Source organism: Aurantimonas marianensis (assembly GCF_024195285.1).
In the GTDB taxonomy this organism is placed as follows: Bacteria; Pseudomonadota; Alphaproteobacteria; order Rhizobiales; family Rhizobiaceae; genus Aurantimonas; species Aurantimonas marianensis.
Genome location: NZ_JALHBS010000070.1, coordinates 1 through 56,111 on the forward strand (window position 1 = coordinate 1; position 56,111 = coordinate 56,111).

55 protein-coding genes, 1 tRNA gene and 2 pseudogenes (1 of these 58 running past the window's edge) are annotated in these 56,111 nt (G+C 64.2%); 23 read left to right on the forward strand and 35 right to left on the reverse strand.

All coding sequences use genetic code 11. The features are described 5' to 3' along the window. Nucleotides 1-73: 73 nt before the first annotated feature. The gene (locus tag MJ956_RS12020) at nt 74-517 is read left to right on the forward strand and encodes a GntR family transcriptional regulator (protein ID WP_253964699.1); all 444 of its coding nucleotides are present in this window, start codon (nt 74-76) and stop codon (nt 515-517) included. A gap of 12 nt (nt 518-529) precedes the next feature. Here the strand turns inward: MJ956_RS12020 and MJ956_RS12025 are convergent, their stop codons facing one another. The 6 genes from MJ956_RS12025 to MJ956_RS12050 form a co-directional block, all read right to left on the reverse strand. Next, nucleotides 530-1,456 carry a 3-hydroxyacyl-CoA dehydrogenase NAD-binding domain-containing protein gene (locus MJ956_RS12025; RefSeq protein WP_253964700.1) on the reverse strand — a complete coding sequence of 309 codons (927 nt, stop codon included), beginning with the start codon at nt 1,454-1,456 and terminating at the stop codon, nt 530-532. Next, nucleotides 1,453-2,346, reverse strand: coding sequence for a 3-hydroxyacyl-CoA dehydrogenase family protein (locus tag MJ956_RS12030; protein ID WP_253964701.1), 894 nt, complete (start codon nt 2,344-2,346; stop codon nt 1,453-1,455). The genes MJ956_RS12025 and MJ956_RS12030 overlap by 4 nt, the downstream gene beginning before the upstream one ends. A 62-nt stretch (nt 2,347-2,408) precedes the next feature. Next, on the reverse strand, nt 2,409-3,539 hold the full coding sequence (locus MJ956_RS12035) for a mandelate racemase/muconate lactonizing enzyme family protein (RefSeq protein WP_253964702.1): 1,131 nt from the start codon (nt 3,537-3,539) through the stop codon (nt 2,409-2,411). A gap of 580 nt (nt 3,540-4,119) precedes the next feature. Further along, entirely contained in the window at nt 4,120-5,049 is a 930-nt protein-coding gene (locus MJ956_RS12040) for a dihydrodipicolinate synthase family protein (RefSeq protein ID WP_253964703.1), read from the reverse strand. 22 nt (nt 5,050-5,071) lie between these two features. Next, a complete protein-coding gene (locus tag MJ956_RS12045; RefSeq protein WP_253964704.1) occupies nt 5,072-5,770 on the reverse strand; it encodes a ribonuclease activity regulator RraA in 699 nt (232 codons plus the stop codon). A 62-nt stretch (nt 5,771-5,832) separates the two neighbouring features. Then, complete coding sequence (locus MJ956_RS12050) at nt 5,833-6,618, reverse strand: SDR family oxidoreductase (RefSeq protein ID WP_253964705.1); 786 nt, start codon at nt 6,616-6,618, stop codon at nt 5,833-5,835. Nucleotides 6,619-6,710: 92 nt separating this feature from the next. Between MJ956_RS12050 and MJ956_RS12055 the strand changes: the two genes are divergently transcribed. Next, entirely contained in the window at nt 6,711-7,619 is a 909-nt protein-coding gene (locus MJ956_RS12055; protein WP_253964706.1) for a LysR family transcriptional regulator, read from the forward strand. Here MJ956_RS12055 and MJ956_RS12060 read toward each other — a convergent pair. From MJ956_RS12060 to uxaC, 6 genes and pseudogenes are all read right to left on the reverse strand, one after another. Beyond that, entirely contained in the window at nt 7,582-8,820 is a 1,239-nt protein-coding gene (locus MJ956_RS12060; RefSeq protein WP_253964707.1) for an alpha-hydroxy acid oxidase, read from the reverse strand. The genes MJ956_RS12055 and MJ956_RS12060 overlap by 38 nt on opposite strands. A gap of 71 nt (nt 8,821-8,891) precedes the next feature. Further along, nucleotides 8,892-10,028 (reverse strand): WD40/YVTN/BNR-like repeat-containing protein, encoded by a 1,137-nt coding sequence (locus MJ956_RS12065; protein WP_341482724.1) that lies wholly within the window; start codon nt 10,026-10,028, stop codon nt 8,892-8,894. A 310-nt stretch (nt 10,029-10,338) separates the two neighbouring features. Further along, on the reverse strand, nt 10,339-11,097 hold the full coding sequence (kduD, locus tag MJ956_RS12070; RefSeq protein ID WP_253964709.1) for a 2-dehydro-3-deoxy-D-gluconate 5-dehydrogenase KduD: 759 nt from the start codon (nt 11,095-11,097) through the stop codon (nt 10,339-10,341). Further along, complete coding sequence (locus MJ956_RS12075; protein WP_253964710.1) at nt 11,094-12,566, reverse strand: mannitol dehydrogenase family protein; 1,473 nt, start codon at nt 12,564-12,566, stop codon at nt 11,094-11,096. The genes kduD and MJ956_RS12075 overlap by 4 nt, the downstream gene beginning before the upstream one ends. 5 nt (nt 12,567-12,571) lie before the next feature. Then, nucleotides 12,572-12,703 (reverse strand): annotated as a pseudogene (locus tag MJ956_RS12080) (TRAP transporter large permease); the annotation flags it as partial. Between the two features lie 11 nt (nt 12,704-12,714). Then, nucleotides 12,715-14,121 (reverse strand): glucuronate isomerase, encoded by a 1,407-nt coding sequence (gene uxaC / locus MJ956_RS12085; RefSeq protein WP_253964711.1) that lies wholly within the window; start codon nt 14,119-14,121, stop codon nt 12,715-12,717. A 72-nt stretch (nt 14,122-14,193) separates the two neighbouring features. Here uxaC and MJ956_RS12090 point away from each other — a divergent pair, with 72 nt between their 5' ends. From MJ956_RS12090 to MJ956_RS12100, 3 genes are read left to right on the forward strand one after another with little or no spacing between them, the layout of a single operon-like run. Next, nucleotides 14,194-14,940 (forward strand): GntR family transcriptional regulator, encoded by a 747-nt coding sequence (locus tag MJ956_RS12090; RefSeq protein WP_253964712.1) that lies wholly within the window; start codon nt 14,194-14,196, stop codon nt 14,938-14,940. A gap of 13 nt (nt 14,941-14,953) precedes the next feature. Beyond that, nucleotides 14,954-16,150 carry a mannonate dehydratase gene (uxuA, locus tag MJ956_RS12095; protein WP_253964713.1) on the forward strand — a complete coding sequence of 399 codons (1,197 nt, stop codon included), beginning with the start codon at nt 14,954-14,956 and terminating at the stop codon, nt 16,148-16,150. Next, complete coding sequence (locus tag MJ956_RS12100) at nt 16,147-17,052, forward strand: sugar kinase (protein ID WP_253964714.1); 906 nt, start codon at nt 16,147-16,149, stop codon at nt 17,050-17,052. The genes uxuA and MJ956_RS12100 overlap by 4 nt, the downstream gene beginning before the upstream one ends. A 549-nt stretch (nt 17,053-17,601) precedes the next feature. Here MJ956_RS12100 and MJ956_RS12105 read toward each other — a convergent pair. The 10 genes from MJ956_RS12105 to MJ956_RS12155 all read right to left on the reverse strand — a co-directional run bounded on the left by MJ956_RS12105 (nt 17,602) and on the right by MJ956_RS12155 (nt 27,770). Next, nucleotides 17,602-18,348, reverse strand: coding sequence for an SDR family NAD(P)-dependent oxidoreductase (locus MJ956_RS12105; protein WP_253964715.1), 747 nt, complete (start codon nt 18,346-18,348; stop codon nt 17,602-17,604). A 33-nt stretch (nt 18,349-18,381) separates the two neighbouring features. Beyond that, nucleotides 18,382-19,143, reverse strand: a complete 762-nt coding sequence (locus MJ956_RS12110; RefSeq protein ID WP_253964716.1) for a FadR/GntR family transcriptional regulator — start codon at nt 19,141-19,143, stop codon at nt 18,382-18,384. Beyond that, entirely contained in the window at nt 19,119-19,835 is a 717-nt protein-coding gene (locus tag MJ956_RS12115; RefSeq protein WP_253964717.1) for a ribonuclease activity regulator RraA, read from the reverse strand. The genes MJ956_RS12110 and MJ956_RS12115 overlap by 25 nt, the downstream gene beginning before the upstream one ends. A gap of 43 nt (nt 19,836-19,878) precedes the next feature. Beyond that, a complete protein-coding gene (locus tag MJ956_RS12120) occupies nt 19,879-21,156 on the reverse strand; it encodes a TRAP transporter large permease (RefSeq protein ID WP_253964718.1) in 1,278 nt (425 codons plus the stop codon). 2 nt (nt 21,157-21,158) lie between these two features. Next, nucleotides 21,159-21,689, reverse strand: a complete 531-nt coding sequence (locus tag MJ956_RS12125) for a TRAP transporter small permease (RefSeq protein ID WP_253964719.1) — start codon at nt 21,687-21,689, stop codon at nt 21,159-21,161. A gap of 74 nt (nt 21,690-21,763) precedes the next feature. Next, nucleotides 21,764-22,753, reverse strand: coding sequence for a TRAP transporter substrate-binding protein (locus MJ956_RS12130; RefSeq protein WP_253964720.1), 990 nt, complete (start codon nt 22,751-22,753; stop codon nt 21,764-21,766). Between the two features lie 944 nt (nt 22,754-23,697). Beyond that, nucleotides 23,698-24,732, reverse strand: a complete 1,035-nt coding sequence (locus tag MJ956_RS12140; protein ID WP_253964721.1) for an AbrB family transcriptional regulator — start codon at nt 24,730-24,732, stop codon at nt 23,698-23,700. Further along, entirely contained in the window at nt 24,729-26,258 is a 1,530-nt protein-coding gene (locus tag MJ956_RS12145; protein ID WP_253964722.1) for a tripartite tricarboxylate transporter permease, read from the reverse strand. Before MJ956_RS12145 ends, MJ956_RS12140 begins: the two co-directional genes overlap by 4 nt. Before the next feature lie 7 nt (nt 26,259-26,265). Continuing rightward, nucleotides 26,266-26,706, reverse strand: a complete 441-nt coding sequence (locus MJ956_RS12150) for a tripartite tricarboxylate transporter TctB family protein (RefSeq protein ID WP_253964723.1) — start codon at nt 26,704-26,706, stop codon at nt 26,266-26,268. Nucleotides 26,707-26,798: 92 nt separating this feature from the next. Next, nucleotides 26,799-27,770, reverse strand: coding sequence for a Bug family tripartite tricarboxylate transporter substrate binding protein (locus MJ956_RS12155; RefSeq protein ID WP_253964724.1), 972 nt, complete (start codon nt 27,768-27,770; stop codon nt 26,799-26,801). Between the two features lie 248 nt (nt 27,771-28,018). Here MJ956_RS12155 and MJ956_RS12160 point away from each other — a divergent pair, with 248 nt between their 5' ends. From MJ956_RS12160 to MJ956_RS12170, 3 genes are read left to right on the forward strand one after another with little or no spacing between them, the layout of a single operon-like run. Beyond that, entirely contained in the window at nt 28,019-28,690 is a 672-nt protein-coding gene (locus tag MJ956_RS12160) for a response regulator transcription factor (RefSeq protein ID WP_253964725.1), read from the forward strand. Beyond that, nucleotides 28,674-30,107: a sensor histidine kinase gene (locus MJ956_RS12165; RefSeq protein ID WP_253964726.1), complete on the forward strand. Its 1,434-nt coding sequence runs from the start codon at nt 28,674-28,676 to the stop codon at nt 30,105-30,107. Before MJ956_RS12160 ends, MJ956_RS12165 begins: the two co-directional genes overlap by 17 nt. Then, nucleotides 30,047-31,150 carry an ABC transporter substrate-binding protein gene (locus tag MJ956_RS12170; protein WP_341482725.1) on the forward strand — a complete coding sequence of 368 codons (1,104 nt, stop codon included), beginning with the start codon at nt 30,047-30,049 and terminating at the stop codon, nt 31,148-31,150. The genes MJ956_RS12165 and MJ956_RS12170 overlap by 61 nt, the downstream gene beginning before the upstream one ends. A gap of 60 nt (nt 31,151-31,210) precedes the next feature. On the opposite strand, the pseudogene MJ956_RS12175 reads toward MJ956_RS12170, so the two are convergent. Continuing rightward, nucleotides 31,211-31,355 (reverse strand): annotated as a pseudogene (locus tag MJ956_RS12175) (IS110 family transposase); the annotation flags it as partial. Nucleotides 31,356-31,547: 192 nt separating this feature from the next. After that, nucleotides 31,548-31,624: transfer RNA gene (locus MJ956_RS12180), tRNA-Met, on the reverse strand. Between the two features lie 346 nt (nt 31,625-31,970). Between MJ956_RS12180 and MJ956_RS12185 the strand changes: the two genes are divergently transcribed. After that, nucleotides 31,971-32,936, forward strand: coding sequence for a Gfo/Idh/MocA family protein (locus MJ956_RS12185; protein WP_253964728.1), 966 nt, complete (start codon nt 31,971-31,973; stop codon nt 32,934-32,936). A 61-nt stretch (nt 32,937-32,997) separates the two neighbouring features. Here the strand turns inward: MJ956_RS12185 and mnmA are convergent, their stop codons facing one another. Beyond that, a complete protein-coding gene (mnmA, locus tag MJ956_RS12190) occupies nt 32,998-34,173 on the reverse strand; it encodes a tRNA 2-thiouridine(34) synthase MnmA (protein WP_253964729.1) in 1,176 nt (391 codons plus the stop codon). Between the two features lie 349 nt (nt 34,174-34,522). Here mnmA and sciP point away from each other — a divergent pair, with 349 nt between their 5' ends. Continuing rightward, nucleotides 34,523-34,813: a CtrA inhibitor SciP gene (gene sciP / locus MJ956_RS12195; RefSeq protein WP_206455261.1), complete on the forward strand. Its 291-nt coding sequence runs from the start codon at nt 34,523-34,525 to the stop codon at nt 34,811-34,813. Between the two features lie 160 nt (nt 34,814-34,973). Here sciP and MJ956_RS12200 read toward each other — a convergent pair whose 3' ends face one another. From MJ956_RS12200 to MJ956_RS12220, 5 genes are all read right to left on the reverse strand, one after another. Then, on the reverse strand, nt 34,974-35,957 hold the full coding sequence (locus MJ956_RS12200; RefSeq protein WP_279327039.1) for an ABC transporter ATP-binding protein: 984 nt from the start codon (nt 35,955-35,957) through the stop codon (nt 34,974-34,976). Beyond that, a complete protein-coding gene (locus MJ956_RS12205; RefSeq protein WP_253964754.1) occupies nt 35,954-36,958 on the reverse strand; it encodes an ABC transporter ATP-binding protein in 1,005 nt (334 codons plus the stop codon). The genes MJ956_RS12200 and MJ956_RS12205 overlap by 4 nt, the downstream gene beginning before the upstream one ends. A gap of 837 nt (nt 36,959-37,795) precedes the next feature. Further along, the gene (locus MJ956_RS12210; protein WP_253964755.1) at nt 37,796-38,650 is read right to left on the reverse strand and encodes an ABC transporter permease subunit; all 855 of its coding nucleotides are present in this window, start codon (nt 38,648-38,650) and stop codon (nt 37,796-37,798) included. A 94-nt stretch (nt 38,651-38,744) separates the two neighbouring features. Then, entirely contained in the window at nt 38,745-39,752 is a 1,008-nt protein-coding gene (locus MJ956_RS12215; protein ID WP_253964731.1) for an ABC transporter permease subunit, read from the reverse strand. A gap of 157 nt (nt 39,753-39,909) precedes the next feature. Next, nucleotides 39,910-41,496, reverse strand: coding sequence for an ABC transporter substrate-binding protein (locus MJ956_RS12220; protein WP_253964732.1), 1,587 nt, complete (start codon nt 41,494-41,496; stop codon nt 39,910-39,912). 212 nt (nt 41,497-41,708) lie between these two features. On the opposite strand from MJ956_RS12220, the gene MJ956_RS12225 reads away from it, so the two are divergent. Next, nucleotides 41,709-42,491: a HugZ family pyridoxamine 5'-phosphate oxidase gene (locus MJ956_RS12225; protein WP_253964733.1), complete on the forward strand. Its 783-nt coding sequence runs from the start codon at nt 41,709-41,711 to the stop codon at nt 42,489-42,491. Between the two features lie 551 nt (nt 42,492-43,042). Here MJ956_RS12225 and MJ956_RS12230 read toward each other — a convergent pair. The 4 genes from MJ956_RS12230 to MJ956_RS12245 form a co-directional block, all read right to left on the reverse strand. Continuing rightward, entirely contained in the window at nt 43,043-43,327 is a 285-nt protein-coding gene (locus MJ956_RS12230; protein ID WP_253964734.1) for a glycine zipper domain-containing protein, read from the reverse strand. A 145-nt stretch (nt 43,328-43,472) separates the two neighbouring features. Beyond that, nucleotides 43,473-43,763: a hypothetical protein gene (locus MJ956_RS12235; RefSeq protein WP_253964735.1), complete on the reverse strand. Its 291-nt coding sequence runs from the start codon at nt 43,761-43,763 to the stop codon at nt 43,473-43,475. Between the two features lie 146 nt (nt 43,764-43,909). Then, on the reverse strand, nt 43,910-44,914 hold the full coding sequence (locus tag MJ956_RS12240; RefSeq protein ID WP_341482726.1) for an HWE histidine kinase domain-containing protein: 1,005 nt from the start codon (nt 44,912-44,914) through the stop codon (nt 43,910-43,912). A gap of 317 nt (nt 44,915-45,231) precedes the next feature. After that, complete coding sequence (locus MJ956_RS12245; RefSeq protein WP_206455389.1) at nt 45,232-46,026, reverse strand: response regulator; 795 nt, start codon at nt 46,024-46,026, stop codon at nt 45,232-45,234. 351 nt (nt 46,027-46,377) lie between these two features. On the opposite strand from MJ956_RS12245, the gene MJ956_RS12250 reads away from it, so the two are divergent. The 8 genes from MJ956_RS12250 to MJ956_RS12285 all read left to right on the forward strand — a co-directional run bounded on the left by MJ956_RS12250 (nt 46,378) and on the right by MJ956_RS12285 (nt 49,634). After that, entirely contained in the window at nt 46,378-46,566 is a 189-nt protein-coding gene (locus MJ956_RS12250; RefSeq protein ID WP_253964737.1) for a NepR family anti-sigma factor, read from the forward strand. 6 nt (nt 46,567-46,572) lie between these two features. Further along, on the forward strand, nt 46,573-47,124 hold the full coding sequence (locus tag MJ956_RS12255; RefSeq protein ID WP_206455271.1) for a sigma-70 family RNA polymerase sigma factor: 552 nt from the start codon (nt 46,573-46,575) through the stop codon (nt 47,122-47,124). 21 nt (nt 47,125-47,145) lie between these two features. After that, nucleotides 47,146-47,625: an ElaB/YgaM/YqjD family protein gene (locus tag MJ956_RS12260; RefSeq protein ID WP_253964738.1), complete on the forward strand. Its 480-nt coding sequence runs from the start codon at nt 47,146-47,148 to the stop codon at nt 47,623-47,625. Between the two features lie 2 nt (nt 47,626-47,627). Beyond that, the gene (locus MJ956_RS12265) at nt 47,628-48,080 is read left to right on the forward strand and encodes a hypothetical protein (RefSeq protein WP_253964739.1); all 453 of its coding nucleotides are present in this window, start codon (nt 47,628-47,630) and stop codon (nt 48,078-48,080) included. 62 nt (nt 48,081-48,142) lie between these two features. After that, nucleotides 48,143-48,592 carry a host attachment family protein gene (locus MJ956_RS12270; RefSeq protein ID WP_253964740.1) on the forward strand — a complete coding sequence of 150 codons (450 nt, stop codon included), beginning with the start codon at nt 48,143-48,145 and terminating at the stop codon, nt 48,590-48,592. 58 nt (nt 48,593-48,650) lie between these two features. Beyond that, nucleotides 48,651-48,878, forward strand: coding sequence for a flagellar basal body-associated FliL family protein (locus tag MJ956_RS12275; protein WP_253964741.1), 228 nt, complete (start codon nt 48,651-48,653; stop codon nt 48,876-48,878). Nucleotides 48,879-48,955: 77 nt separating this feature from the next. After that, nucleotides 48,956-49,339, forward strand: coding sequence for a hypothetical protein (locus MJ956_RS12280; protein ID WP_253964742.1), 384 nt, complete (start codon nt 48,956-48,958; stop codon nt 49,337-49,339). Nucleotides 49,340-49,358: 19 nt separating this feature from the next. Further along, nucleotides 49,359-49,634, forward strand: coding sequence for a DUF7218 family protein (locus MJ956_RS12285; protein ID WP_253964743.1), 276 nt, complete (start codon nt 49,359-49,361; stop codon nt 49,632-49,634). An 89-nt stretch (nt 49,635-49,723) separates the two neighbouring features. Here the strand turns inward: MJ956_RS12285 and MJ956_RS12290 are convergent, their stop codons facing one another. Next, entirely contained in the window at nt 49,724-50,635 is a 912-nt protein-coding gene (locus MJ956_RS12290) for a diacylglycerol/lipid kinase family protein (protein ID WP_253964744.1), read from the reverse strand. 252 nt (nt 50,636-50,887) lie between these two features. Between MJ956_RS12290 and MJ956_RS12295 the strand changes: the two genes are divergently transcribed. The 4 genes from MJ956_RS12295 to MJ956_RS12310 all read left to right on the forward strand — a co-directional run. Then, nucleotides 50,888-51,052 carry a DUF1328 domain-containing protein gene (locus tag MJ956_RS12295; RefSeq protein ID WP_253964745.1) on the forward strand — a complete coding sequence of 55 codons (165 nt, stop codon included), beginning with the start codon at nt 50,888-50,890 and terminating at the stop codon, nt 51,050-51,052. 187 nt (nt 51,053-51,239) lie between these two features. After that, the gene (locus tag MJ956_RS12300) at nt 51,240-53,042 is read left to right on the forward strand and encodes a PRC-barrel domain-containing protein (RefSeq protein WP_253964746.1); all 1,803 of its coding nucleotides are present in this window, start codon (nt 51,240-51,242) and stop codon (nt 53,040-53,042) included. A gap of 223 nt (nt 53,043-53,265) precedes the next feature. After that, on the forward strand, nt 53,266-54,630 hold the full coding sequence (locus MJ956_RS12305; RefSeq protein ID WP_253964747.1) for an efflux RND transporter periplasmic adaptor subunit: 1,365 nt from the start codon (nt 53,266-53,268) through the stop codon (nt 54,628-54,630). After that, a protein-coding gene (locus MJ956_RS12310) for an efflux RND transporter permease subunit (protein WP_253964748.1) crosses the window boundary here: on the forward strand, nt 54,627-56,111 show its beginning. Its footprint extends 1,647 nt past the window's final position; only the first 1,485 of its 3,132 coding nucleotides appear in the window; its start codon is at nt 54,627-54,629; its stop codon lies beyond the right edge, outside the window. Before MJ956_RS12305 ends, MJ956_RS12310 begins: the two co-directional genes overlap by 4 nt.

The window sequence follows — 56,111 nt, forward strand, 5'->3', positions numbered from 1 at the left end:
CTGGCGCTGACGCCGGTGAAATTCGGCATTTCCTTCACCACCGCCCATCTCAATCAGGCCGGCGCGCTCGTGCATGTACAGCGCCGAAGAGGTCGAGGATATCAATTCCGTTCGCGAGCTTCTGGAAGCCCATGCGGCGTCGCTGATACCGTTACCGCTGTCGTCGGATGCCATTGAAGAACTCGCGGCGATCCAGGAGCGACACTCGCGCGCGATCACGGCGAACGACCGCCGTGGCGTGTTCCGGACCAACATCGAGTTTCACAAGCTCCTGTTCGCTCATTGCGGCAATGCCGCGCTAATCGAGGCGATCAACAGCTTCGCCCAGAAGTCGCACGCCTATCGCTCCATCTTCGTCAACGACGCCGGCTATCTTCGCTGGGCCGCCGACGCCCATCTTGCCATGATCGAGGCTCTGAAGAGGGGGGATCGCGATGAACTGGTCTCGCTCTGCCGGTCCCATCTCGCGCCGGCGAAAAACCGCTACATCGAGATGTTCCGATCCCGCTTCACCTGATCGCGGTCGACGTCAGCAGGCGAAGGTCCGTATCGCCTCCGCGAGCCGAATGTCCCGCTCCGCGGTGATTTCCTCGACGCTGCGCGTTCCCGCCTCATCGAGCACCCCATCCGATATCCGCGCTTTCAAGGCGCTTGTCAGCGCGGGGGTTCCCAAGGTGTCCCACCGACGCGCCTGGCTATCCCCCAGGTGCTGCAGATAGTGTTCGATACCGCCGGCACCGCCGCCGACGTGATAGGTCATGTGCGGCCCCATCGTCGCCCATCGCAAACCCGGACCATTGACAACCGCGGCGTCGATATCCGCCACAGTGGCGATCCCCTGCTCCACGAGATACACCGCCTCGCGCCATAGCGCCGCCGACAGCCGGCCCGCGATATGACCCTCGATCTCGCGCGCGAGACGCACCGGCTTCTTGCCGATGAACGCATAAAATTCCATCGCGCGATCGAGGATGGCGGGCTCAGTCAGATTCCCGCCCGATATCTCGACCAGCGGCATCAGGTGCGGCGGGTTGATAGGGTGGGCGGCGATCACCCGACCTGGCTTGCGGCAATCGCTCTGAATGTCAGACACCTTCAGCGCGGTCGTCGACGACGCCAGGATCGTATCTGGTCCAACGAACGCTTCGATCGCGGCGAAGGTGGCCCGCTTCAGCTCGATTCGCTCGGGAATGTTTTCCTGCACCAGTCCGACTTCCGCCAGTTCGGGGCCGGGACTGGCGGCAAACCGGACCTGATCGGTGTCGATCAGCGCCGTGGCCGGAATGAGTCCGGACGCCTTCAACGCATCCGTCATCCCCGCGACCGTCGCCCGCAGCCGGCGTGCCGCGGCGGGATCCGGATCGATCGCCACAACCGCGATCCCCTTCGCCAGAAAGAGCGCGATCCAGGCCGATCCTATGACGCCTGTTCCTATAACGGCGGCCTTATCGATCATCGAGTCGGTCCTGTCTGGAAGTCTCTGAGATAGGCGATCAGTTCGCGTAGGCGCCGCGCGGCGTTCTCGATCGCTGCCGGCGCATCGCGTCCGGTCCAATCATAGAAGCCCCGCCCGGCTTTCGCCCCGGTCTCTCCGCGTGCCAGCATCGCCTGGACGTCGGCGTTCGGAACCGGGTCATGGCACAAGTCCGGCACGATGGTCCGCTGGGCGAGAATATGTCCGGTGAGGCCACCGAGATCCTTCTGCTCGATGAGACCGGAGATGCACATGCGCGGCCCAAGCAGCCACCGCGCGGCCCGATCGATGTCCTGCGGCCCGGCGAGCCCCTCCGACATCAGATGATAAGCCTCGTGCAGGATCGCATGTTGCAGGCGGTTGACCACGGCGCCTGGCACCGGCCGTGGGACGACGAGACTGTCCCGGCCGGTAGCGGCCAGAAGATCGAGCGCGACGCTCAAGCTCTCGTCGGAGGTTTGCGCGACGCGCACCGTTTCGACGAGTGGGAGCGCAGCGGCCGGATGGAACCAGTGGATGCCCAGAAACCGGTCGGGGCGCTCCAACCGATCGGCGACCTCCTGGAGTGGAAGTCCGGACGTGTTCGACGCCATGACCGGGAGCGACGTACCGTACCGCCTCTCGACGGACAGGAATACGTCGATCTTCAGTTGCATCTCCTCCGGCACCGCCTCGACGATCATGTGCGGTGGATCGCCAGGAAGCTCGGAAACCAACTCGACCCCCGTTTCGACGAGCCCCGCACCGGACGGATCTCGCGAAACGAGAAGGGTCTGAATGCCGCCCTGGGCGAACGTCCCGGCAATGGCCTTGCCCATTGTTCCGGCGCCGATAACGGCAACGCGGGCCTTCGCTTCCGATTTGTGGCGCATGTCGACCTTCGTTGATGCTTCGGATCGGCGCGGCGACCCATGTCGGTGTCTGGGGGCCGCCGTCAGGCCCAGTCGTCGAGCGCAAAGGCGTTCAACGCCTCTTCATCGAAGTTGAAACCCAGCCCCGGATCGGCAGGCAGCAGCAGGCGCCCCGCCCTGGTTTCGAGTTGCCTGTCGATCAGCCTGCGGAAATTCAACACCTGGTCGTCGGGGAAGTACTCGACAAACTGGCCGTTGGGAGCCGACCCGACAAGATGGACGTGAAGATCATGGAACCAGTGAGGGCAGAGATTGACCCCGTAGCTGGCGGCGGTCGCTCCGATGCGGCGGTATTCGCTGATGCCTCCGCAAACCGCCGCATCGGTCTGCAGAATGGCCGCCGCTTCCTGATCGAGAAGTTCCTTGAAGCGCCATCGCCCGGCTTCGATCTCGCCCGTCGCGACCGGTATCCGTGTCCGCCGGGCAAGCCTCGCATGGTTCGCGATGTCATCGGGTGAGAAGGGTTCTTCGATCCAATAGGGATCATAGGCCTCGTAGCGATCCATGTATCGCAGGGCCGTCGGGAGGTCGCGCCAGGCGTTGTTCGCATCGAGCATCAGCAGAACGTCCGGTCCGATCGCCTCGCGAGCCGCAGCGATGCGCGCCTCCTCGCCGCTCGGATCGAGGCGACCGACCTTCATCTTCACCGCCTTGAAGCCCATGGCCACATAAGACGCCAGTTCCTCGCCGAGAGCCTGGGGCGACTTTCCATCCAGATAGTAACCGCCCGAGGCATAGGCTGGCACGCTTTCCTCATGGAAGCCGCCGAGGAATCGATGCAGCGGCATACCGGCGACGCGGGCGTTGCGGTCCCACAACGCAATATCGACGATCGAGATCGCGCGCATCGCAGAACCCGTGCGCGCCTGAATGATGCCGGCGGAATACATCCGATCCCAAAGGCCCTCAACACATGTCGCGTCAGCGCTCTTGAGGAGAGGCGCGAATAGTTCGCGCACCGCCTTGGTCACGATCGAACCCGCGTCGCTGCCGCCGTAGCAAAAGCCGATGCCCCGCGCGCCGTCTTCGGTCGTGACGCGGGCTATCGCATAGTCGCGATGATGTACCTGGCGGGTCGAAAATGACGTCGGAACGTCGAGCGGCACGCGGATCGTCCGTGCCTCGATGGAACGTATCGTCGATGATCCGGTCATGCCGCTTTCCCCCAAAATGCCTGAGACTTGCTGCCCCTCTCGCCACCGATATCGCCACCAACTTCGTTCTGTCAACATCATTGTTGACAATTATTGGCCTCGTAGTGAGACACCCTCCGCTGCCCTCGGGAGGGGACGGCGGCCGCGGCACACACAACGGTGGGAGGTAGAAAGGTCTGAGCGCGTCCTCATGCGACGAGGGACGGCCCGCCACGTCGAGGAAAGCTGGTTGCGCCTTGTACGGAGTGCCAACGCTAGAGCGCCGTGCGTCCATCCGGACGCACAGAGGGCGCTCTAACACTTTGATTGAGCATCGGAATTACCCAAACCGGATTCCACTTTTTGGTCCGATGCTCTAATTCGCTGCCCGGATTTTTCGGCCGGACGCGCCAGCCCATCCCATGCGCCGGCACGTCATTCGGGGCGAGACGGGCCCGCGATGCGATGTTCGACTTGTCTGGCCGCAGGCCGCACGGAACCGGAGCGTCGTCTCGCTTGGCGAGAACGCTGCCGGTGGGCGGGTGTTTACCGCGACGGATCGACCTCAGTCGATCCCGCGAAGTCGCCGGGAACCGCGAGGCTACAGGGCCGCGCGGCGATCGCTCCGCGCCACGCGGCGGAGCAGATAGTCGATCTCCGCCCGTGCCGCCGAGCTCAGCCCCGCCCCTGGTCGGCGAAGCGTCTCGTGCGCGATGACTCCGCGGCGCTGCAGCACGTGCTTGCGGATGGCTAGTCCGACGACGGGCTGCTGTTCGTAGCGCAGCAGCGGCAGGTGTGCATCGAAGATGTCGTGCGCCGCATCGACATCGCCGGCCGCCGAGTGACGCACCACGTCGATCAGCATTTCGGGAAACGCATAGCCGGTCATCGCGCCGTCGGCGCCGCGCCGCATCTCGAAATCCAGGAAGAGCGCGCCGTTGCCGCATAGTATCGAGATCGGCCGCATGCTGCCCTCGCCCTGCCAGTTACGGAGCGCCGTGATCTTCTCGAGCCCGGGCCAGTCTTCATGCTTGAGCATGACGCAGGAAGGATTTTCCTCGATGATCCGGCGAACGACCTTGGGCGCCATCTGCACGGTCGTCACCTGGGGGTGGTCCTGCAGGACGAAAGGCACGTCTTCGCCCACCGCCGCGACTGCTTGCGAAAAATAGCCGGCGATCTGATCGTCGGTGCGCATCGCGGCTGGCGGCGCGATCATGACGCCTGCCGCCCCCTCGCTCATCGCCTGTTGCGCGAGCCGGCGCATCGCCGCGAAACCGGGAGCAGAGACACCGACGACGATCGGCAAACCACCGGCGCTGGCGATCACCCGCCGCACGATTTCCAGCGATTCCTCCGGCTCCAGTTTCTGTGCCTCGCCCATGATGCCGAGGATCGTGATCCCATCGACGCCGGCCTCGGCGTAGAATTCGGTCACCCGTCCGACGGACGTTTCGTCCAGGGCGCCATCGGGCAGAAACGGCGTCGGCGCGATGGCGTATACGCCCTTGGTCTGTGTGCTCAGCGTCATGCCCGTGCTCCCTGCGGCCTCATCAGCCCTTCGATGCTTCGTAGCGCGCCTTGGTCTCGGCGTTCATCGGATAGAGGCCGGGCAGCTTTTCGCCGCGCTCCACCTCGTCGACAATCCCGGCTTCCATCCTCTCCTGCTCGGGCGCCTCGGCCAGAACTTCGTCGAGCAACGCCTGTGGGATCACGACCGCGCCGTCGTCATCGACCACGACGACGTCGTCGGGAACGACGGCGACCCCGCCGCAACCGATCGTCTCCTGCCAGCCGACGAATGTCAGCCCGGCCACCGAAGGCGGCGCCGCACAGCCGCTGGCCCACACCGGCAGTCCGCTGTTCAAGACGCCGGCCAGATCGCGCACGACGCCGTCGGTGATCAGGCCGGCGACGCCGCGCTTGCGCATCCGCACACAGAGAATGTCACCGAAAATACCGGCGTCGGTCACACCCATGGCATCCGCGACGGCGATGCAGCCTTCCGGCATGTTCTCGATCGCCGCCCGCGTCGAGATCGGCGAACTCCAGGAGGCGGGAGTCGCCAGATCCTCGCGCGCCGGGACGAAGCGCAGGGTGAAGGCCGGGCCCACCAGCCGGGGCTGGCCGGAGGTGAGAGGAACAGATCCCCGGATCCAGACGTTGCGCAACCCCTTCTTGAGAAGGATCGTGGTGATCGTGGCGGTGGAGATATCCTTGAGGATCTCGATCGCGTCTTTGGCGAGGGCCATGGAATGGTGCCTTTCGGGCTTGTCAGATGCCGGGCGAGCCTGGCGGATGTCGGGCGAGGTCGTCAGATACTCGGTATGTAGCCGCCATCCACGCGGATGACACTGCCAGTCACGTAAGAGGCGCGCTCGCTGGCCAGAAAGGTAACGACGTCGGCGTATTCCCGCGGGTCGCCATAGCGACCGACCGGTATGGACGAAGCGCTCTGCTTCTGGACGGCTTCTAGGCTCCGGCCTTCCCGCTCGGCTTTCTTCTCATCAAGGAAGGTGATCCGCTGGGTCGCGATCCGGCCGGGAAGCACGATATTTGCGGTCACGCCCTTGCCACCCACCTCGGCGGCCAGGGACTTGGACCAGCCCAGCAGCGTGCTTCGCAACGCATTCGACAAGCCCAGATTGGGAATGGGCGCGACGACGCCGGAGGAGGTCGAGGTGATGATGCGGCCCCAGCCCCGCTCGCACATGCCCGGCAGCACCCGGTCCGTGATGGCGAAGACCGAGAGCACCATGCTTTCGAAATACTGGCGCCAGATGTCCGGCTGCTGGTTGACGACACCCCCGGGAGGTGGCCCGCCGGTGATCATGACCAAGACGTCCACCTGGCCCAGTTCGGTCTCGATCCGCTCGATACTCGGTCCGACCTGACCGATATCTCCCAGATCCCACCGCAGCGCCATCGCCCGTCCGCCGGCCCCGGCGATCTTGTCGGTGGTCGCGGTTGCTGCGTCGAGGTCCAGGTCGGCGACGGCCACCATCGCGCCTTCCGCCGCGAGAGTGCACGCGATCGCGCTGCCCAACCCTCCCCCAGCGCCCAGCACCAGGGCGGTCTTTCCTTTTAGTCCAAGATCCATCTGTCTCTCCCGCGCTTCGAGCCATGCTTAGACGATGAAAGACCCCATGAAAATTTCGTTTCCCTTCGCTAAGAAAGAAGTATTAGTTCGTTATGGACACGCGATTCCTCGAATCTTTCATCGCCGTGGCGCGTCGCGGGTCGCTCGTGGGGGCGGCGCAGCAGCTCAACCTGACGGCAACCGCCGTGGCTCAACGCATCCGCTCGCTGGAGGAGGAACTGGGCGTCGCACTGGTGGAACGCTCCGGCCGCACGGTCCGCCCGACCGAAGCCGGACACGCGATCCTCAGCCGCAGCGAGGCGTTCCTGGCGAGCCTGCGCGACCTGCGCACCGCGGCGCTTGGCAGCGCCATATCCGGGGAATTGCGGGTGGGCGCGATCGCCACCGCGCTCACCGGCCTTTTTCCCGGCGTCCTCGGCGAACTCGCGCAAGCCCATGGCGGCATCGAACTGTTTCTGCAGCCGGGAACCTCCAGCGATCTTTATGACAAGGTGACGCGGGGAGCACTCGACGTCGCGGCGATCGTGCGTCCCGCATTCGATCTGCCGAAAGCGGCGGACTTCCGCTCCTGGCGACGCGAGCGTCTGGTGCTGCTCGCGCCGGGCGACGAGAAGCGAGACGATGTGGCGCAGATTCTTCGCTCCCGCCCCTTCATCCGCTACGACCGGCAGCAATGGGGCGGTCGACTCGCCGCCGATTTTCTGACGGGGGCAGGCATCCGTCCCATAGAACGGTTCGAACTGGACGCCCTCGACGCCATTGCCATCATGGTGGACCGAGGTCTCGGCGTATCGATCATCCCCGATTGGTCGGGCCCATGGCCCGGGGGCATTTCGGTGCGCCGCATCGCGCTGCCCGCCCCCGCGCCCACGCGTGAGATCGGGCTGATGTGGCTTCGCAACTCGCCCCGCGGGCACCTGATTCGCGTGCTTGTCGATCAAGCCCTTGCGCCCAAGCCGGCTCTTAACCGGGGAGAGGATGCGCCAGAATATCCTTCGTGATGTCGGCCAGTGATTCCGTGCCGAGCATTGCCATGTCCCGGTCGATTTCAGCACTGAGCAACGACACCGCATGGCGAACGCCGGGCTCGCCGGCAATGGCGGCGGCGAAGAGGAATGGTCGACCGACGAAGACAAAGTCGGCGCCCAGCGCCAGCGCCTTCAGCACGTCGGAACCGCGCCTGACGCCGCTTTCGAACAGTACGGCCATGTCTCCGGCCTCCGCCTTGACGGCCGCAAGCGCGGCAACGGGGGAAATCGCGGCATCGAGCTGCCGCCCGCCATGATTGGATACGACCACGCCGTCCGCGCCAAGATCTCGGGCGATGACGGCGTCCTTCGGCGACAGCACGCCCTTGATGACGAGATTGCCCTTCCATCGCCGACGCACGAGCTCGAGGTGACGCCACGCCAGCAAACCGCGGCCGCCGAAAGATCGCACGACATTGCGCGAGATGATGGCCGGCCCCCGTTCGACATCGGCGTTCTCGAAATAGGGCATGCCGTGATTCTTGAGCGTCCGCATCGCCGTGCCGAAAAGCCATCCGGGACGTGCGAGGACTTGCAGCCCCATGTCGATGCTCGGCTTCATCGGCGCACCGAAGCCATCGCGCTTGCTATCCTCGCGGTTGCCGGCGACCGGAACGTCCGCGGTCACCACCAGGGTTTCGTAATTCGCCGCGGCGAGGCGGTCGAGCATGCCGACAATCCGCCCATCGTCTCCGGGCAGATACGCCTGAAACCAGCGGCTGGGCCCTTCGGTGGCGACCCGCTCGAGACTGGTCAGCGACGTCGCGCTCATCACGGCGGGGATGCCGCTGGCGGCGGCGGCCCTGGCCAGGACGACATCGCCATCATAGGCCGCCAGAGCGCTGAGGCCCATGGGTGAAATGCCGAAGGGATGCGCATAGCGGGTTCCGAACAGGGTCCGGTGCTGGTCACGGACGGCGATACCAGCCAGTATCCTCGGGATCAGGCGGATAGCCGCGAGATCGCGCCGGTTCGCGGCATAGGCCGCGCCGGTCTCGACGTAACCCGAGACGTAGCCGAAGACACCACGAGGCAGACGCTTGCGCGCCGCATCCTCGAAATCGTCGAGGTTCAAAATCCCGCTCAGGCGGCGCGAGACCTTTTCCTTCCGGCGCGCTTCCGACACCCGTATGGGAGCGTCCAGCGCCGTGGCGCGGTCCGTGTCAACGCTCACGTCTTTTCCCCCTTTGCTCCGACGACCGCATATCACAGCCTCCTGTGGCCGGATTTGGCTTGCCAGCGCTTTCACCCGCGGTCGAACACTTCGACAGATAGTATTGTCGGCAGATGACGCGCGATCTCTTGCCAGCCCTCTCCCTCATCGAGACTCGCGAACACCGAACCGCTATTGGTGCCGAAATAGATCCCCGCCGGGTCGCGCGCGTCGCTTGCCATGGCTTGGCGAAGCACCGTGAAAAAGCACCCCTCCTGTGGCAACCCTTCGCGCAGGTCCTGCCAGCTGTCGCCACCGTCACGCGAGCGCCAGACTGCCGCGGCGGCGTCTGGTGGAAATCGTCCCGCGCTGTCGCCGTTGAGCGGCAGCGTCCAGATCGTGTGCGGGTCGCGCGGGTGAACGCAGACCGGAAAGCCGAAAGTCGACGGGAGCCCTCTTGTAATGTCATCCCAACTCCGACCGCCATCGGCAGAGCGCCAGACACCGTGATGGTTCTGCTGGTAGAGTAGATCGTTGGCTCCAGGCGCACGCACCATGTTGTGGACGCAGTGTCCGATCTCGCCATTGCGCGGCGCGGCCGGATGGTCAGGATGGTCGCAGGCCTCAGCGTTCGACAGGCGGTTTCGGCGTTCCCAAGTGGTCCCACCGTCTTCGGTCGCGAAAACCCCCGCCGCCGAGATGCCGAGCCATAGCTTTTTCGGGTTGGAGGGGTCGCACACGATTGTATGCAGGACCAATCCAGCAGCACCCGGGTTCCAACCGCCAGCGGACGGGTGGTCGGTCAAGCTATTGATCTTTTCCCAGGTCTTGCCGCCATCCTGGCTGGCCAGCAGGCCCGCCGGCTTCGTGCCGGCATAAAGCGTGCCGTGAGCATAGCCAAGCGCCCAAATCTGGGAAAACCCGTCGGCGAAGGGTAGCGGTTCTCCGGTCCAACCCATCATCTCGGCGAAATCGGGGTCATCGGCGGCCCAATCGTCCATTGTGCCCCTGGTGAGCCGGGCAACCTGCCAAGTTGCGCCATCATCAACCGAGCGCCAGATGCCCGCGCCGTTCCATTCGCCACCGCCACCCGCCCACAGCGTGCCCGTGACCGGGTCACCGACAATGTGATTGATCGGCCAGCCGTCACAGAAAGGGCCCTTCACGATCCAGCCGCCGCGGTCGCCCGTGCCGGACACAAGAAAGGCCCCTTTGGTGGTGCCGACCAAAATGGCTATGCCACTTGACGACATTGCATACCCGCTCCGCGTGGTTTCGCGCAGATTAACAAAAGATCGAGAGGCGGAATAGCGCGTAAACTGTCAGAGCGCCCAAAGCCGCGCGGAAGCGCTGACACAGATCGACTTGCGGGACGCGTTGCGGAACGCACCGCTTCCTTGCCGCCTCGGTTTGAGATGCGGGCGCCGTCCGGCTGCTATTGGCGCGGACGGGCCGAAAGCGGGGAACAGCTTGCGGTGATCGACGGTCGCTAATACCAACCTGCGTGAAGACGCGGCAGCAATTCAAGCGCCGATCTCGTCATCGGGCGAGCCAGCCTCCGTCGACCGGAATGATGGCCCCGTGCACATAGCGCGCGGCCGCCGAGGCCAGGAATACCGCCGCTCCGCCGATGTCGGCCGGCGCGCCCCAGCGTCCCGCCGGAATGCGCGCCAGGATCGCCGCCGAACGGTCCGGATCCTCGCGCAACGCCTCGGTGTTGTTCGTCGCGATATAGCCGGGCGCGATAGCGTTAACGTTGACGCCCTTATCGGCCCATTCGCAGGCCAGAAGCCGTGTGATGCCGGCAATGCCGCCCTTCGAGGCGGTATAGCTCGCCACCCGGATGCCGCCTTGGAACGACAGCACCGAGGCGATGTTGACGATCGAGCCGTGGCGCTTGCCGGCGATCGCCGCCTTGCCGAAGGCCTGCGCCAGGAAAAACGCGGTCTTGAGGTTAAGGTCGAGAACGTCGTCCCAATCCTGTTCGGTGAACTCGATCGCGTCGGCGCGGCGGATGATGCCGGCATTGTTGACGAGGATATCGAACGGCCCCTCTTCCGCCGCGGCAGTCTCGAAGATTTCCACCGCCGCCCGGGTATCTGAGAGGTCGGCCAGACGTTCCGCGCCCGTCCCGCCAGCCGCCTCGATCCGCGCCAGCGTCTCGCCCATCGACGAACGCCCAGCACAGGTCACCATGGCGCCGGCCTCGGCCAGCGCGACGGCGATGCCCTGGCCGATGCCGGTATTGGCGCCGGTTACGAAGGCACGCTTGCCCGAAAGATCGAAAAGTGAACTCATTTCAGGTTCTCCATCGCGACAGTCGCCGCCGCGCCCCGCTGCAACAGCGAGGCCAGCGCCGCCGTCACCGCGCCGGCGAAACCTTCATGGTCGCGCAAATCGCGATCGAATACCGCCTCGACGCCGAGATAGGCGGCGGCGAGCTTCGCCGGATCGCGCCCCGCTTCGGCGCCGATGGCGCGCAACCGCTCGGCCAGCGGGTCTTTCACCTCGATCGGCGCACCATTTTCGTCGATACCGGTGACATAGCGCATCCAGGCCGCGACGCCGAGCGCCAGCCCGTCGACCGGCCGTCCGGCCGCCAGGCGGTCGCGGACCGTTCCGAGCAGCCGCTGCGGCAGTTTTTGCGAGCCGTCCATGGCGATCTGCCAGGTGCGATGTTTCAGCGCCGGATTGTGGAAGCGGGCGATCAGCGCGTCGCGATAAGCGGCAAGGTCGGTTCCGGGCATCTCCAGCGTCGGCATCACCTCATCGGTCATCAGTTCCCGGACGAGGCGCTCATAGGCGGGATCCGCCATCGTTTCAGAGACCGTCTCGTAGCCGGCAAGATAGCCGAGATAGGCCAGCGTCGAATGGGCGCCGTTGAGCATCCTCAGCTTCATGCGCTCATAGGGCTCCACATCGGCGACCATCTCGGCGCCGACGGATGCGAAGTCGGGGCGCCCGGTGGGGAAGCGATCCTCGATCACCCACTGGCTGAACGGCTCCGTCACTACCGGCCACGCATCCCGGACACCAAGCGCCTCGGAAATCCGGGCGATGTCATCCTCGCTCGTCGCGGGCACTATGCGATCGACCATGGTGCCGGCGAAGGCGACGTCGCGCTCGACGAACCGAGCGAGATCGCCATCGCGGAGCGCGGCGTATTGCGCGACGATCCGGTGCGCCGTCGGGCCGTTTTCGGGCAGGTTGTCGCAGGGCATCACCGTGAACGGCGCGAGGCCTGCGGCGCGGCGGCGGCGCAACGCCTCGGCGAGAAGCCCCGGCGCTGATGTCGGGCGTGTCGGCGCATCGAGATCGGTCTTGATGTCGGAATGGTCCGGATCGAGATCGCCGGTCGCCGGATCATGGCAATAGCCCCTCTCGGTGACCGTCAGCGAGACGATCCGGATGGCCGGGTCGCACAGCGCGGCAAGCAACGCCTCCGGGTCCTCCCGCGCGACGAGGATCGTCTTCAGCGAACCGATCACGCGCAATTGCGACACCTCGCCCGAGCGGATCGCCACAGTGAAGAGATTGTCTTGCGGTGCCAATGCGTCGCGCATGTCGGCCCGGCGCAGCGAGGCCCCGGCGACGGCCCATTGCGGGTCACCCGCCAGAAGATCGTCGAGATAGACGGCTTGGTGGGCGCGGTGGAACGCGCCGACGCCGAGATGCACGATCCCGGCGGTCGTGGCGCGCGGATCATAGGCGGGTCGAGCGACCGCCGGCGGCAAATTCTCCAGCGTCTTGTAGCAAAGGCGGGACATGGAGCTCACTTGAACAAGGACGGCAGCCACAGGGATACCGCCGGGACGGAAGTAACGCGGCCCGATGCCGGCAGCGCCGCGCCGTGGAACGGACAGATCGTGCGCATCGCCTGCCAGACCGAGATGCGGCCAATGGCGCGGCCGCCGGTCAGAGCCTGTAGGCCTCCTTGGCGAGGCGGTAGGCCAGATCGTATGCAACCTCGAACGCCTCGTCCTCGGCAAGGCGGCCGGTGGTGACAAGTTCGGCGAGATACGCGCAGTCCGCCCGCCGGGCGACGTCGTGCCGGGCGGGAATCGAGCAGAAGGCGCGGGTGTCGTCGTTGAAACCGACGGTGTTGTAGAAGCCGGCTGTTTCGATGACCTGCTCGCGGAACCGCTTCATCCCCTCGGGCGAATCGAAGAACCACCAGGGCGGACCGAGTTTCAGGCAGGGATAGGCCCCGGCCAGCGGCGCCAATTCGCGCGAATAGACGGTCTCGTCGAGGGTGAAGAGGATGATCGCCAGGCCCGGTTCCAGTCCGACGGCGTCGAGCAGCGGCTTCAGCGCCGCGACATAGTTCGTCGGCTGCGGGATGTCGAAGCCCTTATCGCGGCCGAAACCGGCGAAGACCGCATCCGAATGGTTGCGCCGGGAACCGGCATGGATCTGCATGACCATGCCGTCTTCAAGCGAAAGCCGCGCCATTTCGGTCAGCATCTGGGCGCGGAACTGCTCGCCGTCGGCTGCGGACGCCTCGCCACTTCGCACCCGCGAATACAAGGCCTCGGCCTCGCTTCGCGAGAGATCCGCCGTCAGCGCCGTCGGGTGGCCATGATCGGTGGCGGTGGCGCCATGCTCGCGAAAGAAGGCGCGCCGGACGCGGTGCGCATCGAGATACCCGGTAAAACGCGTCGTGTCGCAGCCGGTGATCTCGCCGAAGCGGACGAGATTGTCGGCGAAGCCGTCGAAATCCGGATCGACAACCGCGTCCGGGCGATAGGTGGTGACGACGCGGCCGCCCCAGCCGCTAACGCGGATCGTGCGGTGATGAGCGAGATTGTCCAGCGCACTCTCGGTGGTAGCGATGACCTCGAGGTCGAATCGCTCGAACAGCGCCCGCGGCCGGTAGGCCTCCTGGGCCAGCCGCTCGGAGATGCGGTCGTAGTAGAAGTCGGCGGTCTCGGCCGAGAGCCGCCGGTCGATGTCGAACAGGGTCTGGAACGAATGGTCGAGCCACAGCCGCGTCGGCGTACCACGGAAGAGATGATAGTGGCTGGCAAAGCGGCGCCAGATGGCGCGCCCATCGGTCTCGACCGCCGTCCCGTCCGCCGACGGAACGCCCAGATCGGCGAGCGGAATGCCCTGCGAAACCAGCATCCGGAAGATGTAATGGTCGGGTGTGACGAATAGCCGGGCGGGATCGGGAAATGCCTCGTTCTCGGCGAACCAGCGCGGATCGGTGTGGCCGTGGGGACTGACGACCGGCAGCGAGCGCACCGTTTCGTAGAGCGCGCGCGCCACGGCGCGAGTCCTTTCGTCCGCGGGGAACAGCCTGTCGGGGTCCAGAAGCGCCATGATGTCCTTCGCGCCGTGCGAACTTGCCGTGAATCTGGTATGGTAGTATCCAGATTGAGTCAAGAGGAAGTCATGTCGCTCGAAATCGCCTTTCCCGCCCCCCTGGCGCCACCCGCTCGCGGGACAATCGCCGACGCCGTGTTCACGGACCTGCGTCGCGCGATCCTGGAACTGCGGCTGTCGCCGGGAACGGGGATTTCGGAAGCGGAGCTCGCCCGGCGTCTCGGGGTGTCGCGCCAACCGGTACGCGAAGCCTTCATCCGGCTGGGGCGGATCGGCTACCTGAAGATTCAGCCGCAGCGCCGGACCGAAGTGGCCAAGATTTCGGTGCGCGAGGTGCTCAATGCCCGATTTATCCGGGAAGCGCTGGAGGTCGCGGTGGTGCGCCTGGCCTGCGACCGCGACGCTGGCCCGCTGATCGAGCGCTTGACCGACAATCTGAGCGAACAGAGGGCGGCGCGGGCGGCCGATGACCGGCAGGAGTTTCACCGCCTCGACGATCGCTTCCATAGACTCATCGCCGAGGGCGCCGGCTGCGGCTTTGCCTGGGACCTGATCGGCGAGCAGAAGGCGCAGATGGATCGCACCCGCTTCCTCTCACTCGCCTTCGGTCAACCCGCCGTCTATGAGGATCATCTGGCGATCTTCGACGCGCTGAAATCGCGCGACGGGGTCGCGGCCGAAGCGGCGATGCGGCTTCATCTGTCGCGCATCAACGACCATCTGTTTCGGCTCAAGCAGGAGTTCGACCAGTTTTTCGACGATACCGGCGAGGATTCGGCGAACGGCGAGCCGGTCGGCACCGGACGAAACGGATAGCAAGGGGGAGCAGATGCAGGAAACGTGGCGCTGGTTCGGGCCGGCCGACAAGATCGCCCTGGCCGAAATCCGCCAGACCGGAGCGCGCGGTATCGTCAACGCGCTGCACGAGATTCCCTATGGCGAGGTGTGGACCATCGAGGCGATCGCGGCGCGTCAGGCGCTGATCGAGGCGGACAGCTCGCTCGGCCTCGCCTGGCGCGTCGTCGAGAGCCTGCCGGTCCACGAGCGAATCAAGCTCGGCGACGGTGATCTCGAACCACTGTTCGAGACCTACCGGCAGTCGCTGCGCAACCTCGCCGCGCGCGGTATCCATACCGTCTGCTACAATTTCATGCCGCTGCTCGACTGGACCCGGACCGAACTCGCCGCGCCCGTCGCCGGCGGCGGCACCAGCCTGCGCTTCAACATGCATGAATACGCCGCCTTCGACGTCTTCATGCTGGAACGACCGGGCGCGGCGGACGAATTGTCTCGCGAGCTACTCGATCGCACCAGGGCGTGGTTCGAAGAGTCGAACGAGGCGGACCGGGAGCGGCTGCTCGCCACCATCATGGCGGGTCTGCCCGGCGCCTATGCGCGCTACGACGTGCCGGGCCTGCGCGACATCCTCAAGCGCTACGACGGCGTCACTCGCGACGACGTCCGGGCCAACTTCAAACGCTTCCTCGAAGCGGTCATCCCCACCGCCGAGGCCGCCGGCATGCGGCTTTGCGTCCATCCAGACGATCCGCCGCGACCGCTGTTCGGCCTGCCGCGGATCGTCTCCGATACCGAGGACATCGCCTTCGTGATCGACGCCGTTCCCTCCCCTTCCAACGGCCTGACGCTCTGTTCGGGCTCGCTGGGCGCCAATCCGGTGAACGACGTGCCGGGTATTGCGCAGCGCTTCGCCGACAAGATCCATTTCGCGCATCTGCGCAATGTCGCCAAGGATTCCGACGGCTCCTTCGCGGAGGCGGATCATCTGGCCGGCGACACCGACATGGTGGCGCTGGTACGCGTGCTGATGGCCGAGGAGCGCCGCCGCCGGTCCGAGGGGCGCGCCGACTGGCAGATCCCGATGCGGCCGGACCACGGCCACGAGCTTCTCTCCGATATCGGCCGGGGCACGCATCCCGGCTATCCGGTGGTCGGGCGGATGCGCGGGCTCGCGGAACTGCGCGGCGTCATGGCCACCATCGAAGCCCTCGAAGGGAGCGCCGCATGACCGGCATACCGATGCGCCGCGTGGTTTCGATCGGCGAATGCATGATCGAACTGGCCTCCGCCGGACAGGGCCTTTATCGTAAGGGCTTTGCCGGCGACACCTTCAACACCGCCTGGTATCTGCGCCGCCAACTCGGCGCGGACTGGCGGGTCGCCTATCTGACCGCGCTCGGCACCGACACGACATCCGAAGAGATGCTCGGCTTCTTCGCCGATGCCGGTATCGAGACCGACCGCGTGCGGCGCATCGATGGCGCCATGCCGGGGCTGTACATGATCCATTTGGACGGCGCCGAGCGCAGCTTCTCCTATTGGCGCGACACCAGCGCTGCGAAGCAGCTCGCCGCCGATCCGGAACACCTCGACGCAGCGATCGGGACCGGCGATGCCTTCTATTTTTCCGGCATTACCCTGGCGATCCTGCCCCCCGCTGACCGGGCTGCGCTGCTCGAAAGACTCGGCACGGCGAAGGCGGCCGGCAAGACCGTCGCCTTCGACCCCAATATCCGCCCACGCCTCTGGCCGGATCCCGCCGAAATGCGCCGCGCGATCGAAGCGGCGGCCGGCGTCGCGACGATCTGCCTGCCGAGCTTTCCCGACGAGGAGGCCGCGTTCGGCGACGGCTCGCCGGTCGGAACGGCGGAGCGCTATCTCGGCCTCGGAGCAGACGAAGTGGTGGTCAAGGATGGCCCCGCGCCGGCGCTCGTCGCCTATGCCGATTCGCGCGAAACCATCGCCGCCGAGACGGTTACCCAGCCGCTCGATACGACCGGCGCCGGCGACAGCTTCAGCGCGGCCTATCTCGCCGCCCGCCTCGAAGGCCTGTCGCCGGTCGACGCCGCGCGCAAGGGCCACGTGCTGGCGGCGCAGGTCGTTCAGCACTACGGCGCTCTCATCCGGTAGCGCACCGAACCGAAAAGTGGAATCCGGCTTTCGGATTCCGATGCTCGATCAAAGTTTTCTGTCGGCGAGCGTCGAATTCATCCATGCGGGGTGGACCGGCGGCCCGAGCGGCGTCCGAGCCTTTTCGCCGAGCCGGAAACGGCCCACAGGTCGGTTCACCGGCTCGGCGGTATAACCGCCTGCCTCACGTCAGGCGTCATGGCTTCTCTCTCTCTCTCTCTCTCTCTCTCTCTTCGGATTGCCGAAAGCGGCGCGCGGGGACGCACGATGCGGCACGCCTTGATGAGCGGTCACTCGAGCGCGCGCCGGCGCCCGAGCTTCGAATTGCAGCGAGACTCAACCTATCGACGACGGTGTGACCAGCCGATCAGATTAAGACCGGGAACGGACAGGGGGGCGCCGCAAGTCTCCCTGGCGGCGGGCATCGATGGTCAGACCATTAAAACCACCAAGGCCCCCGCGACGCCATGGGTTACGATGCCGACAAGAAGATCAACAGCCGCAGACGCCAATCCCCTGATCGACGAATTTGCCGGCGCGGAGTGCCTCCTACGAGAACAGCATTCCGCCGTTGATATCGATACATGCGCCCGTGATGAAGGCCGCTTCGTCCGAGGCAAGATAGACCGCGAGATTGGCGACGTCCTTCGAGGAGCCTTCACGCTTGAGCGGCGTAAGGCCCGCCACATGCGTTCGCACTTCCGGCTTGGTGAAGACGTTGTGGAAGTCCGTGTCGATCATGCCGGGGCACAATGCATTCACCCGGATCCTGGGTCCGAATTCCTTTGCCATTCCGCGCGTCATCGTGAGGACTGCCCCCTTGGAAGCGGCATAAGCGATAGCGCCGCCGCCGCCGCCATCCCTTGCGGCCTGCGATGCCATGTTGACGATGGCTCCGCCTTCGGGGATGTGCGGCAGTGCGGCCTGGATCAGCAGGAATGCCGATGTCGCGTTGAGATCCATCACCGCCTGCCAGTGATCGAGAGTCATCTCGGATATCGTCTTACGCGCGACGATACCGCCGGTGATCGGCATTACGATGTCGATCTTGCCGAATTCCGCGACGGCGCGTTCCACGAAAGCCTTCACATCGGCTGGCTTGGTCATGTCGCCCCGCATGGCAAAGGCCTGTCCTCCAGCCGCAACGATCTCCTTGACCGCGCTGTCGGCTCCTTCGCTACTGCTGTGGTAGTTGATCGCCACCTTTGCACCGGCTTCAGCCAGGCGTATCACGCAGGCCCGGCCGATATCGCGCCCGCCACCCGTGACGATCGCCGCTTTTCCGTTGAGGTTCATTTTCTTGCTCCAGTTTGAAATCGTGCACACGGCTCAGCCGGCCGTAGTCTTGCCTTCGAAGACGCGCTTGCGCGCGTTCTCGACATGGCTGCGCATCGCGTTGCGCGCCGCCGCGGGATCCTTGTCCCGGATGGCGTCGAAAATCGCGTAATGCTCCTTTTGCACAAGCGCCAGCCGCTCCCGCGGCTTGGTCAGCGACAGGTTGCGGGTCAGGTTCATGCCGGTCAGGATGTTCGCCTTCATCGAGGTCCGCGCGATGGTGAAATAGCAATTGTCGGAGGCCTCGCAGACCGCGACATGAAAATCCTCGTCGGCATCGACGCCGAGTTCACCGGCCTCGATACGGCGGTCGAGTTCCTGAAGTGTCGCCTTGAGGCGCAGCATGTCCTGTTCGGTTCTGCGCAACGCCGCCAGATAGGCGGCTTCGCCCTCGACGGCGGCCCTGAATTCGAAGGTTCGCTGGATGTCGGCGACGGAACCGACCGGGGCGAAGTCGAGAATGGCCCTTTCCGGTCGGCGCACGACATAGGATCCCGAGCCTTGCCTCGACACGATCACGTCGTCGGCCCGCAATTGCTTGAGCGCCTGCCGCAGCACCGGGCGCGAGACCTCCAGCTCGCCGCACAGCTCGTGCTCGGACGGCATCTTGTCGCCGACCGCGATCGCACCATCGGCGATCATCGCCAGAATCCGCTCATAGGCACGGTCGGGAAGCGTCCCGTCGCGCAAAAGGCGGCCGGGCCGGCGGGTTGATGTGGCCGATGCATCGACTATCTGCCGTTTAGCTGTCGCCATGCTCTGAATTCGTCCATCGTTGCGGTCCCGGTCGGCGGGTAGAGCCCGTAGCTCGACGCACCGCCCTTCACCATTTCCATCACATAGTCTTCAAAGACCGTCATTTCCGCCGCTTCGGCGGCCACCCCGGCGGTCAGGTGCGCCGGTATGCACACAACGCCTTCATTGTCGCCAACCAGCGTGTCACCCGGAAACACCGAAACGCCGCCGCAGGCAATGGGCTCGTTGAGCGCCACGGCATGGTGCCTGGTCAGGTTGGTCGGCGCGCTCGGCCGCTGGTGATAGGCCGGCATGTCCAATTCGGCTATCTCTGGCGAATCGCGAAATCCACCGTCCGTCACCAGTCCCGCGCAGCCGCGCGCCTGCAACCGCGCCGCGAGGATGCAGCCGGCCGATGCAGCCGACGCGTCGCCGCGCGAATCGATGACGAAGATCGCGCCCGCCGGGCATTCCTCGACGCCCTTGCGCTGCGGGTTGTCGCGGTCGGCAAAGGACGCCAGCACGTCGAGATCCTCGCGGGCCGGGATATAGCGCAGCGTATAGGCAAAGCCGACCATGTTCGGGCCAGGCGCCAGGCGCCCAAGCCCCTGAAGGAAGACGTTTCTGAAACCGCGCTTGAATAGAGCGGTCGTCAGGGTTGCGGTACTGATGCCCATCAGGGTTTTGCGCGTCTCGCCCGACAGGTCGGTCATTTCGCTTTCCTCTTCGATATGTTGCAGCGCTTCGATGCCCGTCTCAGAAAAGCCCTGGCAGCCACATGGAGAAGCCGGGCACGTAGGTCACGAGGAGCAGGGCCCCCAGGATTGCCAGGTAGAATGGCCAGATCGTGCGGACGGCGTCCTCGATCCGTACCTTGCCGACCGCGCAGCCGACGAACAGGCAGGTACCCACCGGCGGCGTACACAGGCCAAGGCCGAGATTGATCAGCAGCATGATGCCGAAATGCTCCGGCGCCATGCCCAGGCTCTTGGCGATCGGCAGGAAGATCGGCGTGCAGATCAGGATCAGCGCCGCCATGTCCATGATCATGCCGAGCAGCAGCAGGATCACGTTGATCATCAGCAAGATGACGTATTTGTTGTCCGAGATCGTGACCAGCAGGTCGCTGAGCTTGGCCGGCACCTGGTAGAGAGCCAGCAGATAGGCGAAGGAACTGGCGAAGGCGATGAGGATCATCACCATGGCGGTCGTGCGCACCGAAGAGGTGACGGCGGTGACGAAGCCCTTCCAACTCAGGCTGCGGTAGTAAAAAGTGGTCAGAAGCAGCGCGTAGATGGCGCCGAAAGCGCCGGATTCGGTGACGGTGAAGACTCCCGAAAGCGTGCCGCCGACAATAATGACGGCGGTGACAAGCCCGGGCAATGCATCGAGCGCGGTACGCGCCAGTTCAGCGCCGCCGGGAAACGGCTCGGCAGGGTATTTGTGCTTCACCGCGAGGACGTAGGCGGCTACCGCGAGGCACAGGCACATCAGGATGCCCGGCACCACGCCGGCCAGGAACAGCTTGGAAATCGAAATGCCGCCTCCGGCCGCGACCGCGAAAATGATCATGTTGTGGCTGGGCGGAATGACGATGCCGGCGATCGACGACGTCACCGTCACGTTCACGGCGTATTCGGGCCGGTAGCCGCGCTCCTTCATCACCGGAATCAGAAGCGATCCGAGCGCCGAGATGTCGGCGATGGCCGAGCCGGATATGCCGCCGAAAAGCATGCTGGAGAAGATGTTGACCATCGCCAGCCCGCCCTTGATGTGGCCGACCAGCGCCGCGGCAAAGCGCACCAGACGCGCGGCGATGCCGCCATGCAGCATGATCTCGCCAGCAAAGACGAAGAACGGGATGGCGAGAAGCGAAAACACCGTGACGCCGGCCATCGCCCGCTGAAACGTCATCAGGGTCGGAAAACCTTCGTAAAAGAAAGCGGAAGCCGCGGCGATGCCCATGGCGAAGGCGACGGGCATGCCGACAACCACGCCAATGGCGAATATTCCCAGCAGGATTGCGAGACCCATGATCAGCGCCCCTCGTCGGTCGCGGCCCGATCGGATCGGGGAAATGTGAGTATCTGCAGAATGGCGCGCGTGCCGGCAAACAGCACGATCAGCCCGCCGCAGAGTACTTCCGACAGCGTGCGGAAACTCAGGGGAATGTTGAGCATCGGCAGAAGCGTGTCCCAGCCAAAACGCATCAGGTCGATTCCGGCGAGAAACATCACCGCGCCGAAGCCCGCCAGTACGAGATCGACGGCAATCGTCACGGCCGCGCGGGCCGGCTCGCCCAGCGCGTCCCGGAACATGGTGACACCGAGATGACTGTCTTCGTGGATGCCGGCGGCCGCGCCGAGAAAGGCAATGTAGCCGACCAGCACGAGGGCGAGCTGTTCCACCCATGTCGGCGTGACGTTCAGCACGTAGCGGCCGAAGACCAGCCAGCCGAACGTGACGATCAGCACCACCAGGGCGCAGGACGCGATGAAGATGCACGCGGCGCTGATCCTGGCAAGAACACCTTCGACGCGCGCAACAGTCGATGCGTGGGCGGACATCTACGGATCTTTCCCTTGTGAGATGTGCTTGGCGGCCCTGCCCTCGCGAGAAGGCCGGGCCGCCGGGCAATCCGTCAGTCAGCGTTGCGGATGAGATTGACGAGGTCGGTCAGACCGGGATTGGCCGCGAGAAACTGCTCGTAGACCGGGGCCATGGCGTCCTGGAACGGCGCCTTGTCGGCGACCTTGTTGACCTCGACACCGCCGGCGACAACCTTCTCCATGCTGGCCTTTTCACGTTCGGCCCAAAGCTTGCGCTGCAGGTCCGCGCTGGTGCGGCCGGCTTCCTTGACGATGGTCTGCTGCTCCGGCGTCAACTTGTCCCAGGCGGCCTTCGAAACGCACAGGCATTCCGGGATGATCAGGTGTTCGGTCAGCGAGTAGTATTTCGCCACTTCGTAGTGGTTGGTCGACTCGTAGGAAGGCGGGTTGTTCTCGGCGCCGTCGACCACATTGGTCTTCAGCGACTGAAACACTTCGGCAAACGCCATCGGCGTCGCGTTGCCGCCCATCGATTCGATCATGCCGACGAAGAGGTCGTTGTTCATAACGCGGACCTTCATGCCCTGGACGTCTTCGGGCGTGTTGATCGGCTTGATCGAGTTGTAGAACGAGCGGGCGCCGGCATCGTACCAGCCGACCGGGACCAGACCCTTGGCTTCCATGCCCTTGCCGATCGCCTCGCCGGCCTCGCCGTCCATCAGCTTGTACATCTGCGGAATGCTTTTGAAGATAAACGGCAGCGAAACGACGTTCGTCTCGGGGATCGTCTGCCCCATGGGGCCGAGGCTGAATTCGCCGAAATCGATGGCGCCGAGCCGGGTCTGCTCGATAGCGTCGGGCTGATCGCCAAGCACGCCGTTGTGGTAGACCTTGCCGGTGATCTCGCCGTTGGTCTTCTCGGCGATCTCCTTCATGAAGGATTCCATGGCGATGGAAACCGGATAGTCATCGACATGGATGTTCCAGCCGCGCCATTCCGTCGCGAGTGCGGGCGCCGCCGTCATGCCGAGGCTGGCCGTCACCACCAGCGCCTTGCAAAAATTCGATAGGGTCACAGGCATGCTCTCCTCCTATTTGTATATATTTGTAAGAATTTCCTTTTACCCATCTCCCAAATTTTTACAACTCAGAATCGGAAAATTCGGACTCTGGCCGTTGGGGCGCGCTCGCCGAGCGGCGACCACCTTGCTAGCCCACCCGCCGGTCATCCTCACCGAAATGCGAAGGGCGCCGGTTGGATTGCCCCGAAAAGGGGGAAGAGCCCATCTGAGAAGCTCGGCGGCCGATCAGGACACGGGTCACCGAGAGCCGACATCGACCGTTCTGTCGAGGGAAGAGGCAGCCGTCATCGTTGCCTTACGCCAGCACGCGCTGCTGCCGCCCGACGATTACCCAGGGTACACAACCAAGGAACACTGGATGACCTGGCGCGGAAGCTGCCATGACAACGCGCGGGCGCGGACAAGAGGCGCTGCAAGGCACCAGCGGAGACGGCTTGCTCTACGACTTCAAGAAATAGCGCTGCCGTCGACGCCAAGTCACAATGACAGAGGGCACGCGCTCGAGTGGCTCGTCAAGAAGTCTCAAACGTTAAGGGGCTGATACAAATCCGGAAAATGGCGGAGGAGGAGCGCTGCCGCCATTTACAGTGCTATGGTCAAATTCGTTTGCTAAGCTACAGCCGCTTGGTCACGAGAACTTTTAGGTTCGAGTCCTGACCGGGCAACAGGTTCCATCATCAGTTGCTGATCCCGCACATTCAGGCTGATTTCCAGGCGGCCGCTTTGCGTTCAATTTCCGATTTCATGCACTGTGTATAGCGAATGTTTTCATCGGCATCACAAGTTCGAATCCCCGCTCATTCCGCCATTATCCCATCAGCGTCAGCAAACGAGTGACCGCTTCGGCAACGAAGCAGGATGATGCCTCCCGACCGGACGCGATGACACTCTTATTGGGGGCCTCTTCTATTAAGGCCGTCTGCAGGAAAAACCCGATATTAACCTCAATTTCGCAACAGCAGAGGCAACGCCATGATCAACACCGCGAGGCGGAAGATATGGTGCGCCGCCACATAGGCGGGATCGTAACCGAGCGCCAGGGCCATGGCGCTCATGCCTTCCACGCCCCCCGGCGCGAACGCCACCCAGACCTGGCCGAACGGCAGATCGAGGAGATGGGCGGTGGCGAGGCTCATGAAGCCGGAGATACCGAGCGACAACGCCGTCACAGCGAGCCCCGCGCCCAACAGCTGTTTCAGTTCCGCGGGTGTGATCCCCGAAAAGCGCGACCCGATGACGGCCCCGGCGATGGAAAAGCCGAAGAAGGTCATGAAGACGTCCGGCCGCCCCTCCAGCAGACCCGCGCCGTGCCCCACGCCGCTCGCCAGAACGCCGGCCAGGAGGAAGGCCGCGGGCACGCGTATGCGTTCCAGGACAATTCCGATGACGAAGGAGCCGGCGATCAGAACGATGCTGGCCGGAATACCCAGTGGTGTGGCTTGATCAGGAAGGGGAACGGCCGCCGCGCCGCCGATCGAATCGATGAGCGCGACCACCGGGGGCAGGATGACGGTGATGATCAGAAGCCGAAGGCTCTGCAGGACGGCAATGACGCGCACGTCGCCACGGGATTTTTGTCCGTCCGTGGCGAGGGCGAGGGAGTACGACAGCGCGCCGGGCGAAGTGGCGAGGAGAGCCGTCGTGCGATCGGTGCTGAACAGCCGGGCAAGAAGAAGCGATCCGGCGAGCATGACCAAGGCGATGGTCAGCGTGAGAGCAGCGAGGCTGAGCGGGAAACGCTGCAGATCCGCAACGAAATTCGGCGTGATGCCGGCGCCGAGCGTGACGCCGATGGTGGTGAATCCGAGATTGCGGAGCCCGCCGGGCACGGAGGGTTTCAATCCCGACGCCGTCAGCGCCGTGACCGCGATCGTGCTCCCGACGAGGGCGCCGGCCGGCACGCCGACGAGGCTGAACAGGGCCCCGCCGAGGAGCGCGGCCCCGATGGCGAGGAACGCTGGGCGAGATCCGATCGTCATGCGGGTGCGTCTGGCGATTCCGCTTCGCTTGGCGCCCGGCTCTGGCGGCGGCGTCCCAAAACGATCGGTACGATCACAACCAGTGCCGCGAGGATGTAGAGGACGATCGAATTGCCGGACTGGAGGAGGATGGCATAGTCTCCCGCCGAGATCGAAAGCGCGCGCCGGAGGTTGTCCTCAAAAAGTCCGCCGAGCACGAAGCCGAGAATGACCGGAGCCAGCGAGAACTTCATCTTGCGCAGCAACCAGCCGAACACCCCGAGTCCGATGATCATGTAGAGATCATGCGGATTGGAGACCACCGAATAGACACCGATAAAGGCAAGCACCGCGATCATCGGAGTCAGGAACTGCTGCGGAATGGTCAGCATCCGGGCGAAGAGACCGACGAGCGGCAGGTTGATCACGAGCAGCGCGATGTTGCCGATATACATGGACGCGATCAGACCCCAGGCGATCTCGGGGCGCTGCGTGAACATCATCGGGCCGGGGGTGACGTTGAAGAGCAGGAGCGCGCCGAGAAGGATGGCCGTGGTGCCGGAACCGGGAATGCCCAGCGTCAACATCGGCACCATCGCGCCGCCCGCTGCGGCGTTGTTGGCTGATTCGGGCGCCGCGAGACCGCGCGGATCGCCCGTGCCGAAGCCTTCGGAATTGGGCGCCATGCGCTTTTCCGTGCCATAGGCGACGGCCGAGGCGACCGAGGCCCCGGTGCCCGGCAGGATGCCGATGAAAAACCCGATAACCGAGCCGCGCAGGATCGTCCATTTGCAGTAGCTGAGATCTTTTAGTGAAACGAAGCTCTTGTCGATCTTCAACGCCTTCAGCGTGCCGGAAGCCTGCTGTTCGACGAGATAAATCAGTTCGGCCATGCCGAACAGTCCGATCACCACGACCAGAAAGTCGATTCCCGCCAGGATGTCGGGGATACCGAAGGTGTAGCGGGCGACTCCGGTATTCGCGTCGATGCCGATCGAGGCGAGCATCAGTCCGATGGTCGCACCGAGAAGCGTCTTGATCGGGTTACTGCCGACGAGCGAGGCGAGCGAGGCGAAGGCGAAGACCATCAGCGCGACATAGTCCGACGGGGAGAAGGTAACCGCGAAGCCGGCGAGAAGAGGGCCGAAGAGGCTCATCAAGATCACCGAGAAGGTGCCGCCGATGAAGGACGCCACGGCCGAAAGCGACAATGCCCGTCCCGCTTCGCCCTTCTTGGCCATGGGGTTGCCGTCGAGCGTCGTCATCACCGCGCCGGCATCGCCGGGCACGTTGAGCAGGATCGAGGAGATGCGTCCGCCATATTCGGCCCCGTAATAGATGCCGGCGAGCAGGATCAGTGCCGATTCGGGAGGCAGGCCGAGGCCGTAGGCAATCGGCAGAAGGATCGCCACCCCGTTGATCGGTCCGATACCCGGCAGCGCGCCGATCAGCGTTCCCGCGAAGCAGCCGCCAAGGACGAGGAAGAGGTTGAAGGGGCTCAGCGCGACGGTGAAGCCGGTGGCGAGACCGGAGATGACGGCGTCCATTACGGCCTCAGAGGATCGAGTTCAGGATGCCCGCGGGCAGGTTCAGTTCCAGCGGGCCGGTGCAGAGGAAGTAACCGACGATGCTGGTCACGGCGCTGAACAGGAGCGCGGAGAAGAGCTTGGAGCCGAGCATCAGCGACAGGCCGGCGCAAAAGAGGAACGTCGACAGAATGAAGCCGAGCGGCTCGTACAGCCAGGCGTAAAGACTCAGCATGATGACGAGCGCTCCCAGACGCAGCCAGGTGGGGCCGGCGATGCCAAGCCGATCGACCTCTGGCCGAAGGGCCAGCGGAACGAGACAGGCGATCGCGACGACACCAAGAATCCGCGGCCAGCTTTCTGGGCCGAGCGGATCGTACTGGAAGGGTGCTTTGATGACGGTGAATGCGATGAAGGTGTAACCGATCGCGATCAACAGCAGCACGCCCGAAAAGAGCCGGTCGGCCATGGGACCCTCTTGCCTTACAGGATGCGGAAGGGTGGGCATTCGGCGATCGGGCGGCGGACAGGTTTCGGCCCGCCGCCCGCTCGGAGACGCCCCTATTCGATGAGGCCTGCTTCCTTGGCGATACCGCGCATGCGGCCGACGCGGTCAAGCATGTCGGCGTTCATTTCCTCGCCGCTCATCTTCAACGGAAGGAGCCCCTTCTCCTTGACCATTTCGTTCCAGCCGTTGGCCGCATAGGCCTTCTGAAAATGATCGGCCCAGGCATTGTAGGCCTCGTCGGACACGTCCTTGCCCATGTAGAAGCCGCGGACGATCGGCCACTCGGCGTCGTATCCCTGCTCCTTGGCGGTGGGGAGTTCGGCGAAGGGCTCTTCCAGGCGCTCGGGGCTCATCACCGCGAGAATGCGCATCTGTCCCGTCTCCAGATGCGGGACCATTTCGCCGACGTCGCCCATATAGACCTGGATGGATCCTCCAAGCAGACCGGCGATGGCATCGCCGCCGCCATCGAAGGCGACGTAGCGCATCTTCTTCGGGTCGATTTCCTTGGAGCGAAGCAGGATCGCGGCCTTCATCCAATCTTGCGAACCGACCGAACCGCCAGCTCCGATGACGAGCGAAGACACGTCTTCCTCGGCGGCCTTCATCAGATCGTCGAGCGTCTGGAAGGGGCTGTCCCCCCTGACCACCACGGCGCCGTAGTCGGTCCCGGCCGTGGCCAGGAACCGGACGTCCTTTTCCGTCCACTCGCCGTACTTGCCGGTCGCCATGTTCAGGAGCGAGCCGGAGGAGAAGGCGACGATGGCGTTCGGATCGTCCGTCCGCGTGGTGTTGAAGAGATTGATGGCGACGGCGCCGATGCCGCCTGGCATGAAGGTCACGGCGACGGGCGTGTCGAACTGATCCTTCAGCCCGGTCTGCGCGACGCGGCAGGTCAGGTCGAACCCGCCGCCCGGTTTGGCCGGAGCGACGCATTCCGGCTTTTCGATCGGGGACTGCGCGAATGCCGACCCGCCAAGGATTGTTGCGGCGACGAGCGCCGATGCGAAACTCTTGAACATCATGATGGATCCTCCCTGTCCACGCTGGGAGCAGCGCGCATGGACTGTCTGGCCTCATTGCTGGGCGTTCGACATGCGGTTGAAATGAATGATGGTGCCCGAAAGCGCCCTCTCTCCCGTCTCTCTTGTAACCGGGCAGGCTGACACGGTCTTGACCTGTCGCTGACACGAAGCTGACACCGGTCGATTTGGACCGCTGTCACACCCGTCGGTGGTGTCACAAGCCGGGCGGCGATGATAATTGAGTCCGCATGCGTATCCTGCTCGTCGAAGACAACGCCGATCTTGCCGAAGCCCTGCTGGACCGGTTCCGCGGGGAGGGCCATGCCGTCGATCTGGAGACGGACGGGAATGACGCGGCCGCGCTCCTGACGCATGCGGGCTTCGATCTCGTCATTCTCGACATCAACCTGCCGGGCATGGACGGCTACAACGTGTTGCGCGCCATGCGCACGCGCGGCGACACCACGCCGGTTCTGATCTTGACCGCGCGCTCCGAGATCGACGATCGCATCGTCGGACTCGACGTCGGTGCCGACGACTACATCGTCAAACCCGTGGACTTCAGGGAGCTCGCCGCCCGCTGCCGCGCGCTGACGAGGCGCCACAGTGGCGAGGCCACGAACCGCTTCGTGTGCGGGGCGTTCGAGTTCGACCGGGCGGCACGCCGCGCCATGCTGAACAATGTCGATCTGGAACTGCGTCAGCGCGAGGTGCAGATGTTGGAGGTCTTTCTGGGCTCGCTCGACCGGGTGATGACAAAGGAGGAGGTGGCCGATCGGGTCTACCGGTTCGACGAGGCGCCAAGCCTCAACGCTGTCGAACAAACGCTCACCCGCCTTCGCCGCAAACTGGAAGGTTCGCCCCTGTCCATCCGCACCATCCGTGGGCTTGGCTATATCGCTAATGTCCAGGACCGTTGAGAATGGCCGCCCCTATTCGCTGCGACGGCGGCTGACGATTGGCGTCGGTTTCTTTCTCGGCTTGATCCTCTTGCTTCTGTCCGCCGCCTTGTGGAGCTATGCACGCGCCGCGGCCAATCAGACCTACGATCTGCTTCTCAGCGGCGCGGCGATCACCATACTGGAGCGAATCGCCATTACACCGACGGGGATCGAGGTCGATCTCGCTCCGGCGGCGCTCGACATCCTGTCCCTGGCCGAGTCGGATCGCGTCTTTTACCGCATCCTCGACGGCGAGGGCCGAACCCTTACGGGCTCGGACGACCTGCCGCCGCCGCCACTCGAGCGGGATGAGCGGGCGACTTTCTACGACGATGTCTACAGCGGGGAGCCCGTCCGCTTCGTCGTGCGCGGGCGCAACCTGATAGGTCTTGAGCACCCGCAATGGGTGGGCGTTCAGATCGGCCAGACGCGACTGGCCCGCGACGAACTGCAGATGGATTTTTTCCTCCGCGGCATGATTCCCCTCGCCGGGCTTGCGCTGGCTTCGCTCGTCTTCGTCCGGCTCGGCATCGGCCTCGCCATGCGGCCGCTCTTGGGGCTCGAACGCGACATTCAGGCGCGCAAGCCTTCCGATCTTGCCGGAATCAAATTCGCGCCGCCGCGTGAAGTGGAAGGTCTGATTCACGCGATCAACGGGTTTATGCGCCGGCTCGATCAGAGCAAGGATAACGCCCAGACATTCATCGCCGACGTGTCCCATCAACTTCGCACGTCGCTTTCGGCGCTACAAAGCCAAATCCAGCTCGCCCGAGAGGCGCCCACCGCTCGGATCGCCGGCGAGAGGCTGACGAGAGCCGAGGAGCAAGCCGACCGCACCATCCGCCTGACCAACCAGCTACTGTCGCACGCCATGGTGCTCCATCGCGCCGACGCCCTCGAACACCAGTCGGTCGACCTCATCGACGTCATCCGGAACCTGATCGAGGAAGTCTTGCGCGGCAACCGGGCGCATTCGGCGGAGTTCGGCGTGGACAGCGAGGCGCTCCAGAACCGGCCGGCCGTTATTGACGGGGATCCGATCGCCCTGCGTGAGGCGCTGCGCAATCTGGTTGACAACGCATTGCGGCACGGCCCCGAAAACAATTCGATTCAGTTTACCCTGGCTCCGGCGCGGATCGGGACGCGTCCCGCCCTGCGGATCGCGGTCATCGATAGCGGCCCGGGAATTCCGGCCAATGAACGCGCGCGCGTCACCGAGCGGTTCTATTCGCGCGGCCACAAGGGTGGTTCGGGCCTCGGCCTTGCCATTGTGGCGGCGGTCGCAACGAGCCATGGGGGCCGGCTCGAACTCAGCGAGGCGCCAGGCGGCGGTCTGTGCGCTACCTTCGTCGTGCCCACCTCCTCGATGGTCAGGCAGGGAGACGGTTCACCTTGAGACAATTTCGCCGCCTCTTTCGCACGACATTGATTCTGATCGCTCTTGCCGGGAGTTGCGAGGGATCGGCTTGGGCCGCAACAACGCTCCGCATCTGGAGTGCAACCGACACCGCCGCCATGACCGATCTGATCGATCGCTTCGAGGCCACTCATTCGACGATCGACATCGACTACCGCGAGTTCAACACCGCCGAATTGCACGCGGCTGTACTAGATGGCGGTGACGATGCGCCTGACGTCGTCATTTCATCGGCGATGGATCTTCAGGTCGATCTCGTCAATCGCGGCCTAGCCATCGCGGCGCGCGACATGCCGGAGCTACCGCAATGGTCGACCTGGCGCGGCGAACTGTTCGGGTTCACGGCCGAGCCGGTCGCCGTCGTCTACAACAAGCGCACATTCGAGGATCGCCCCCTGCCCCGGACCCGATCGGAACTGGCCAGTATGATACGCGACGATGCCGCTTTCTTCGCTCGGCGCATCGGTACCTACGATATCCGCCAGTCCGGCGTCGGCTATCTGCTGGCTACTCAGGACGCGCAGCGCGGCTATCAGTTTTCTCGCCTTGTGGAGTCATTCGGCCGCGCCTTCGCGCGAACCTTTTGCTGCACGAGCGACATGATCGACGCCGTCGCGGAGGACGAGCTTTCGCTCGCCTACAACGTCATTGGGTCCTATGCCTACGAACGCGTCGCGGCCGATCCAAGGCTCGGAATTCTTCTCTTCGACGATTATGCACTGATCTTTTCTCGATCCGCCTTCATTCCGAAAAGCGCCTCCAACCGGGAGGCGGCTGAAGCCTTCATTCGCTATCTCTTGTCGCCCAACGGTCAGGCGACGATGCGCTCGGCGTCTCCGTTGCTTCCCCTCGATCTTCCAGAGAACCCGGATGGCAAGGACTGGCGACCCGAATTCGTTCGGAACAAGCCGCTGGTTCCGATCCGCATGGGGCTCGGCCTCCTCACTTGGCTCGACGCGCTCAAGCGCCAGTCCTTCATCTCCGAGTGGGCGAAATCCATCGCCGGCCCGACGCCGCCGTAGTCTCCTCGCCATGCAACTGGAGCGGGCGGATCCTTCGCCAATTGCCGGCGCCCGATCAACCCGATCGTGCCTTTCGGGTGTCGTCACTTCGAGAACGTCAACGCCGGCGGCTTGCACGGAGCAGACCAGCGCCGTAGCTGCCGGTCGATTCAATGCCGATGCGCTGAAGGTCTTCGAGTGAGCGCATGTGTGCAGCGAGCATGCGGAGCGTGAAGGCTGACAGATCGTGGAGTGCTATACCGACGCCGCAATCTCCGGCGCCAGCATGATCCTTCGACCGGGGATAAAGACGCTCCTCACGGATGCTCAGGATGCCCACGAAGGACACAAAGGGCGGTCTCGCATGGAAGACAGCGCGGATCGATTGCGCGCGAACACCCGTGAGATAAAGGAAGAATGGTAGCGGAGGAGGGACTTGAACCCCCGACACGCGGATTATGATTCCGCTGCTCTAACCAGCTGAGCTACTCCGCCATCTCACGGTGAGACGACCACTTCGGGTCGGCGGGGATATAGGAGGCGCGGGCGATGGCTGTCAATGGTCGCAGATGCGTCCGCTCCGGCTGATTTGGCCCTCGCCGGCGAAATCGTCGCAACCCGCCATCAAGTCGCGACCCGCTCGCCGTCGGCAAGGAACGCGCCGGTGTCCATCGCGGTCGCTCGCGCAGCTTATTGCGTCGGCCGACATCGCGGGACTGCCTCTTCCCCTTCATCCCTCGCCGGCACCGAGACCCGCAAGGATCGGCCTCTGACGCCGATCCTTGCGGCGAGGCCGCCGCTTCGCTAGGTCCGGTGCGACATCATCAGGAGAGAGCGCATCATGTACCCACGAATTGCGGTCGTCGGTTGCGGACAATGGGGCCAGAACCACATCCGGACCCTCGCCGAACTCGGCGCGCTCGCGGGGGCGGCCGATCGCCACGAGGACCGCGCGGAGGCCTTCGCAAAGCGCTACGACGTCAAGGCGCTGACCCCCGAGGCGGCGATCGCGGCGTCCGACATCGACGCGCTCGTCCTGGCGCTCCCGGCGGCCGCCCACGGGCCCATGGCGCGCGCGGCCTTCGCGGCGGGCAAGGACGTCCTCATCGAAAAGCCGATCGCGCTCGATCCGGCCGACGCGGAAAAAACCGCCGCGGCGGCGCGCGCGGCCGGACGCTTGTTGATGGTCGGACACGTGGTCCGCTTTCACCCGGTGTTCCAGCGGCTGTGCGAGATCGTCGCAGAAGGGCGGATCGGCACGGTCAGGCACATGATTTCGAACCGGATGGGTCTGGGGCGGTTTCCCAGCATGGATGCCGTGTGGGATCTCGCGCCGCACGATCTGTCGCTGGTCCTCCGCCTGGCCAACGGGTATCCCGAGCGGGTGATCTGTCATCGCCGCACGGTGCTCAGCGACACAACCGACATTGCCGACATCATGCTGGAATTTTCCGGCGGAATCGGCGCCGAGATTCACGTCTCGCGGGTCTCGCCCTATCGCGACCGTCGCTTCTCGGTGATCGGGACCGAGGGAATGCTGACCTTCGACGATCTGGCTCCCGAAGGCGAAAAACTGGCGCTCTACGCCCACAAGGTCCGGCGAGCCGGCGCGACATTCGACTTCGACAACGCACCCGCGGAATTTCTTTCGACCGAACCGGGCTTGCCGCTCGATCGCGAACTGCGGCACTTCCTCGACTGCATCATGACCCGAACCGAGCCGGAAACGGGCGCCAGCGAAGCGGTCGAAACCGTCCGGATCCTGTCGCTGGCCGCGCCGCTTTCGTCGCCGGACCCGGCGGACTGATACCGGCCAGCAGTGCGGCAACAGGAACGATCGTCGCGAAAAAATGACGCGTCCGGGCGCCTTATCCGGCCACCGCGACTGTTCGGGGCGTATTGGCCAAAGGCGCCGGCTGAACCGCCTCGGCGATGATGCCGCCGCCCAGCACCTCGGCGCCGGCCCCCTCGCCCGCATAGAAGACACAGGCCTGACCCGGCGCGACGCCATCCTCGCCTTCGACCAGTTCGACCTGCCAGTCAGCATCATCGCCAACGATCAGCGCCGATGCCGGCGGGCGCGTCGAGCGCAACTTGACGAAGACCTCGCGCCTCGCAGTCGCATAGGCGCCGGGCGCCTCGCGTCCGAGCCAATTGACGTCGCGCAAACGCAGCCGACGCGTCGCAAGCGCCTTGCGCGGCCCGACGATCACGCGCGCGGTCGAAGGCTCCAGCGCGACCACGTAAAGCGGCTCGCCGGCGGCAATGCCGATGCCTCGCCGCTGACCGATCGTGTAATGCAGGATGCCCGCGTGCCGGCCGAGCAGCCGCCCGTCGACATGGACGATATCGCCCGCCTCGCCCGCCTCGGGCCGCAGCCGCTGGATGACGTCGCTGTAGCGGCCCTTGGTGACGAAGCAGATATCCTGGCTGTCCGGCTTGGCGGCGATCGCCAGACCATGCTTGTCGGCGAGCGCCCGGGTCTCCGGCTTGGTTAGGCGTCCAAGCGGAAAGCGCAGGAAATCGAGCTGGGCCCGGGTCGTCCCGTAGAGGAAATAGCTCTGGTCGCGATCAAGATCGCGCGGTCGGTAAAGGCTGCGATGGCCACCATTGGGACGGCTGTCAATATAATGGCCGGTCGCCAAGGCGTCGGCGCCCAAATCCCTCGCCGTGGCGAGAAGATCGCGGAATTTGACGGTCTGGTTGCAGGCGACGCACGGGATCGGCGTTTCACCGGCCAGATAGCTGTCGGCGAAGGGATCGATCACCGCCGCGCGGAACCGGTCCTCGTAGTCGAGCACGTAATGATGGATGCCGAGCGTCTCGGCGACCCGGCGGGCGTCGTGGATGTCCTGGCCGGCACAACACGAACCGGCGCGGCGGGCGCCCTCGCCCGCGTCATAGAGCTGCAAGGTAATGCCGACGACGTCGTAGCCTTCCTCGTGCAGGATGGCGGCGACGACCGACGAGTCCACCCCGCCGGACATGGCGACGACCACTCGCGTTTCGGCGGGCGGCTTCGGAAGATCGAGGCTGTTCATCATCGGCGCCTCCTGCGGCGTCTCGGCGGGTCAGACGGCAAGGATCCGCTTCTAACGGCCCGGCACCGAAAAGCAAAATCCGCGCGGCTCGCGCTTCCGCCAATCAGGACGGGGCGGACACCGCACCCGGGCACAGGTAGGCGCCCCGCACAAGCGTCGCAAGTCACGCTCGGCCGCAGACGATCTCAAAAGGCCGGCCGAGCCGACGATTGGGCACCGGCCCGAAGATTACCCGCCGGTCGCCACTCGCTTCAAACTCTTATCGAAACCTTACGGGAAGCTTGACGCTTTTTTTAGAAGCACGGCGCTAGGGTGAGGTTCGATTAGGTCTTTGAGTTTTGTAGAGAGTACAATGACCGATCAGGTTAGACCCCGCGTGAAGTACGTCATCGGCCCGGACGGCAGCCCGTTGACGATTGCAGACCTGCCGCCCACCAATACCCGACGATGGGTCATCCGCCGCAAGGCGGAGGTCGTCGCGGCGGTTCGCGGCGGGCTTCTCAGCCTCGACGAGGCCTGCTCGCGCTACACGCTGACGGTCGAGGAATTCCTCTCCTGGCAGATGTCCATCGACCAGCACGGTCTGGCTGGCTTGCGGACGACACAGATCCAGGAATATCGCAAGAAGGTGGACCTGCACTGAACAGGGACTCCCCCGTTCTTCGAGCGTCTGAGGAGACCGGCCCTGCCGGCTCGAAAGCGATTGAAAGCCCCCGGTGAAAGCCGGGGGCTTCGTTTTTCATACCCCTGTCAACCACCCGCTTCAGGGCAAGCCTCACAGACTCCCATCACGCCGGCGCCGATCAGGCCGGCGGCAGACGCCCCTCTTCCACCGCGAAACAGGCGACCTTGGTCGGCCCGTGTTCGACGAGGATTGGCAGCTCCGAGCGGCAACGGTCGTTGGCATAGGGACAGCGCGGATGGAAGGCGCAGCCAGGCGGCGGATCGAAGGGCGACGGCAGCTCGCCGGTCAGCCGGATGCGCTGGGTCTTCTTGCCCGGATCGGTCGCCGGCGTCGCCGACAGCAGCGCCCGCGTATAGGGGTGCAGCGGGTTCGTATAGAGCGCGTCGACCGACGCGATTTCGACCGGACGGCCGAGATACATCACCATTACCCGGTCCGCGACGTGCCTGACCACCGACAGATCGTGGCTGATGAAAATATAGGTCAGATTCAACCGCTCCTGGAGATCGGCCAGGAGATTGAGAATCTGCGCCTGGATCGACACGTCGAGGGCCGACACCGGCTCGTCGAGGACCAGAATCTTCGGCTCCAGGATGATGGCGCGGGCGATCGCGACGCGCTGACGCTGGCCGCCCGAGAACATATGCGGATAGCGGTCGTAGTGTTCGGGCCTAAGTCCCACCTTGGCCAATGCCGTCTCGGCTTTCCTGCGACGTTCGGCGCGCGATAGCCCGGTGTTGATCTTCAGTGGCTCCTCGATGATCGCCCCGACCTTCTGGCGCGGATTGAGCGCGCCGTAAGGGTTCTGGAAGACGATTTGGACAGTCGAGCGGAGTTTCCTGATGTCGCCGGGATGATCGCCCGAGACGCGCACGCCGTCGACATCGAGTTCGCCCTGCGAGGGCGTTTCGATCATCGTCAGCATGCGGGCGAGGGTCGACTTGCCGCAGCCGGATTCACCGACGATCGCCAGCGTTTCGCCTTGCTCGACGACGAAACTGGCGTCCTTCACGGCCTTGAGGTCGAGCGGCTTCTGGAACAGGCCACGGCGCACTTCGTAGACCTGGCTGACATTCCTGGCGGTGACGATCGCGTTCATCAAGCGTCTCCCGCGTTCAGGGGATAGTGGCAGAGCGCCTCACCCAGGACCGGTGACTGGCGCGGCGGCACCACCGTGCGGCAGGTGTCGTCGGCCTTTGGGCAGCGCGGATTGAACAGACACCCGTTCGGCCGATCTCCCTGCCCTGGAACGACGCCGGGAATGGTCGGCAGGCGCGCGCCGGTGGCGCGTTCGGGAATCGCCGCGAGCAGCGCCGCCGTATAGGGATGGTGCGGCGTATCGAACAGCGTCGCGACCGGCTGGCGCTCGACCTGCTGGCCGGCATATTGCACCACGACCCGCTCGGCGGTCTCGGCGATGACGCCCATGTCGTGGGTGATCAGGATCATCGCCATGCCGTGCTGCTTCTGGAGGTCGACCAGCAGATCGAGGATCTGCGCCTGGATGGTCACGTCGAGCGCCGTCGTCGGCTCGTCGGCGATCAGAAGCTTCGGGCTGCAGGCCGTCGCCATGGCGATCATCACCCGCTGGCTCATGCCGCCGGAGAGCTGATGCGGGAAGGCCGTCAGCCGGCGCTCCGGCTCGGGCATGCCGACCTGCTGGAGGAGTTCGACCGCGCGGGTCTGGCGGGCCTTGCGGTCGAGATCGGTATGCGCCTTGAGCGCCTCGCGGATCTGGTAACCCACCGTGAAGCACGGATTGAGGCTGGCGACCGGTTCCTGAAAGATCATGGCGATATCACCGCCGATGATCTTGCGACGCTCGCGATCCGACATGGCGCGCATGTCGCGCCCTTCGAAGGCCATCTCGTCCGCGGTGACCGTGGCGGACGGCGGCAGCAGCCCCATCAGTCCCAGCATGGCGACGGATTTGCCCGAGCCCGACTCGCCGACGATGCCGAGGACTTCGCCAGGCTCGACCGTGATGTCGACGCCGTCGACCGCCTTGAACGGACCAGACGCCGTATCGAAGGTGACGGTGAGATTGCGGAGTGAGAGAAGGGGGACGCGTGCCGGGTTCGGCGGCCCTCGGTCGCCGCGCAGGTTTGCCGGGGCGCCCGTGGCATCCGGGGCAGCGGCCGGCGACGATCGATTGTCATCCCGGTCGCCGCACTCTATATTGCCGGCATGGACAGCAGAGGATCCGCCCGATGTCTCCCCCTCTCCCGAAACCGGAACCGCACCAGCAGCGTCCCCTGCCGGAGCCGGGCGAATATGGCCCGATGCCGTATTATTGAGGTCTTGTTGCTTCAGCCGGACCCGTCGCGCTGACAAGCGCTCCGTTGGCTGGAGCGTCATGTTTTTTTCCAGTTCCACAAGGCTGTCTTCCGCCATCAGCATGGCGCGATGCTTCATGCGCAGCAGGTCCGTAAGCATCGCCTCCTTCCGGTCCAGTTCCAGTTTTCCGTATTCGGTCGAGCGCATGTCCGTGGCCACCTGTTCCAGAAGCTTCATCTGCCGGTAGAATCGCACCGTCGGTTCGATCTCCGCGCGGTGGAGCACAACCAGGTCGCTTTCCAGCTTGTCCAGCAGGAAGTATCCTGTCGCCGCCGACATAAACGGGGTGAAGTCGGCGTTGCGCGAGCGGTAGGCCGCGAAAGTCGCGCGTGCCTGCCTGATCTGGTTCTCGATGCCGCCGGCCTGGTAGAATTGGGTCCAGATCGCGCCGATCTCGCTCCACAGCGCATGCCGCAGATCGCGCTGGCGCTCTTCCCGCAGCGCCGCCCGGTCCCTGTGGCCGGCCCGCTGGTTACGGTGCCAGGTCCAGATCGCGATGCCCCCGGTGATCAGCACGCCGAGGAAGCTCAGCGTTCCCTGCACGAACGATGCCTGTATCTGCGGGGAGGTCAGGCCCAGCGCCGTGAAGAGCCGCTCCACCCCTCAACTCCGCTTCATCTTCGGATCGAGTGCGTCGCGAAGGCCGTCGCCCACCAGATTGATCGCGAGCACCGTGATGAGGATCGCCAGCCCCGGTAGGGTCACGACCCACCACGCCCTGAGGATAAACTCGCGAGCCTCGGCCAGCATCGTGCCCCATTCGGGCGTCGGCGGCTGGGCGCCCATGCCGAGAAAGCCGAGCGCGGCGGCATCGAGAATGGCGGTGGAAAAGGACAGTGTCCCCTGGACGATCAGCGGGCCCAGGCAGTTGGGCAGGATCGTCACCACCATCAGCCGCAACGGGCTGGCGCCGACGACACGCGCCGCGGTCACGTATTCGCGCTCTTTCTCCGCCATCACCGAGGCCCGCGTCAGCCGGACGAAATGGGGCTGCAGCACGATGGCGATGGCGATCATCGCGTTGACGAGGCCGGGCCCGAGGATGGCGACGAGCACCAGCGCCAGGAGCAACGACGGGAAGGCGAGGATGACGTCCATGACCCGCATGATCAGCGTGTCCACCCAGCCCCTGAAGTAGCCTGCGATCAGCCCGATCACGATGCCGCCGGTAACCGAGATCGAGACCACGACGACACCGACGAAAAGCGAAAAACGCGCACCGTAAATCAGCCGGGAAAGCAGGTCGCGGCCCACCGCGTCGGTGCCGAGCAGGAAGGTCGTACTGCCGCCGTCCTCCCAGAACGGCGGCTGCAGCAGCGCGTCGCGGTACTGCGCCGACGGACTGTGCGGCGCGATCAGCGGCGCGAAGATCGCGATCAGAACGAGCAGGCAGAACACCGCCAGTCCGATGACCGCGCCCTTATTCTCGGAAAAGTAGAACCAGAACTCGGCGAGCATCGCCCGCCGGGTGCCGCGTCGGCCTGGCGCACCGGCCGCGGCGGCCTCGGCATCGTCGATCCTGTTGAGCTCGTCGGTGTGGACCATGATCGCCTCAGTGATGCCGGATACGCGGGTTGATCAACCCATAAAGGAGATCGACCAGCAGATTGACGATCATCACCACGCCGGCCACCAGTAGCAGCCCCCCCTGCACTACCGGATAATCGCGCTTGAACACCGAATCGACCATCCATTTGCCGACGCCGGGCCACGAAAAGATCGTTTCCGTCAAAATGGCGCCGGCCAGAAGCACGCCAACCTGCAGGCCGATCACGGTCACCACCGGAATTAACGCATTGCGAAGGGCGTGGACTCCGACGACCCGCAGCGGCCGTAGCCCCTTGGCACGCGCGGTGCGCACATAGTCGTCGCTCAGCACTTCCAGCATGGCGGAGCGGGTCTGTCGCGCGATCACGGCGAGCGGAATCGTGCCGAGCACGATGGTCGGCAAAATCAGATGGCTCAGCGCCGACTGGAAAGCCCCGTCCTGGCCGGACAGCAGGCTGTCGATCAGCATGAAGCCGGTCACTTGCGGGAAATAATAGAGCAGCGAGATGCGCCCCGAGACCGGCGTCCAGCCGAGCGTGCCGGAAAAGAAGATGATCAGCAGCAGGCCCCACCAGAAGATCGGCATGGAATAACCGACGAGCGCCGTCCCCATGATCGACTGGTCGAGCCAGGTTCCCCGATTGACGGCCGCTAGAATACCGAGCGGCAGGCCGATCGCCACAGCGAAGATGATCGCGCAGATCGAGAGCTCCAGCGTCGCCGGAAACAGCGTCAGAAACTCGCCCAGCACTGGCCGCTTGGTGACGATCGATGTACCGAGATCGCCCTGCAGGATGCCGACGAGATAATCGAAAAACTGCACGACGATCGGCTGGTCGTAGCCATAGACCTTTTGCAGCGCGGCGTAGCGTTCGGCCGACATGCCCCGCTCGCCGGCGAGCAGCATGATCGGATCACCCGGCAGCAGCCTGATGAAGGCGAAGGCAACGATGGCGACGCCGACGAAGGTCGGGATCAGGAGGGCGATCCGGTAGAGCAGAAAACGGAGCATGGCACCCGGCTTGAGGTTCGCCGGATGCGGTCACCGTTTCGCGGCACTGCCCCGGCGGGATCGACACGACGACGCGAACGGACCTTGCCCACCCGAACGCGGCATCGCTTCGGAAAAAGCGGGAAGGGCGGCTCGTGAACCGCCCTTCCCTGTCCCGTTACTCGCTGATGTCGACGCCGTCGAACCAGTGACCGCCGAGCGGGTCCATGACATAGCCCGTCACGTTGGCGCGCATCGGCATGTGCACGATGGAATGGGCGATCGTGCCCCAGGGCGCCTCGCGCTTGAAGACGACCTGCGCCTCCTCGTAGAGCTTGGCGCGCTCTTCCTGCTCGCCGCTCTTGGCCTTCTGGATCAGGCTCTCGAACTCCTCGTTGCACCACTGCGCCCGGTTGGAACCGCCGACGCCATCGCAGCCCAGCAGCACGGCGAGGAAGTTGTCCGGATCGCCGTTGTCGCCGGTCCAGCCGAGCAGCACGGCGCCATCGCGATCTTCCGCCTTCGAGCGCTCGAGATATTCGCCCCATTCATAGGAGACGATCTCCGCCGTGACGCCGATCTTCTTGAAGTCTTCCTGGATAAGCTCCGCCATGCGCCGCGCATTCGGATTGTAGGGCCGCTGCACCGGCATCGCCCAGATCTTCATGGAGAGATTCTCGACGCCCGCGTCCGCCAGCATCTGCTTGGCTTTCTCCGGATCGTACGGATCGTCCTCGATCGAATCGTTATAGGACCACATCGTTGGCGGGATCGGGTTCTTGGCGGTCTTGCCGGCGCCCTGGAACACGGCTTCCAGAATCGCCTCCTTGTTGATCGCCATGTTGAGGGCCTTGCGCACCTCTGGCTTGTCGAACGGCGCCACCTTGGTGTTGTAGGCGAGATAACCGACGTTCAGCCCTTCCTGCTCCATCACCTCGATGTCGGCGTTGGCCTTCAGCGCCTCGATATCGGCCGGGGCCGGATAAGGCATCACATGACACTCGCCGGACAGGAGCTTTTGCTGGCGCACGGCTTGGTCGGTGGTGATGGCGAAGACCAGATCGTCGATCGGCTGCTTGCCATCCCAATAGTCGGCGAACGCCTTGTAGCGGATCACCTGATCCGGCTGGTAGGCGACGAAGCTGAACGGACCGGTGCCGACGGGCTTCTGGTTAAGATCGGCCTTATTGTCGCCGAGCGAATCCGCGTATTCCTTGGACAGGATCGAGGCGAAGTCCATCGCCATATTGGCCAGGAACGGCGCTTCCGGCCGGTTGAGCACGAATTTCACCGTCATATCGTCGACCTTTTCGATCGACTTGATGAGGTCCGGCATCGACATGCCGTTGAAATACTCCCAGCTCGCGCCGTCGACATATTTATTGAACGGGTTATCCTCCTTGAGCTGCCGCTCGAAGGAGAAGATCACATCGTCGGCGGTGAGATCGCGCGACGGTGTGAAGAAGTCGGTGGTGTGGAACTTGACGCCGGGACGCAGCTTGAAGGTGTATTCGGTACCGTCCTCCGACACCTCCCAGCTCTCGGCGAGGCCGGGCTGGATCTCGGTCGTACCACGCTTGAACTCGACGAGACGGTTGTAGACCGGCTTGGACGAGGCATCGAAGGTTGTGCCGGCCGTATACAGCGCCGGATCAAAGCCCTCGGGTGATCCTTCGGAGCAATAGACGAGCGTCTTTGCCGAGGCGGCGGAACCGAGTGCCAGCGTCAACGCGGTTGCGGCAACGAGCCGGGTGAACAGTTTCATGGATGGCGTCTCCCTGATCACAAAGCGGGCAAGGCCCGCCGGAAGCCGCCATCGGACAGGTTTTGCCAAAACCATGCAAGCGCAATTTTGACCAGATATTCAAAAATGAGCCGCCGCAGGTCGGTGACAGGTGGAATGTCGCAGGTGAATTTCGGCCCTGATCGCCTCGTCCGTGATGCACGGTCGGACCGATCCCGGTTATGGTTTGGCTGATGAGCGAAAACAACGATAGTTCCGAGGGCAGGTTCGGACGCACGGCCGACAGCCCGACAGTGATGCAAAATGTCGACGCCGCCGCGCGAGAGCTCGCCAGGACGCTGCTGCGCTCGGCTCGCCACGGCGCCCTTGCGGTGCTGCGCCCCGGCGACGGCCATCCGGCCGCCAGCCGCGTCATCGTCACGACCGACTTCCTCGGCCGACCGCTACTGCTGATGTCCGACCTCACGCTCCATGCCAGGGCCCTTGCGGCCGACCCCCGCTGCTCGCTGCTTGTCGGAGCGCCGGGCAAAGGCGATCCCCTCACCCACCCCCGCTTGACGGTGTTCGGGACGGCAAGCGCCATCGCCGCCGATGATCCGGAGCGGCCGGCGTTGCGTGAGCGGTTCCTCGCACGCCATCCGAAATCGGCACTCTATGCGGATTTCGGCGATTTCCGCTTCGTTCGGCTGGAGCCGCAATCCGCTTCCTTGAATGGTGGCTTTGGACGCGCCTTCGAGCTCATGCCCGATGACTTCATCGACAGGCCCGCCGGCGAACTGGAAACAACGGCCATGCGGGCGCGCGACCATATAAACGCCGAGCATCGCGATGCGGTCGACCGCATCGCCGCCAAGACCGGTTACGAGGGACGTGGGTGGCGGATCGCAACGCTCGACCGCCTCGGCTTCGAAATTTCGCGGGGAGATGCGTTACGGCGGGTGGAGTTTCGCGCCGATGCCGTGGCTGGCGGTGGGTTTCGGAGCGCGTTCGTCGATCTGGCGGAGGGAAAGCGCTGATCGGCGGGCGCACGGTCTGACCGCAGGAGGCCCGTATCCATGGTTTCGTCCCGGCCTAGACGTCAAACCCCTCTGGGCAGGCCGCCCGGAACCGGCGGTTGCTCTGGCCGCTCAGGTAAATGCACTGACCCGGGTTGTTGGCGGCCAGGCCAAGGACTCGATCATCGGAGGTGACGACGGTCTGGGGAATTCGCCCGACCCGGAATGGCGCAGATTCGGCACCGGCGAGACCGAATACCGCATCGAATATGGGAGGCAAGGCACCGCCTGTGCAACCGGAGAGCACAAGTGATCCCACCAGCGCCGAAAAGAGACAGACGGTCCTTAGACGACTACGGGGCGCCAGCGTCCGTGTTTCCTTCACTCTCAGCTTCTCCATCGCGCCTCCGGTGCCGAACCGGATACGTAAATGATTGAGCCATATCGGCAGCCGGGCGATTCACCGGGCGCAAATCGCGCCAGGGTGCCGCCATTTCAAGGATGTGGCCACAAAAAAGCTGCCGAGGCGACCCCGGCAGCTCTATCACAGCGAATATCGCCGTCGCGCTCGGTCAGTAACCGGCCGGGCAGCGATAGATGTTGCCGTCGGAATAACGGCAGTAACCGGGACGCTCCTTCGAACGGCCGACGACGTTGCCAACCACCGCCCCGGTGCCGGCGCCGATGGCGCCGCCGATCAGCGCGCCTCTCGCATCGCCTGTCACCCCCGCTCCGATCGCCGCGCCACCAAGGCCGCCAAGCGCCGCGCCGCCAGCTGTATAGCGGTCTTCCGTGGTACAACCGGCGACCAGAATAGTAGCCGCCGTAATCGCGGCAATCGAATATTTCTTGAACATGTTCAACCTCTCACTGGACCTGTCGTCCCCACCGATAACGATACCCCATCGATTTCGTTCCGTCATCCTTCTGGTGACCGACATGATTCAGTCTGTCACGGGTCTCCAGCGAAAGCCAAGCGCTTTCAGTCTCCAGCGATCGCCCTCAGCGGGAGGCGACCATCTGCGGCTCCGCATCGAATGTGATCAGCAGTTCACCGTTTCGGCTGACAGCCCAGTCTATCGAGGCGGACTGTTCGAAAACCTCCTCGTCGACCGCCTTGCAAGCGCCAAGAACCCTGCGCTCGGTCGAGCCGGACAACCGCATTTCCAGAACCAGATCCTTCTGGCACTCTTCCAGCGACTCGTAAGCCGGGACCGGAACGGGAATTTCTCTGCAGACCGAAGCATCACCCGAACAACCGACAAGCAACATAAAAGCAGCAACGTGTTCCATCGAAACTTCTCCTTTGGCCTGATAACGGCCAATTCGGGAAGTCGTTCCATATTCCGCCGGGGCACTCGCAAAAAGTCGTTTCGGGCTGGGGAAACGGGAGATGACGTGCCGAGGGTACGCCTCACCGGTGTTCCGGCTACCACGACTCAAGCCCCGATGGCGGAGGAGCGCGAGTTGATTTCGTACTGCTCCTGGGGGATCATCAGCGTATAGCGCAAACCATCGGAAGAATATTCCAGCGAGGCTTCGCCGCCGACCGCGTTCGGTACGATACGTTCCAGCGTCGATGTGCCGAAGCGGGCGTCCCGCTCCGGCCGAACGCGCGGACCATTTCGTTCTTGCCAGTCCAGAATGAGGGTTTCCTCACCTTCCCTGGGCTCGAGCCGCGCGCCGATAGCCACGGTCCCGCCGGGGACCGACAATGATCCATAGGAGGCGGCATTGACCGCCAGTTCGTGGAGCGCAAGCCCTACATGCAGCGAGGCCGTTGGCGAGAGATAGACGTCGGGAGACTCGACCGCGATTTGCGCCATGCCATCCGGCGCATAGCGCTCGACCTGCATCGTCACGAGGCTCATCAGGTCCGCCCCGCGCCAATCGGCATCGGTGACGATATCCTGCGAATAGGCTAGCGACTGGATCCGTCCTCTGAAACGGACAAGAAACTCCGGCACGGTCACCGAGTGGCGCGCCGTCTGGCTCGCCAGGCTCTGGATGATCGCCAACAGGTTCTTGGAACGATGCGACAGCTCGCGCAACAGGGTCTTCAGGGTCTCTTCGCGCCGCTTCTGCTCGGTAATTTCCACCGAAGTGCCGATCACACCGCAAACTTCGCCGGCGTCGTCGTGATCTGCGTCGATACGCACGCCGTACCACCGCACTGACGAGCCCGACGCGATGGCCAACTCGAAATGAGCCGGTCGTTGCGTCCGGATCACCTCCCGCTTCATCGCTGTCGATCGCTCCGCGCTTTGTGAAGCGAGCAAGTCAGAGTCCGCCATGCCCGCTTCCGCCCCGGCGAGCCAGGAACGGCCGGCGTTACACACCCAGACGTAACGCAGGTCGCAGTCCTGCGCGAACACGGACATTTCCGTGTTTTCGAGAGCACGCAATACTTTGTTCGTCACCATCATACGACGCTCGACCAACATGATCGCCCCGACCTCGACATCGGGGCAATCCCAGGGGTGCCGCTACTATTTCGCCAAGAGAGGAGCGCTTTCGCTCTCGAGGGATCGATGCGCGCACCCGATTGCCAATAGGTGGCCCGGTTCCGCCGGCACCCCTTCGATCCGCGCTGAGGCACCATGAGCATCGTTTGCTCCAAGACCGGCGACGCTTCCCAGTTTCGAACCCCGGCAACTCGCTCCTCTCGCCTGACCTCGCAGCGGCGGACGCCGCTGGGTCTCTTCCGTGAGGCGCGACCATCATTGCGTTCTGGCTGGGAAACAGACACGGCGACAGCCGCTTACGCCGCCGCCTTGTTGTCGGCCTCGAAGAACAGAGCCTGGCTGATCAGCGCCTTCACCATGTCCGGATTGAATGGCTTGGTCACGAGGAAAGTCGGCTCAGGCCGCTCGCCGGTCAACAGCCGCTCGGGAAACGCGGTGATGAAGATGACCGGGACCGAAACCTTCGCAAGGATATCGTTCACCGCATCGATGCCCGAACTGCCGTCGGCGAGTTGGATATCGGCGAGAACCATCCCGGGCTGCTGCTGCTCGAACAGGGACACCGCTTCGGTTTGAGTGCGGGCAATGCCGGTCACGGTGTGACCGAGGCTTTCCACCATCTGCTCGATATCCATCGCGATCAGCGGTTCGTCCTCAATGATCATGATATTCGTCGAAACCTGCCGTCCGATGTCGGAGCTGGCCTGGTCGATCAAGCTGGAGAATTCCGCTTCGTCGGCACCGAGAATGTAGCCGGCTTCCTCGGTCGTGAACCCCTCGACCGCGACCAAGAGGAAGGCCTGCCTCGGCAATGGCGAGATGGCGCGGAGGTTCCGGGATGCTCTCTCCTCCCAGGCGGAGGTCGGCGCATCTTCACGGATGTTGACCTCGACCGACTGCCACATCGAGGAAAACAGTTTGTAGAGGGAAATCCGCGGCGCTTGATCGTCGGGAAACAGGCTGGGATCGGCAATCAACGCTTCCAAAACGGCCGCGACATAGGCATCGCCGCTTGCCTGAGAGCCACTAAGCGCCCGTGAATAGCGCCGGAGATATGGAATATGCGGCGCTATGCGGGATGACATCGACATGAAAACTCCCCTCGTGTCGACCGAAACAAAGTCGGTGGGCGTGAAAACGTGGGATGCGCGAAAAAGTTCCCAGCTTCGGAACTTTGTGCGCTTCCAACGATTAGGCAAATGGGAACCGGTTTGCAAAAGTGAAACCTCGCCGCCAAATAAAGTGCGGGGGCGGGCAAGGGATCTTGATGGGCGAGAGATCGTGGCTAGTTGTCCGCCTGCAATCGGCGATGGAATCACTGTGGAGCGAGTTTTCCTGATGATAGATACGCCACGGACCGTCAGCGCGCGGTGCGCAGCAACGCTGCTCAATGCAAAAGTTCGAGACGCATGATGGACGACCCCGAGACGAAGGAAGATATGGTGCACACGGCCCAAGCGAGTAAATCTGCGGGTAAGAGTTCCGATCCTGGCGTCCAGTCGGCGATCGGCAAGCGCCTCAAGGCGTATTACGACGACGTTGCGAGCGAGCCTGTCCCGGATCGATTCCTGTCGCTGCTGGATGCCCTCGACGAGGCCGAGTCCGCCTCCAAGACATCGGGCCGCAAGTAGGTCTCGATGAGCGATCAGCTGGACTTTCGCAGGGAATTGATTGCCATAATTCCCAACCTAAGAGCGTTCGCCGCGTCACTGTCCGGTTCGTTCGACCGGGCCGATGATCTGGTGCAAGAGACGCTCGTCAAGGCATGGGACAAGCAGCACACGTTCCAGCCGGGGACCAACCTCAAGGCTTGGCTCTTCACGATCCTGCGCAACGAATTCTACACGCAGATGCGCCGGAAAGGCCGCGAGGTGCAGGATGTCGACGGTATGCATGCCATGCAACTCGCCGGGCATCCCGAGCAGCAAGGGCATGTCGACTTGCAGGATTTCCGCAAGGCGCTGGACATGCTGCCCGACGATCAGCGTGAGGCGTTGATCCTGATCGGCGCATCCGGTTTTTCCTACGAGGAAGCGGCCGACATCTGCCATTGCGCCGTCGGAACGATCAAGAGCCGCGTGTCGCGGGCTCGCACCAGAATTGCTGAAATCCTCGGCATCGAGGGAGACGGCGAGTACGGTCCCGACTCGATTTCCTCCCAGATTATCGGGGTCGCTCCGGCCGCCTGACGGGGCACGGGGCTGCAAAAAATGGCGCCGCTGGAACCACGCGTCGGCGGGATGGTTTCAGGTAAGAAGATCGCATCGGGAACCGGGCGGCCGTCGGCGGCTGAAGTTCCTATCGTCAATTCACACAGAACGAGGTTCCTCATGGCTTCCAACACATCCCCGAACGAAAGCCCCGCTGTTGGCCAGACGGCCGGCGCCAATGCCGCCAAGGGTGGCAATCCCGACCTGGAGGCGCAGGTCGCCAAGTTGCGCGAGGACGTCGCGGGCGTGGCGGACGCGTTGAAATCGCTGGCCACGGACCGGGCGGACGATGCGAAACGACAGGCTTATGCCCTGCGAGACGACGTGCGCGAACGCGGCGAGCAGTATTTGCGGCAGGCCCAGGATGCTGCGTCAGAGCTCGAAGAGCAACTCAGCGAGAAGGTTCGGGCCGAGCCGATCAAGAGTGTGCTGATCGCCGCGGCCGCCGGCTACCTCTACGCCCGTATCTTCCGCCGCTGACAATGGTCCTGCAACTCGTCACCAAGTTGATCACGGGCGAAGCCGGTACTTATCTGGCGCGGCTGAAGCGGTTGGCCGGGCTCTATGTCGTCATGGCGCTCCTTGCGGTGGCGATGCTGGCTTCGCTGCTCAGCGCTTTGTCGATTTTCCTGGCCGACCGCTTTGGAGCCCTGGAGACGGCGCTGGGTTTCGCGCTCGTATCGCTCCTGCTGCTTCTGGCCACATGGGTCGCCGTGGTAATCGTGCGCAGGCCGCCACGCAAACGCGCGGACGACCGACTGCAACGCGATATTGCGGCGATCGCGGGCGTGGCCGCGCTGTCGAACGCGCCCTTGCTGCTGAGTACGGTGAAGAAGCGGAAGTCGCTGCTGCTCGTCCCGGTCTTGGCAGCAGGTGGATGGGGCATCTGGCGGGCGATCAACACCTACCGGAGTCGCGGAGACCGCTGGTACTGACGGCCTGACTGCGGACAGTCTTGCGGCAACAGCAGAGACCCGTAGTTTCCAAGGAGTTTTCAATGACGACGACCCCACAGATCGACTACAAGACCTGGATTCTCGTGGCCGACGGCGAGAAGGCCCTATTTCTGGAAAACATCGGGGACAACGAGTTGCCGAACTTCCAGGTGCGGCGCGTCGAGGAACAGGAAAACCCGCCAAGTCGCGAGCAAGGCGCCAATCGCCCCGGGCGGGTGTTCGATTCGTCGACGGCTCGACGTTCGGCGGTTTCGGACACGGATTGGCATCAGATTGCAAAAGATCGCTTCGCCAAGGAGTTGAGCGCAATCCTTTATGCGATGGCGCACCGCGATCGTTTCAAGAAAATCGCGATCATCGCCCCTCCGAAAATCCTCGGAGACCTGCGCGGCGAGCTGCACAAAGAAGTCGCGGACCGGGTTGTCGGTGAGATCGCCAAGACGCTGACGAACCACCCGATCGACCGTATCGAGGATTTGCTCGCCGCCTGAAGGCGGCGATATGCAGAATCGATCCTCGCATGTCGCCAGTCAACAAAGGGATTCCTTCATGTCCAATCTCGAACCCGAACAAGTACGGCAAGGCAAGAAGGGCACTCCGGTCCTCCTTATTCTCATTGCCGGGCTCGTTCTCGCCCTTATCGCCTTCCTGGCGGTCGGCGCCTACGGCTGGTTCCTGCCGGATTCCGACCTTTCCACCGACCGTCCCGCCATCGAGGCACCGGCCGTCGGCTCCGAACCGACGGGGACAGTCGTCGCGCCTGAAAATTCAGGCTAGTATCGTCTCCGCGAACCAGTCGCGCGCTCCGCGCCGAGGCTTCGCGGCTGCCAGAACGAGATTCAGGGAGATTACGGATGTCCGATCCTCATACCCACACTGAGACCGACATCATCGCCGTGGACGAAGAAATTGGCGGCGACGGCGACCAGCCCGGTATCAGCCAGCCGATCACGCAGGCCGAGATTGAGGACATTCTCAACAGTCCCGGGATGACGATCGAAGAGCGGCAACAACGCCTGGAGCAACTGGCTCATCAGGTCGGAACGCGGGAAGTCATCGATCAGGGCGGCGAATTCGACCCGTTGCAGCAACAGATCAGCGAAGCGCTGAACATGCTGGCCCAGGGCGGCCACACCTACGGCACGCTCGAGGCCGCGGGCCTCGATCCCGAAGCACGCTCCGATGCGCGGTCGCCGGATGGCGTACCCGAAGAGAGCGAAGAGACCGAACCGCGGTAGCGCGGCGAGGAGCCCAAGGATGGCCAGATCGAATAAAAACCAGGATGATCCTCGGCTGAAGGATCCTGACCTCTACGAGACACTGAGAGATAAGGGCAATTCAAAGGAGAAGGCGGCGCGGATCTCCAATGCCCAAGCGAACCAAGGGATGCATCCCTCCAAGAAGGGAGGTTCGCAGGCGGCCTATGAGGACTGGTCGAAGAAAGAGTTGTACGGACGCGCCCGGGAAATCGGCATAGACGGACGTTCCAAGATGACCAAGGCCGAGTTGATCGACGCTCTGCGTCACCACTGAGCGGTCGGGCGCGCCCCGGACTATCCAAACCGGAGGAGCCAGCCGGGAAGCCGCCGACGGTTCAGAAATACCGGGAAGCCGCCGGCGCCTCAAAGATAGGTGGCATCCGCCGGTACAAGAACCTTGAGGGCGCGCGGATGGATATCCACGGTGGTTTCCGCGTCCAGCGTGCGGAGTTCACCGTCCAGAACGGCCCGCTTCTCGCGATTCCTGCCTCGATAGTGGATACGTACCCGCTGCGCCGTCTGGACCTGGAGGTTAGGATTCTGCCGCCAGGCGCCGGTCAGGATATCTAGCGTCAGCTTGGTCACCGGGCCCACCTTGCGTTCCGTGCAGATATAGACGCCCAACTCGCCGCCTCTCGGCTCATCGGCATAAGGGATATGCCCTTCCCCATAGAGATTGTTCGACACCGCGACGGCGGGCGACTTGATCAGCTGGGGCACACCATCGATTTCGAGTTCAAGCTCGATCGCCGGCAACCGTCGCAGCGCCAGAAAGACCGCGCGTGTCGTCGCGACGATCTTGCCGAGGCGGGAGCCATACTGGATCTTGGCGCGCATGCGGACCATCCGCGCATGCAACCCGACAGCAAACTGATGCACGAAGATCTGCCCATTGACGCTGGCGATGTCGACATCCGTCACCACCCCCGCCGCCAGCGTGGCCACAGCCGTGGGCAGATCGAGGGGAATCTGCAGCGTGCGGGCCAAGAGGTTCATCGTGCCAGCCGGCAGAATGCCGAGCGCGATGTCACCGTGGGCCAGCGCGGCGGCCGCGGCCGATACCGTTCCGTCGCCGCCGCCCACCAGGAGCACGTCGAGATCGTCACGGCGAGCGGCGGCCTTTATCGCGGCGACAATCCCGTTGCCGGCGCAACTCTCGATGGCCAATTCATGCCCGTGGATCGAAAATTCATCACGCATGAGGGCCTGGAGTTCGTCGTGGTCCGTCGTTTTCAGCGTTCCGCCGTCTCGGTTGAGGAGGGCGAGCATCTTCATCAGGTGGTTTCCGGCGTTTGAGGTCATCAGTCGGGGTTGCCGCCCCCTGCACTACTTAGGCGGCGAGTTCACAAGCAAATGGGATCGAAAGAAGAATTGTCCCAAGCCCACGCCAGATAGGCGGAAAAAACGGTTTTCGCATGTGAACGATGCGAAAAACAGTTGCTGTCCGGAACCAGTGCGTGGATGGCCCGTTTCCCCGCCATAGTGGAACCCGGCCGCTGTTAGCGTGCCCAGATGTGGGAGCATCTCATGATCGAATGGATCGTCATATTGCTGATCGTCGCGGCGGTCGCCAGCCTATTGGGGTTTCGTGGCGTCGCCGGAGCATCGGCCGGAATCGCCAAGATCCTCATCTTCATCGTCCTCATCGGCCTCCTGCTGATGCTGCTTTTCGGAGTGCTGGTCTTTGCATGACCGAAGCCGCCAACGGACGCACGGTTTGGCGGCCGCCTCATCACGGAACATGTGAATAAAAGGTGACTGTATGGGAACCGATCGGTTCCCCGCCAATTATCCCACTGGACGCCACGCGGCACCTGCTTTCCACAACATCTACCGCGTGGCGAAGTCTATCGGAAACATAGACCAAGGAGGTCTTACCATGATCCGCAAACTTCTCGCTACCACCGCGCTCGCCACCGTCATCGCGACGGGGGCCTACGCGCAGGACGCCGCCAAGCCGGACCAGGCAAAGGTCCCGGAGGCCTCTGCGACCACCGACACGTCCGCGACGACGGCAACGCCTGCCGCCGACGCTAGCACCCAGACTCAGCAGACGGCCGAGGCTGGCAGTTACCTGCAGAATCTTTCCGCTGATCAATACCTGGCCTCCTCGCTCAGCGGCGCCTCGATCTACGCCAGTGAAGCGCAAGATGCCCAGACTGTTGGCGAAATTCAGAACTTCCTCGTCGGCAATGACGGGAGCGTCGTGGCAGCCATCGTCGATGCGACGGTCGGCGACCAGTCGAAGACAGTCGCTGTTCCGTTCGACCAGATCACCTGGACGAATGACCAGAACAATGAACCGCGCGCCGTTCTCAACCTGAGCGCCGATCAGCTGGCGCAGGCGCCGGCGTTCACCAAGCCGGAAGAGCAGCAGGCTGCCGCTTCGACGCAGGCTGAAGGCAATGTCGCCACGCCCGCCGCGGACATGAGCGCCGACACCGCTGCGAATACCGGTGAAGCCACGCCGGCACCCGACGCTTCGACGCAGACCGCCGCCGCAACCGACGTGGCCCCGACGGCTGAAACCCAGACCGAGGCGAAGATCGCCGCGGAAACCGCTCAGCCCGATGCGAATGCCGCGGCTACCCAGACAGCCGCGTCCTCGACGGGCGGTGGTGAGTTCCTGGCGAGCGTGGGCGCGGACCAGTATCTGTCGGAGAACATCATCGGCGCCGAGGTCTATTCCGGTCCTGGCGAGGACGCGGATGAGGTCGGTGAGATCAATGATCTGGTTCTCGCCTCCTCCGGCAAGATCGATGCCGGCGTGATCGGCGTCGGCGGGTTCCTCGGGATTGGCGAGAAGGACGTCGCTGTTCCCTTCGACCAGCTCCAGATGAGCCGCGAAGCCGACGACAAGGACGACGTCCGCGTGACGCTCGCCGCGTCGAAGGAGCAGTTGGAGAAGGCCCCGTCCTTCGAAGACGAGCGTCCCGAGCAGATGGCCGCCACGCAAACCGGCGCGGCTGATGCGACGGCGGAAACCGAGCAGGCGGCAAATGTCGAGGCTTCCACCGAGAAGTCGGCTGAGTACACCGAAAAGCTCGCCGCCGATGCCAAGGCGGAGTCCACCGAGGCTGCGGACAAGGCCGCTATGGAGACCAAGCAGGCCGCGGCAGACGTCTCGTCCAGCGCGGAAAACGTGGCCCAGAACACGGAGCAGGCTGCTGACGCAGCAGCCGGAGCGGCAGCGAGCGGAGTGGCCGGTGTTGCCGCTGCCGGAAACGCTGACACGACCACGACGGCTTCGACCGGCGGCGCAAACCAGCAGCCGCAGATGACGCCGGTCACGGACCAGTCGCAGCTGACCGCCGACAACTTGATGGGCACGACGGTCTACGGGCCGAACGACCAGACGGTCGGCGAGATCGGCGACATCGCGCTCAGCGAGGACGGCAAGGTCGATGCGATCATCGTCGACGTTGGCGGCTTCCTCGGGATCGGCGAGAAGGAAGTGGCGGTTGCCATGGACAATCTGCAGTTCATGCAGGATGCCAATGGCTCGCTCTACCTCTACACGCAAGTCACCGAGGACCAGCTGAAGAGCCAACCGGAGTACAACGCGGACACCTATGCCGAAAGCCGCGACACCATGCGTCTGCAGAGCGGCGCGATGCCCGCGCAGTCGAGCAACACCGCTCCGGTGCCGGCCGCGGAGCAGCCTGTGATCAAGGCCAACTGATCGTCATCCGATCAGGACAGCAGCCGAAGGGGCCCGCCGAAAGGCGGGCCCCTTTTTCGTGTTCGGCCCGCCGGCGCTCGCCTGATGCCGCCTTTGTGAAGCAAGAAATGGCTCGAATAACACTTCGTAACCCATCCTTGCGGGTGTCCTCGTCCAAACTCGGCTATTATCGTTGCCGTCGCCCGACGATCGGGTCGCCATGTGTGAACTGACACGGTAGCCAATGGCTTTTCTGAAACAGCTGTTCGTAACGCTCCTGGTGCTGTTGGGGGCGAGTGTGGCCTATCTGACCTTCGATCCGTCCGCAGCTCGATGGATCCTGGAATCCGATATTCCCCTCACTCCCGCGGTTCGATCCGCGGTCGTCTGGCTCGCGCCCGAGGCGGCGAGTCCCGAAACGAAAAAAGTGGCAGAGCGCCCAGGCCGGGAGCGCGCGGGCGCCGGCCGGGGCAGTAACGCAACTCCCGTGGTCGCCGGTGAGGTGACGACAGGCTCGACCCGCACGCGGATGCGGGCGATCGGCACGGGCGATGCCGCGCGCTCCATCGTCGTCTATCCCGACAACACCACCGGGATCGTGGCGGAGATCGGCGTTGGCTCGGGCGAGAAGGTCGAGGAAGACGACGTTCTCGTAAGGCTCGAGAGGGCGAGCGAGGAAATCGCGGTGGAGCGTGCCCGGATCGCCCTCGATGCCGCCGAAGACAAGGTCACCCGCTTCGAACGGCTGCGGAAGTCGAACACGCTGAGCGCCGTCGAGGTCGATACCATCATCCGCGAGCGCGATAATGCGAGGCTGGATCTGCGAACCGCCGAAATCGCGCTGGGCAAACGCGACATTCGCGCGCCGATCGCGGGCCGCGTCGGTATCGTCTCCGTCGACAAGGGAGATCTCGTTGGCAGCCAGACGGTTATTGCCACCGTCGATGAGCGAGAGCGATTGAAGGTCATCTTCTACACGCCGGAAAGCTTCGTGCAGGAACTGACAATCGGCACCCCGGTCCAGGCGGTTTCGACCGCTCGGCCGGGCAAGACCTATGAGGGCCACATAAGCGCAATCGACAGCCGTCTGGACGAGACCAGCCGCACCTTGCGGACCGAAGCGACGATCGACAATTCCGACGACGCGCTGCGTCCAGGCATGTCGTTTACCGTGACGCTGTCGCTGGAGGGCGAAAAGTACCTCTCCCTCGATCCGATCGCGGTCGTTTGGGAACGCACCGGACCGATCGTCTGGAAAATCATCGATGGCAAGGCTCAGAAAGCCCCGATCCGGATCGTCGAGCGCAACGTTGACAGGGTACTCGTCATATCCGACGCCATCGAGGCGGGCGACCTCGTCGTGGTCGAAGGGCTGCAATCCGTCCGCGCGGGCGGCGCCGTGGAGATCCAGGGGAGCGACGGGCCGGAGCTAAGCGGCGCGCCGACGTTGCCCGGGTCAGCCGTCCCGACCCCGTCGGCCGAGAATGCGCCGCGGGCGCGCGGACGCCGAAGTTTCCTCGCATCCGAGGCTGTCCGAAGCGCCGCGGCGGCCGCGTTGCCGACCGGGACCCCTCCCCCAGCGAGCAAAGCCGAGAGCTCGGCCCGATGAGCCTGCCGTCCAAGCCAGACGGGCTGACCGCACTCGCGGGTCTTTTCGTTCGCCGGCCGGTTCTGACGATCGTGCTCAATCTTTTGATCGTCGTCGCCGGGCTCGCGGCCTTCAACGCGGTCGAAGTGCGCGAACTGCCCAATGTCGACCGCCCGGTCATCAGCGTCAGCATCGACTTCGACGGCGCCTCACCGGAAACAGTCGACCGGCAGATCACCAGCGAAATCGAGAGCGCCGTTGCGCGCGTTTCGGGTATAGCCTCGATCTCCTCGCGCTCGCGCTTCGGCGACAGCCGGGTGACCATCGAATTTACCGACTCCACCGATCTCAACGTCGCGGCCAGTGACGTGCGCGACGCCGTCAGCCGTGTCGCGAATGCCCTGCCGGATGGAGCCGACGAACCGCGGATCGTCAAGGCCGACGCCGATGCCGACGCCATCATGCGGCTTGCGGTCACGGCGCCCGCCATGGCGATCGAGGATCTGTCGACACTGGTCGAAGATCGCATCGCCGATCAACTAGCGGCCGTCGAGGGCGTTGCCGATCTGCAGATCTACGGTGAGCGCGAGAAGCTGATCTATGTCGACATCGATCCCGACAAGCTGGCGACGAGGGGGCTGACGCTCGGCGACGTCGCCGACGCGCTGCGAAACGCCGCGCTTGACGTCCCGGCCGGATCGCTGGCGTCGCCGACCCAGAATCTCATCGTGCGCGCCGACGCGAACGTAACCTCGCCGGAAGCGTTCGAGGCCATCTTCCTTGATGCCCGAACGCGCCTGGCCGAAGTCGCCAGCGTGCGTTTCGGGCCGGACGAAGCGGCCTCCCAGCTACGGGTGAGCGGCCAGGCCGGCGTCGGCCTCGGTGTCGTGCGTCAGGCCGGATCGAGCACGCTCGACATCTCGTCCGGAATCCGTGCCGAAGTCACCAATCTGAATCGGACGCTTCCCGATGGCGTCACGGTTAGCGTAACCAGCGACGACGCGACCTTCATCAACGGAGCGATCCACGAAGTGGCGGTCGCGCTGGGCTTGGCCGTCGCCATCGTCGTCCTCGTGATTTTCCTGTTCCTCCTGAATGTCCGCGCGACCATCATTCCGGCAGTGACGATCCCGATCGCGCTGATCGGCGTGATCGCCTTCATCCATCTCGTCGGCTTCTCGATCAACATCCTCACACTCCTGGCGCTGGTGCTGGCGACCGGCATGGTCGTCGACGACGCGATTATCGTCCTTGAGAACATCGTGCGGCGACGCGACATGGGAGCCCGGCCGCGCGCCGCGGCGGTGATCGGCGCACGCGCGGTGTTCTTTGCCGTCATCTCAACCACAGCGACGCTGGCCGCTGTGTTCGTGCCGATCTCGTTTCTGCCGGGAACGGCCGGCGGCTTGTTTCGCGAGTTCGGCTTCGTGCTCGCCATCGCCGTGGTCATCTCCTCCTTCATCGCCCTGACGCTCTGCCCAATGCTCGCGGCGCATTTCCTC

Bases quoted from the DNA above. Each gene is read 5' to 3' on its own strand.
- MJ956_RS12125 (WP_253964719.1), bottom strand. From the start codon at position 21,689: ATGTCCGCCCACGCATCGACTGTTGCGCGCGTCGAAGGTGTTCTTGCC.
- MJ956_RS12110 (WP_253964716.1), bottom strand. From the start codon at position 19,143: ATGGCGACAGCTAAACGGCAGATAGTCGATGCATCGGCCACATCAACC.
- MJ956_RS12210 (WP_253964755.1), bottom strand. From the start codon at position 38,650: ATGCTCGCCGAGTTCTGGTTCTACTTTTCCGAGAATAAGGGCGCGGTC.
- MJ956_RS12225 (WP_253964733.1), top strand. From the start codon at position 41,709: ATGAGCGAAAACAACGATAGTTCCGAGGGCAGGTTCGGACGCACGGCC.
- uxaC (WP_253964711.1), bottom strand. From the start codon at position 14,121: ATGGCGCTTCTGGACCCCGACAGGCTGTTCCCCGCGGACGAAAGGACT.
- MJ956_RS12075 (WP_253964710.1), bottom strand. From the start codon at position 12,566: ATGTCCCGCCTTTGCTACAAGACGCTGGAGAATTTGCCGCCGGCGGTC.
- MJ956_RS12020 (WP_253964699.1), top strand. From the start codon at position 74: ATGTACAGCGCCGAAGAGGTCGAGGATATCAATTCCGTTCGCGAGCTT.
- MJ956_RS12105 (WP_253964715.1), bottom strand. From the start codon at position 18,348: ATGAACCTCAACGGAAAAGCGGCGATCGTCACGGGTGGCGGGCGCGAT.
- MJ956_RS12130 (WP_253964720.1), bottom strand. From the start codon at position 22,753: ATGCCTGTGACCCTATCGAATTTTTGCAAGGCGCTGGTGGTGACGGCC.
- MJ956_RS12290 (WP_253964744.1), bottom strand. From the start codon at position 50,635: ATGAAGATGCTCGCCCTCCTCAACCGAGACGGCGGAACGCTGAAAACG.
- MJ956_RS12275 (WP_253964741.1), top strand. From the start codon at position 48,651: ATGTCCAATCTCGAACCCGAACAAGTACGGCAAGGCAAGAAGGGCACT.
- MJ956_RS12295 (WP_253964745.1), top strand. From the start codon at position 50,888: ATGATCGAATGGATCGTCATATTGCTGATCGTCGCGGCGGTCGCCAGC.
- MJ956_RS12230 (WP_253964734.1), bottom strand. From the start codon at position 43,327: ATGTTCAAGAAATATTCGATTGCCGCGATTACGGCGGCTACTATTCTG.
- MJ956_RS12185 (WP_253964728.1), top strand. From the start codon at position 31,971: ATGTACCCACGAATTGCGGTCGTCGGTTGCGGACAATGGGGCCAGAAC.
- MJ956_RS12240 (WP_341482726.1), bottom strand. From the start codon at position 44,914: ATGTTGGTCGAGCGTCGTATGATGGTGACGAACAAAGTATTGCGTGCT.
- MJ956_RS12245 (WP_206455389.1), bottom strand. From the start codon at position 46,026: ATGTCGATGTCATCCCGCATAGCGCCGCATATTCCATATCTCCGGCGC.
- MJ956_RS12150 (WP_253964723.1), bottom strand. From the start codon at position 26,706: ATGGCCGACCGGCTCTTTTCGGGCGTGCTGCTGTTGATCGCGATCGGT.
- MJ956_RS12030 (WP_253964701.1), bottom strand. From the start codon at position 2,346: ATGCGCCACAAATCGGAAGCGAAGGCCCGCGTTGCCGTTATCGGCGCC.
- MJ956_RS12270 (WP_253964740.1), top strand. From the start codon at position 48,143: ATGACGACGACCCCACAGATCGACTACAAGACCTGGATTCTCGTGGCC.
- MJ956_RS12300 (WP_253964746.1), top strand. From the start codon at position 51,240: ATGATCCGCAAACTTCTCGCTACCACCGCGCTCGCCACCGTCATCGCG.
- MJ956_RS12035 (WP_253964702.1), bottom strand. From the start codon at position 3,539: ATGACCGGATCATCGACGATACGTTCCATCGAGGCACGGACGATCCGC.
- MJ956_RS12160 (WP_253964725.1), top strand. From the start codon at position 28,019: ATGCGTATCCTGCTCGTCGAAGACAACGCCGATCTTGCCGAAGCCCTG.
- MJ956_RS12265 (WP_253964739.1), top strand. From the start codon at position 47,628: ATGGTCCTGCAACTCGTCACCAAGTTGATCACGGGCGAAGCCGGTACT.
- MJ956_RS12045 (WP_253964704.1), bottom strand. From the start codon at position 5,770: ATGGCCCTCGCCAAAGACGCGATCGAGATCCTCAAGGATATCTCCACC.
- MJ956_RS12140 (WP_253964721.1), bottom strand. From the start codon at position 24,732: ATGACGATCGGATCTCGCCCAGCGTTCCTCGCCATCGGGGCCGCGCTC.
- sciP (WP_206455261.1), top strand. From the start codon at position 34,523: ATGACCGATCAGGTTAGACCCCGCGTGAAGTACGTCATCGGCCCGGAC.
- MJ956_RS12255 (WP_206455271.1), top strand. From the start codon at position 46,573: ATGAGCGATCAGCTGGACTTTCGCAGGGAATTGATTGCCATAATTCCC.
- MJ956_RS12305 (WP_253964747.1), top strand. From the start codon at position 53,266: ATGGCTTTTCTGAAACAGCTGTTCGTAACGCTCCTGGTGCTGTTGGGG.
- MJ956_RS12220 (WP_253964732.1), bottom strand. From the start codon at position 41,496: ATGAAACTGTTCACCCGGCTCGTTGCCGCAACCGCGTTGACGCTGGCA.
- kduD (WP_253964709.1), bottom strand. From the start codon at position 11,097: ATGAGTTCACTTTTCGATCTTTCGGGCAAGCGTGCCTTCGTAACCGGC.
- MJ956_RS12260 (WP_253964738.1), top strand. From the start codon at position 47,146: ATGGCGCCGCTGGAACCACGCGTCGGCGGGATGGTTTCAGGTAAGAAG.
- MJ956_RS12025 (WP_253964700.1), bottom strand. From the start codon at position 1,456: ATGATCGATAAGGCCGCCGTTATAGGAACAGGCGTCATAGGATCGGCC.
- MJ956_RS12100 (WP_253964714.1), top strand. From the start codon at position 16,147: ATGACCGGCATACCGATGCGCCGCGTGGTTTCGATCGGCGAATGCATG.
- MJ956_RS12285 (WP_253964743.1), top strand. From the start codon at position 49,359: ATGGCCAGATCGAATAAAAACCAGGATGATCCTCGGCTGAAGGATCCT.
- MJ956_RS12055 (WP_253964706.1), top strand. From the start codon at position 6,711: ATGGACACGCGATTCCTCGAATCTTTCATCGCCGTGGCGCGTCGCGGG.
- MJ956_RS12115 (WP_253964717.1), bottom strand. From the start codon at position 19,835: ATGACCGACCTGTCGGGCGAGACGCGCAAAACCCTGATGGGCATCAGT.
- MJ956_RS12040 (WP_253964703.1), bottom strand. From the start codon at position 5,049: ATGACGCTGAGCACACAGACCAAGGGCGTATACGCCATCGCGCCGACG.
- mnmA (WP_253964729.1), bottom strand. From the start codon at position 34,173: ATGATGAACAGCCTCGATCTTCCGAAGCCGCCCGCCGAAACGCGAGTG.
- MJ956_RS12280 (WP_253964742.1), top strand. From the start codon at position 48,956: ATGTCCGATCCTCATACCCACACTGAGACCGACATCATCGCCGTGGAC.
- MJ956_RS12050 (WP_253964705.1), bottom strand. From the start codon at position 6,618: ATGGATCTTGGACTAAAAGGAAAGACCGCCCTGGTGCTGGGCGCTGGG.
- MJ956_RS12090 (WP_253964712.1), top strand. From the start codon at position 14,194: ATGTCGCTCGAAATCGCCTTTCCCGCCCCCCTGGCGCCACCCGCTCGC.
- MJ956_RS12165 (WP_253964726.1), top strand. From the start codon at position 28,674: ATGTCCAGGACCGTTGAGAATGGCCGCCCCTATTCGCTGCGACGGCGG.
- MJ956_RS12120 (WP_253964718.1), bottom strand. From the start codon at position 21,156: ATGGGTCTCGCAATCCTGCTGGGAATATTCGCCATTGGCGTGGTTGTC.
- MJ956_RS12215 (WP_253964731.1), bottom strand. From the start codon at position 39,752: ATGCTCCGTTTTCTGCTCTACCGGATCGCCCTCCTGATCCCGACCTTC.
- MJ956_RS12235 (WP_253964735.1), bottom strand. From the start codon at position 43,763: ATGGAACACGTTGCTGCTTTTATGTTGCTTGTCGGTTGTTCGGGTGAT.
- MJ956_RS12145 (WP_253964722.1), bottom strand. From the start codon at position 26,258: ATGGACGCCGTCATCTCCGGTCTCGCCACCGGCTTCACCGTCGCGCTG.
- uxuA (WP_253964713.1), top strand. From the start codon at position 14,954: ATGCAGGAAACGTGGCGCTGGTTCGGGCCGGCCGACAAGATCGCCCTG.
- MJ956_RS12155 (WP_253964724.1), bottom strand. From the start codon at position 27,770: ATGATGTTCAAGAGTTTCGCATCGGCGCTCGTCGCCGCAACAATCCTT.